The sequence below is a fragment of the Streptomyces sp. CB01881 genome, from assembly GCF_002953255.1.
In the GTDB taxonomy this organism is placed as follows: Bacteria; Actinomycetota; Actinomycetes; order Streptomycetales; family Streptomycetaceae; genus Kitasatospora.
Window position 1 is genome coordinate 1,597,291 of sequence record NZ_CP026498.1, and the last position, 56,164, is coordinate 1,653,454.

The following is a 56,164-nucleotide window of genomic DNA, read 5'->3' on the forward strand; positions in this document are numbered from 1 at the left end:
GAGGCCGGGGATGTCAACATATCTGGCGTTGACTTTTGGCACGCTGTTGAGTTCTCAAGGAACGGACACTTCCTTCGGACCGCCTTCCAGCGGGCCCTCCGGGCGCTTCGTTCTTTCGTGTTCCCAGCTTATCAGACGTTTTCCGCTCCGTTTTCCGGAGTTTCATTCATCGGATTCGCTTTCCGCCGCCCCTCTCGGTGCGACTCCGGAACTGTACGGGGACCGCCCCGCCACATGCAAATCGCCCCGCCCTGCACCGGCAGGACGGGACGATCAGCAGTTCGGGCACGCGTCAGGCGCGGCCCATCTCCTCGGCAATGGCAGCCGCGAAGGCGTCGATGTCGGCCTCCGTGGTGTCGTACGAACACATCCAGCGGACCTCGCCGGTGTGCTCGTTCCAGAAGTAGAAGCGGTAACGCTTCTGCAGTCGCTCGCTGACCTCGCGCGGGAGGATCGCGAAGACCGCGTTGGCCTGGACCGGGCGGACGACGGTCACGCCGTCGATGTCCCGGACGGCCGCCTCCAGCCGGCTCGCCATGGCGTTGGCGTGGCCGGCGTTGCGCAGGTAGAGGTCGCCCGCGAGCAGCGCCTCGAACTGGACCGAGGCGAAGCGCATCTTCGATGCCAGCTGCATCGAGGTCTTGCGCAGGTACTTGATGTTGCGGACCTTCTCGGGGTTGAGCACGACCACGACCTCGCCGAAGAGCAGGCCGTTCTTCGTGCCGCCGTACGAGAGCACGTCCACGCCCACGTCCGTGGTGAAGGCGCGCAGCGGCACGCCGAGCGAGGCGGCGGCGTTGGCCAGGCGCGAGCCGTCCACGTGCACGAGCATGCCGTGCTGGTGGGCGTGCTCGACGATGGCCCGGATCTCCTCCACGGTGTAGAGGGTGCCGAGCTCGGTGCTCTGGGTGATCGAGACCGCGAGCGGCTGCGCACGGTGCTCGTCGCCGAAGCCCCAGGCCTGCTGGTCGATGAGCTCGGGGGTGAGCTTGCCGTCCGGGGTGGGGACGGTGAGCAGCTTGATGCCGCCCATCTTCTCGGGCGCGCCGCCCTCGTCCACGTTGATGTGGGCGGACTCGGCCGCGATCACCGCGCCCCAGCGCGGGAGCAGGGCCTGGAGGGCGACGACGTTGGCGCCGGTGCCGTTGAAGACGGGGTACGCCTCGGCCGTCTCGCCGAAGTGGCGGCGGAAGACGTCCTGGAGGTTCGCCGTGTAGTCGTCCTCGCCGTAGGCGACCTGGTGGCCGCCGTTGGCCAGGGCGATGGCGGCGAGGATCTCGGGGTGCACGCCGGCGTAGTTGTCGCTGGCGAAGCCGCGGACGGCGGGGTCGTGCCGCCGTACCGCGTCCGTGCGGGTGGAGTCGGTCATCGGGCTGTCAGCCACAGGTGCTGTCCGTTCAGTTCTGCTGCGGGGCGGTCCCAGAGGCCCGCCAGGTTCTCGGCGAGGTCGGCGGTGTCGGTGAAGCCGGCGAACTTCGCGTCCGGCTTCTCGGCACGCATCTCGGGACTGACCAGCGCCTTGATCACCAGGATCGCAGCCGCGGCGGTGGGCTCGCCGTCCTCGGCGGTGGTCTCCTTCTTGAAGGAGTCCGCCATGGCGAGGGTCCAGGCCTCGGTGGCCGCCTTGGCGGCCGCGTAGGCGGCGCCGCCGGCGGTGGGCTTGTGGGCGGCCGAAGCGGAGATCATGGCGTAGCGGCCGGACTCGCTGCGGATCAGGGCCGGCTGGAAGGCCAGCGAGGTGTGCTGGAGGGTGCGCACCACGGTGTCGTGCAGGAAGTCCCAGTCGTCGATCCGGGTGTCGAAGAACTTCTTGCTGCCGCGCCAGCCGCCGACCAGGTGGAAGAGGCCGTCGACGTGGCCGTGCTCGGCCTCCAGGTGGTCGGCCCAGTCGTGGACCTCCTGCGGGTCGAGCAGGTCGATGACCTGCCCGCTGACCCGCGCGCCGGGGACGGCGGCCCGGACGGCGTCGAGGGCCTTCTCCAGCCGCTGCGCGTCGATGTCCGCGCCGATCACGGTGGCTCCGTCGGCGGCGAGGCGGCGCAGGACCGCCTGGCCGGCCGGGCCGCTGGCTCCGGCGACGGCGATGACCTTGCCTGCGAGGTTCGCGCTCATGCGGCGACTCCCTGGATGCCCGCGCCGGTGATGCCGGTGGTGGAGGCGATGACGCCACGGAGCTTCTTCGAGAGGGCCTCGAAGAACATGCTCAGCGGGAACTCGTCGGGGAGGACGGCGTCGCACAGCGCCTTGTTGAGCGCCTTGCCGTCGGTGATGTCGAGCGGCAGTGCGTCGGTGCCCTTCGCCCAGGTGGAGGCGGGGTGCGGGGTGAGGTAGCGGGAGACCAGCTCGTAGGCGGCGATCCAGTGGGCCGGCTTCGGGCGGTCGATGCCGTCCCGGTACAGGGCCTCGATCTCGCCGCAGAGGGCGTTGGTGACCTGCGGGGCGCGCTCCCAGTCGATGGTGAGGCGGTTGTCGCGCCAGCGCAGCGCGTCGTGCTTGTGCAGGTAGGCGAAGAGCAGCTGGCCGCCGAGGCCGTCGTAGTTGCGCACGCGGTCGCCGCTGACCGGGAAGCGGAACATCCGGTCGAACAGGACGGCGTACTGGACGTCGCGGGCGTGCGGGTTGCCCTCGGCCTCCAGCTTCACGGCCTCCTTGAAGGTCGTGAGGTCACAGCGGAGCTCCTCCAGGCCGTACATCCAGAACGGGCTGCGCTGCTTGATCATGAAGGGGTCGAACGGCAGGTCGCCGTGGCTGTGGGTGCGGTCGTGGACGAGGTCCCACAGGACGAAGGTCTCCTGCGCGCGCTGCTGGTCCTGGAGCAGGCCCTCGGCGTCGGCCGGGATCTCCAGGCCGAGCTGCTCGACGGCGCTGGTGGTGACGGCGCGGAAGCGGGCGGCCTCGCGGTCGCAGAAGATGCCGCCCCAGGTGAAACGTTCCGGCGCCTTGCGCACGGCCACGGTCTCGGGGAAGAGGACGGCGGAGTTGGTGTCGTAGCCTGCCGTGAAGTCGGTGAAGGTGATCGGCACGAACATCGGGTTGTCGAAGCGGGTGCGCTCCAGCTCGGCCAGCCACTCCGGCCAGACCACGTTCAGCAGGACGGCCTCGAGGTTGCGGTCCGGGTTGCCGTTCTGGGTGTACATCGGGAAGACGACGAGGTGCTCCAGGCCGTCCTCACGCTGGTCCGCAGGCTGGAAGGCGAGCAGCGAGTCCAGGAAGTCGGGCTCCCGGTAGCCGGTGTCGGCCCACTTCGCGAGGTCCGCGTCGACGGCCACGAGGTACTCGGCGTCGTGCGGGAAGAAGGGGGCGAGCTCCTCGACGGCGCCGCGCACGGTGGCGACCAGCGGGTCGACCGTGTGCCGCTGCACGGCGGCGAGGTCGATCGAGCCGTCCTTGGACTGGAGCGGGCGCAGGGCCTCGACGGCTTCCTTCAGGCGCAGCCAGGCCGGGTGGCCGGCGAGGCCGGAGACCGGAGCGTCGGCCGCCACAGCGAGCTTTGGCGAAAGATTCTGCATCGGGGACTCACTTCAACAGGAGGGTTTTCAACGAGACCACCATAAGTACGAAAGGTTCTCCTGTTCAAGAGGGGGCCTACCGACAGATCTCCCGTGACCGGGGTGTCCACCGGCCGACGGCCGGATGTCCGGCATGTGGACGGGGATCTGGATCTTCTGGACAGATGCACCGTGGGGATGCGAACCTCCCGCCATGCTCCCGGCGGTGACCCTGGTGGCCCGGCGCCACATCGACCTGCTCCGGGTGCCCTCGTGTTGTCGCGCCTTCTGCTGCGCGCGCGGCCTCTGCTGCCGCTGCTGCTGATCCGGCTCGGGGGCGCCGCGGACGCGGCCCCGTACGCCGACCATGCCGCCTGCGTTCCGGCGCCGCCACCGGGGGGAAGTGACCCGCCTGGGTGCGGCCCCGCCCGGTGCCCGGCCGCCCGCCCCACGCCGTTCCCTCCCCGCCCTGCCCGGTCCCTCTCCCAGGAGCCCTGTCATGACCTCCCTCCGCAAGCCGTTCGCCGCTCTGCTGGTCGTCGCCGCCGCCGCGCTGACCGCCTGCGCCCCGCAGGACACCGCGTCCGACGCGGGCGCGACCGCGTCGGGGACGGCCGGCGGCTGCGCGCCGGGCGCGCTGGCCACCCGTACCGCGGGGACGCTGACCATCGGCACCGACAAGCCGGCCTACGACCCGTGGTTCACCGAGGACAAGCCGGAGAACGGCAAGGGCTTCGAGTCCGCGGTGGCGTACGCGGTCGCCGAGAAGCTGGGCTACCCCAAGGAGAAGGTGTCCTGGATCGTCGCGCCGTTCGGCAAGGCCACCACGCCGGGCGCCAAGGACTTCGACTTCGACATCAACCAGGTCTCGGTCAGCGCCGAGCGCAAGCAGGCGGTGGACTTCTCCTCCGGCTACTACGACGTGCGGCAGGCCGTGATCGCGCTGAAGAACTCCAAGGCCGCCTCGGCCAGGAGCATCGCCGACCTCAAGGGCGCCAAGCTGGGCGCGCAGGTCGGCACCACCAGCCTGGACGTGGTCACCAACACGATCAGGCCGAGTACCCAGCCGGCCGTCTTCGACTCCAACGACCTGGCGAAGGCCGCGCTGAAGAACGGGCAGATCGAGGCCCTGGTGGTCGACCTGCCGACGGCGTTCTACATCACCGGCGCCGAGGTGACGGACGCCCAGGTGGTCGGGCAGTTCGAGGGCGCGGCGCAGGGCGAGCAGTTCGGGCTGGTGCTGGACAAGGGCTCGAAGCTCACCGGCTGCGTCAGCCAGGCCGTGGACGCGCTGCGGGCCGACGGCACGCTGGCCAAGCTGGAGAAGCAGTGGCTCTCGGACGCCGTCTCGGCACCCGTGCTGAAGTGAGCGACCCCGCGATGAGCACCGACCCCGCGATGAGCGCCGACCCGACGGTGAGCACGGCCCCGACGGTGAGCACGGCCCCGGCGATCGGCACCCGGCCCGCGGCGAGCCCGGACCCTGCGGTGGGCACGAAGCCCGCGGCGGGCACGAAGCCCCCGAGCGCCGTGCCCGGGAAGCGTGCGCCGGAGGACGCGCCGGGCGACGGCTACCGCCCGTCCGAACGCCGGCTGGCGCACGAGGCGTACCGGCGCGGCCGGGCGCAGCGTTCGGCGCTGATCGCCGGGGTGTCGACCCTGGCGACCGCGGTGGCGCTGTACCTGCTGGTGGTCAACTCCCCCGGCTGGGAGGCGACCCGGAAGACCTTCTTCAACGCCCACTACGCCCGCCAGGCGCTGCCCGAGGTGCTGAAGGGGCTGCGGATCAACCTGGAGCTGATGCTCGGCTGCGGGGCGCTGATCCTGGTCCTCGGCCTGCTGCTGGCGGTGCTGCGGACGCTGCGCGGGCCGGTGTTCCTGCCGGCCCGGCTGCTGGCCACGGCGTACGTCGACTTCTTCCTCGGCCTGCCGATGATCATCTGCCTGCTGGTGATGGTCACCGGTGTGCCGGCGCTGCGGCTGGCCGGGGTGACCACCGATCCGATCCTGCTCGGCGGCGCCGCGCTGGTGCTGACGTACTCGGCGTACGTCTCGGAGGTGTTCCGGGCCGGCATCGACGCGGTGCACCCGAGCCAGCGGGCGGCGGCCCGTTCCCTGGGGCTCAGCAACGCCCAGGCCATGCGGTACGTGGTGCTGCCGCAGGCGGTCCGCCGGGTGGGGCCGCCGTTGCTGAACAACCTGGTCAGCCTGCAGAAGGACACCGGGCTGGTGTCGATCGGCGGGGCGATCGACGCCGTCTACGCGGCGAAGATCATCGCCGGCCGCTCGTTCAACTACACCCCGTACATCGTCGCCGGACTGGTCTTCATCGTGCTGACCGTCCCGCTCACCCGGTTCACCGACTGGCTGACCCGCCGGATGAACCGCCGTCAGCACCAGGGAGGTGCGGTATGACCACCTCCGGGACGGTGCGGCCCGACGTGCTGCGGCTGGAGTCGGTGCGCAAGACCTTCGGTTCCCAGGTGGTGCTGCGCGACGTCGGCCTGACGGTGCCCGAGCACTCCGTGACCGCACTGATCGGGGCGTCCGGCTCCGGCAAGTCCACGCTGATGCGCTGCGCCAACCTGCTGGAGCGGATCGACGACGGCGCGATCTTCCTGGACGGCGAGGAGATCACCGACCCGCGGACCGACGAGGACGCCGTCCGCCGCCGGATCGGCGTGGTGTTCCAGTCCTACAACCTGTTCCCGCACCTGACGGTGCTGGAGAACATCACGCTGGCCCCGCGCCGCGTGCACCGGGTCGCCCGGGCCGAGGCCGAGGCGAAGGCGCTGGCGCTGCTGGACCGGCTCGGGCTGGCGGCCAAGGCGGCGGAGTACCCGGACCGGCTCTCCGGCGGGCAGCAGCAGCGCGTCGCCATCGTCCGGGCACTGGCCACCGGGCCGCGGCTGCTGCTGCTCGACGAGATCACCGCGGCGCTGGACCCGGTACTCGTGGGCGAGGTGCTCGCGGTGGTGCGGGACCTCAAGGAACAGGGCATGACGATGGTCATCTCCACCCACGAGATGGGCTTCGCCCGCGAGGTCGCCGACCAGGTCTGCTTCCTGGACGCCGGCGTGGTGCTCGAACAGGGCCCGCCGGAGCAGGTGTTCGGCGATCCGCAGGAGGAGCGGACCCGGCGGTTCCTCAGCCGGGTGGTCGCCTCGGGACGGCTCAACCCGTAGGCCCCCGGCCCCGGACGGGTGCCTGCCGGAGTGACGCACTCCGGCGGGCACCACCGTGCGCCCCTGTGCGCGCCCTGCTGCACACGGCCCCGAGCGGTGATCGTGGACGGTACGCCCGTCCGCGCCGTCCGGGAGGCCGCCGTTGCACGGACCAGTCCTGGTCAGCTGGCTGCTGGCCCTCCTCACCGCCGCCGCCGGCGGCTACTGTCTCACCCGGCTGCGCCGCTCCCCCTGCACCGACGGGCCGGCGACCGGTCGGCTGCACGCCTACGAGTCCGACGCCGCCGAGGCGTTGATGGGGTTCGGGATGGCCGTAATGGCGGTCTCCGGGAGCGCCGTGCCCGCCGCGGTCTGGGCCTGGGTGTTCGGCGCCCCGGCGGTGGCCTTCCTGCTGGCCTCGGCGAGCGGCCCGGCCCGGCGGGCGCACCGGCTGCACCACGCGATCGGCGGGCTGGCGATGACGTACATGGCCCTGGCGATGGGATCGGCGCCCGGACACGGTCACCACCATGCGGCGAGCACGGGGACGCCGCTGCTGACCGGCGCGCTGCTGCTCTACTTCGGCGGCTACTCGCTCTGGGCCGGCACCCGGCTGCTCGCCGCCCCGGCCGGGCGGCCGGCGGTGGGCCCCGGGGGGACGGCGGTGGCCGTCGCGGGCCCGACGGCGGTGACCGCGGGGCTGCCGCGGGCCTGCCGGCTGTCGATGGGCATCGGCATGTTCGCCATGCTCCTGACGATGTGACGCGAACGGCGACCGGGCGCGGGGCAGCCGGGCAACGGTCGTGACCGTGAAACGCGGTGAGCCGTGCAGCCAGCGTCACCGGGAACGCGGTGAGCCGTGCAGCCCGCGTGAGCGCGGTGAGCGGTGAGCGGTGCACCGCGAGCGACCCGTGAAACCCGACGAGCCCGGGACCGCGAGCAGCCGTGGAGCGTGCGCGACCGACCGATGCGCCCGCCCGCCCCGGCCGCGCGTGGCGTTGGTCACCTGGTGGCCGAAAGTCGTTCCACCGGGCGCCGGCAGCGCTTAGGTTGGCAGGGAGCGCGTTGTCGCGTTCCGTGCGTACTCGGGGAGCCCATGCCATGACGGCCCTGCTCGGCCTGCTGCTGCTCGGACTGCTGCTCTCGACCGTGGCGCCCCGGCTGTTGGCCCGGGCCCGCTGGGCGGAGCGCGAACCCGTGCTGGCCCTGCTGGTCTGGCAGTGCCTGGTGGTGGCCGTGCTGCTGTGCTGCGCACTGAGCCTCGTCCTGGCCGCCTCCGCCGCACTGCCCGAGCTGCGGGCCCTGGTGTTCGCGGGCGCGCCGCACGGCGTGGAGGCCGCGTACGGGCTCCAGGACGGCGAGGGCTGGGGGCGGCTCTGTGCCGCGGTGCTGGCGGCGGGCGGGGTGCAGACCCTGCTGGCGCTGACCCGGGAGGTCCGCTCGGCGAAGGCCCTGCGCAACCGGCGGCACGCCCAACTGACCAGCCGGGCGCCCGAGCTGCCCGAGTCCATCGACGCCCTGCGGAGCCGGCGGGAGCGCCTGGTGGTGCTGGAGAACGTCCGGCCCGAGGCCTGGTCGCTGCCCGGCCACAACTCCCGGCTGGTGGTCACCACCGGGGCTCTCCAGCAGCTGACCGACCGGGAGTTGGCGGCCGTGCTGAGCCACGAGCGCGGACACGTCCGGGCCCGGCACCACTGGCTGTCGCAGTGCTCCCAGGCGCTCGCCTCGGGCTTCCCCGGTGTCGGCGTGTTCAGCGCCTTCCGGGACCAGGTGGGCGAGTTGGTGGAGCTGGCCGCGGACGACCGGGCGGCCCGCCGGCACGGCCGGCACACCACCGCCCTGGCACTGGCCGAACTCAACCTGGGGCGCGGGGTGTTCGGCTCCTGCCCGCCGGGGCTCGCGCAGTCGCCGAAGCGGGTGGACCGGCTGCTCGCCGGGCGGCCCCGGCTGCCGGTGACACACCGCCTGCGGCTCACCGTGGCGGCCCTGGCCGCCCCGGCGGCGGCCGTCCTGCTGGCCGCCGCACCGGGGCTCTCCACCCTGCTCTAGCCCCACCCGGGACCCTGTTCCATCCCCGCCCGGGAACCATCCCGGTCCCGCCCGGGCTCCAGCCCCGCCCGGCCCGCACCCCGGCCCGCACCCCGGTCCCGCACGGGAACCACCCCGGGCCGGCAGGAGAGCCTGCGGACGGTCAGCCCTGCGCGGAGCAGCCGCCCTCCAGCGGACCGCCGAGGGTGAGCGCGAGCACCTCGCGGTGCAACGGGCGGGCCTCGGCGTAGCGCCGGCAGCCCTCCTCGGTCAGTGCGACCTGGATGCCGCGCCGGTCGTCCGGGCACATCGCGCGCGTCACCAGGCCGGCCTTCTCCAGGCGGCCGATCAGCCGGGAGAGCGCGCTCTGGCTCAGGTGCACGGTGTCGGCCAGCTCCTGGACCCGCAGCGTGTGGGCCTTGTCCGCGTTCCGCTCCTCGACCAGGCGCTCCAGCACCTCGAACTCGCTCATGCCCAGGCCGTGCTTCTCGCCCAGTTCACGGTCGAGCAGGCAGGCGGTAGCGGCATGCCTGGCCAGCAGGTCACGCCAGGACGCGACCAGGGCCGTGTCCGCGATGGAGTCGAGTTCAGCCACGCCGCCACGGTATCACATGCGCATGAACCTTATGCATTCACATCTTATTCATTTGCATTGAATGCACGCGCATGTAGTGTCCTCCGCATGACCACCGCGACCGTCACCACAGCTGACGAACCATCAACGAGCGGGCCGAACTGGACTCCCCGCCTCTGGGGCACGCTGATCGTGCTCTGCGCCGCGATGTTCCTCGACGCCCTGGACGTCTCCATGGTGGGCGTCGCCCTCCCGTCGATCGGCTCCGAGCTCCACCTCTCGACCTCCGCCCTGCAATGGGTGGTCTCCGGCTACGTGCTCGGCTACGGCGGCCTGTTGCTGCTCGGCGGGCGCGCCGCCGACCTGCTCGGCCGCCGCCGCGTCTTCCTCGTCGCCCTGGCCGTCTTCGCCGCCGCGTCGCTGCTCGGCGGCCTGGTCGACGACGGCGGGCTGCTGATCGTCGCGCGCTTCCTCAAGGGCGTCAGCGCGGCCTTCACCGCGCCGGCCGGCCTGTCGATCATCACCACGACCTTCGCCGAGGGTCCGGCCCGCAACCGCGCGCTGTCGATCTACACCACCTGCGGCGCCAGCGGGTTCTCGCTCGGCCTGGTGCTCAGCGGCCTGCTCACCTCGGTCGGCTGGCGCTGGACCTTCCTGATGCCCGTCCCGGTGGCGCTCCTGGCCCTGGTCTTCGCCGTCCGGCTGCTCCCCCGCCCGACCGAGGAGCGGGCCAAGGGCGGGTACGACGTGCTCGGCGCGGTCACCGGCACCGCCACCGTGCTGCTGCTGGTCTTCACCGTGACCGAGGCGCAGGGCGCCGGCTGGCTGAGCCTGCGCACCCTCGGCTCGCTGGCCGTGGTGGCCGCGCTGGCCGCCGCCTTCCTGGCGGTCGAGAGCCGCACCGCGCACCCGCTGGTCCGGCTCGGCATCTTCCGCAACGGCTCGGTCGCCCGGGCCAACGTCATCGCCTTCACCATGACCGGCGCCTACGGCGGCTTCCAGTTCGTGGTCACGCTCTACCTCCAGCACCTGCTCGGCTGGTCGGCGCTGGAGATGGCGCTCGGCCTGCTCCCGGCCGGGGCGTTCATCGCGCTCTCCGCGCCGCTGATGGGCCCGATCGTGGACCGCTTCGGCACCGGCCGGCTGCTGCCGATCGGCCTGCTCGCCCTGGTCGCCGCGTTCGCGCTGTTCCTGCGGCTGGACGAGCACAGTTCGTACCCGGCCCTGGTGCTGCCGTCGATGATCCTGCTGGGCGTCGGCTTCTCACTGGCCTTCCCCTCGGTCAACATCGCCGCCACCGACGGCGTGGCCGACGAGGAGCAGGGGCTGGCCTCCGGCCTCGTCAACACCGCGATCCAGGTGGGAACCGCGGTGGTGCTCGCCGGGGCCACCGCGATGATCACCGCGGGCAGCGCCGGCGGTGACGGCGCCCAGGCGCAGCTGGACGGCTACCGGCCCGCGCTGGTCTTCGTCACCGGGGTCGCACTGCTGGGCTTCCTGATCGCCGCGGCGGGTGCGGTGCTCGACCGCCGAAAGAAGGCAACCACCGTGTCGGTGGCGGACTATGATTATCCGTCAGCAGACCTTGACGGCGGCCGGAACGGCGGCCCGGACGGTGATCTGGACGACCGGCGGGGCGGGATCCTCACCAAGAGCTGAACGCCCCCGCGACCGACCCCTCGCCTCCCGGGCGGGCACCGGCTCCACCAAACCCCCGTGTTGGTGGAGCCGGCGCCTCCGTACGATCCGGCCCGTGCGCGCCCTGCCGCGTGCGGTTGCCGCGGTTCGGCCTCTCGCCCCGCCAGTATATTGGCCGGGAGCCAACGAACGTACGGAGCAGACACGATGGCACCTCGCGGGGATTCGGTCAATGAGGAAATGCGCCAACGCTCCCGCCGGCGCATCATGCACGCCACCGTCGAACTCGTCGACCGGCACGGCTACGCCGGCACCACCCTGGGCGACATAGCCGAGCGGGCCGGACTCGCCCGCGGACTGCTCTCCTACTACTTCGACGGCAAACGGCTGCTGATGCAGTCGGCGACCCACCGGATGATGCACCAGACGCTCTCGGCGGCGCTGGGCGAACTGACGCCGGACGCCACCCCGGAGGCCCGGCTGGCCCGGGCGATCGACGCGGTGCTGGGGCTGGCGATGGACCACCCCCGGGTGATGCGCTCGCACCTGGCGCTGATCCTGGACCCGGACGCCGGTGCGTTCGTCCAGGACCCGGAGCAGCAGCAGCTCGGCGCCATCCTCCAGGGGCTGCTGCGCGACTGGGGCGCGCCGGACCCGGTCGCCGAGCACGCGGTGCTGCGCAGCGCGCTGATGGGCGGCTGCATAGGCGTGCTGCTGCCGGGCGCCGAACTGCCGCTGGCCCCGATCCGGGCCGACCTGTTCCGCCGCTACGACCTGGACTGGCGGCTCGGCCGGCCGCCGCAGCGGACCCCGCCGGAACGCGAACGGCCGCCGGCCCGCGGCTGAGCGTGGGGCCCGGCGGGCGTGGGTGGGCGTCGGCCGGCGGTGCTCCGCGTTCCGGACCCGTCGTGCGTCCGGCCGCCGTACGGCGGGTTGTCAGCGCTCCTTGAGGATCGACGCGAGCAGGTCGATGGTGCGCTCGGGCGTGAGGCTGTCCACGCAGAGCCGCTCCATGACCTGGATGTACGCGTCGACGTCGTCCCGCTTGTCGAGGTAGAGCGCGCTGGTGAGCTGCTCCAGGTAGACCACGTCGGCGAGGTCCTGCTCGGGGAAGCGGAGGATGGTGAAGGCCCCGGACTCGCCGGCGTGCGCGCCGAAGCGGAACGGCATCACCTGGATCACCACGTTGGCCTGCTCGGCGACGTCGATCAGGTACTGCACCTGACCGCGCATCACCTTCGGCCCGCCGACCGGGCGGCGCAGCGCGGCCTCGTCGATGACGGCCCAGAGGCGGGGGCTGTTGCCCTCGGCGAGCAGCTTCTGGCGGCGCAGCCGGAGGCTGACCCGGCGTTCGACCTCCTCCTCGCTGATCACCGGCCGGCTCTGGCCGAAAACCGCCCGCGCGTACTCCTCGGACTGCAGCAGCCCCGGGATGAACTGCACCTCGTAGGTGCGGATCAGCGCGGCGGCCTCCTCCAGGCCGACGTAGGTCTGGAACCAGCCCGGCAGGACGTCGTTGAAGCTGTGCCACCAGCCGGACTTGTTGGCCTCGCGGACGAGGCCGAGCAGGGCCTCGCGCTCGCCGCCGTCGTCGACGCCGTAGAGGCTCAGCAGGTCGGCGACGTCGCGCTCCTTGAAGCTGACGCGGCCGAGCTCCATGCGGCTGATCTTGGACTCGGAGGCGCGGATCGCGTAGCCCGCGTCCTCGCGTGTGATGCCGCGCGTCTCGCGGAGCCGGCGAAGCTGCGAGCCGAGGAGGATCCGGCGGACCATCGAGCCGCCGCCCGGCTGAACTGTGGTCATGCGGTCGAAACCTCCACCTAGGGCAAACAGCGCACAGTCTGCCATCAGTTGAGCGCTCACGGTGCCGATACTGACGGATGTTCCTATCAGTTCTGCACCTCTCACACCAGGATGCACGTGCATTCGGCTCTTGCATATGCCATTTGAACAACTGCACGTGAATCGACTCTTGCATCTGCAGTGAGCGCAGAGGACCATGGTGCACGTGCACCTGCACATCCCTGGCAATCCCGCGGGCTCCGCGTCGACCCCACGCGCGACTCCGCGCACCAGCCCGGCAGCGCCCCCGCGCCACCGGGCGTTCGTGTGCGCGCGCGCCTGGTCGAGGGGGCGGCCGTGCGGCCGAGCGAGTCGGAGGTGACCGGCATGACCCCGGCGGGTCCAGCCGTGTCCGCCCCCTTATGGGAGGAGCTCTTCATGAGCACCGGTACGGCCTTGGCAGTCGATCCCCATGTGGTCACCTGTACGCTCGCCCCTCGCTACGAAGCCGTCAGAACCGCGCGCGACTTCGCCAGAACAGCTCTTCAGCGCTGGGGACTGGACGAGCTGTTCGACGATGTCGCGCTGGTGGCCTCCGAGCTGGTGACCAACGCCCTGCGGCACGCGATCGGCGCGCGCCCCGCCGCGGCGGGCAGCGCACTCGACGACTACGACTTCCCCGTCCAGCCCACGGCCGACGGACGGCTGCCGATCCGAATAAGCCTGGTGCACCGCGCACCGCAGGTGGTCTGCGCGGTCAGCGACCCGAGCAGCATCGGGCCGGTGGCCCGGGAGGCCGACTTCGTCGCCGAATCGGGGCGCGGGCTCCACCTGGTGGACTCCTTCAGCCGTTCCTGGGGCTGGCACCCGCTGGGCAGCGGCAAGGTGGTCTGGGCGCTGTTCGAGGCGGAGCGCACCGTCCTGAACGCCGTCCCCGAGCTCGGCGGCCGGCACCGCCGCTCGGCCTAGCAGCAGGACGCACCGCCCGACCCGGCAGGGATCACGCGGCTCCGCGGCGGCCGCGGGACACGGCGCCCGGCGGGATCGCAGGAGACGGCGTCCGGCAGGCCCCGACCCGGCCCGACCACGGGACGCCCGGGCGGGTGACGGCGACCGGCCCGCCACCGGCCGGCGGACCCCCGGGGGACCACACCACCCGGGCGCGCGGCCGCGGCTCACGCTCTCCCGGTCCGCCCTCGACGGGCGCACCCCGGACGGCGCAGGAGCCGGACAACACGACAGCGACAGGACAAGCGGACAAGACAAAGGCCGTCGCGGTGTCAGCACCCACGACGGCCCCCCGATGGAGAAGGCGGCGGCCGGTCAGACCGCCAAGTGGTCGAACTCCCCGTCCTTGGCCCCCAGCAGCAGCGCGGCGATCTCGGCCCGGGTGTAGATCAGTGCCGGACCGTCGGGGAAGCGCGAGTTGCGCATCGCCACCTCGCCCCCCGGGAGGGCGGCGAACTCGACGCAGTTGCCCTGAGAGTTGCTGTGCAGGCTCTTCTGCCAGACCACGTCCTTGAGGTCCGCAGCCGCCATCCCGTTGTACGCGTCGTACGTGTTGTGCATAGAAATCTCCCGAAGAGCTCCGGAGTGGTCGTCCAGCTCGGCGCCCCGGCACAACAGCCGAACGGCTGGGCCGGCCCCGTACCGGCCCGGCACAACGCCTCACTTGACGTGATGATAGCTCCAGTGCACGTGCATCAGCACGGGACGGTGCAGGTGCACGGGCCGTTCGCCACCAAACTGCAACTCTTCACGACCCCACCACCTGACGGCACGTAAGCGGACATAGCCGACTGAATCGGCGGACCGCCGATAACCGCCCGTAGGCGGCCCCCCGCTGAATGTTGATCTTCGAATGCCGGGAGTCGCACTCCCGTGACCCTCCGTCAGGCGCCACCGCGCCTGTGAGACATCTCACGCGACGGGGGTGCAACGCGGGGGTCCGCCAGGCGCGTCACAGAAGATGTCCCGGGCGCGCGGGGGTTTGGCAGAGTATGTCCGATTTTCGGGCGGCCCGCCCGTCCCGATGCGGCAGCCGACTGCAGGGTGGGCGGCCAGATGTCCTACGATCTCCGCCATGAGCACCGCAGCCATCCCGGGCGCGCCACTGCCCGTCCGCACTCCAGGCTCCCGTGCGCGGGGGCGCCACCGCCGCCCCGAGCGCCCCGAGATCCCGGCCGGTTCCCCGGCCCTGGTGCTCGCGGTGCCCGCGACAGCCGGGCCCGAGTCCCGTTCCGTGGTCGAGGAACTGCTGTCCATCGTGCGCAGCGAGCAGAACGGCGTGCAGACGGCGGCCGGCTACCTGCCGGGCGACACGGTCGAGGGCGAGTCCGCCGGCACCGCCGGTGACGAGCGCACCGTCGCCGAGCTGCTGGCGCACGCCGCCGAGGCGGGCCTGCCCGCGCCGGTCGTGGTGCCGCTGCTCCCCGGCCCGCACGGCTTCCTGGCCGACCTGCACGCACTCGCCGCCGAGTACGGCGCCCACGTCACCGACGTGCTGGGCCCGCACCCGCTGCTGGCCGAGGCCGTCCACGTCCGGCTCTCCGAGGCCGGTCTGGCCCGCGCCGACCGCGCCCGCCTGTTCGCCATCGCCACCGCCGCCGACGGCGTTGTGCTCACCACCGTCGGGGGCCAGGAGGCGGCCGACGCTGCCGGGATCACCGGCATGCTGCTGGCCGCCCGGCTGGCCGTGCCGGTCGTCCCCGCCGCGCTCGACGTACCGGGCTCGGTGGCCGCCGCCGTCGCCCACCTCAAGGAGATGGGCGCCCAGAACCCGGCGCTGGCCCCGCTGGTGATCGGTCCCGAGGCCGACTCCGAGCTGCTCGCCACGGCCGCCGAGGAGACCGGCTGCCCGTCCGCCGCCCCGCTGGGCGCGTACCCGACGGTGGGCCAGCTGATCGCCTCCACCTACCTGGCCGTGCTTCCGGCCGCCGACCCCGAGGCGCACGCCGAGGAGTCCGCGGTCGAGGAGGGCGGCGGGCGGCACGCCGCCCAGTAGCAGCCCGCTGCGGACAGACCGCACGAAGGGGCCCGGAGCGCACTCCGGGCCCCTTCGGCCGTCCTCTCCCGTCCTCTCCCGTCCTCTAGCCGCCCACCCGGCCGGTGGGTGCGGCGGCGTCCTTGAGGCCCAGGGCGGGCGTCTGCACCGGCCGGGACTGCGCGGCGAACGAGGCCACCGGCGTACTGCTCGCGTTCCACTGCGGCTGCGCGGTTGCGCCGCCGTCCGCCCGGCGCACCTGGAGCACCTCGGACTGCCCGGCCCGGCGCAGCAGGATGTTCCTGGGCGGCCCGGACTCCGGGTCGACCCAGAGTTCGTTGCCGCCGAACTCGCAGTCCAGCACCAGGACGTCGTCCGGCTTGCCGTCCGGGGTGGCCCGGAAGGCGACCCCGGCGCGGCGGTAGCCGGTGAACCGGCTGCGGCTGAAGGTGACGGACTCCCCGGCGAGTTCGTGGTGGGCGGTGGAGACGGCGAAGTCGCTCTGCCCGGCGGCGTCGATCAGCAGGCCGTCGAACAGGCTGCCCTTCTCCCTGCCGAGCGCGTGCAGCGCCACTCCCCCGGCGGCGTTCCCGTGGAGCACGCAGGCGGTGTAGTCGAAGTCGTTGAGGTAGGCGCCGTGCTCGATGCCCCAGCCGCCGTTGTGGTAGGCCGCGAACTCGGTGACCACGTGGTGCTGCCGGGCGTTCAGCCAGACGAAGACGCCGTTCTGCAGGTTGTTGTGGGCCAGGCAGCACTGGAAGGTCCAGACCCCTCGCTGTTCTCCGGCCACTCGAAGCCGGAGGCCCCGTCGGCGCCCTGGACGCCGACGGCCACGCAGTCCAGCGCCTTGCCACCGGTGCCGGCGCCCAGGTTGAAGCCGGTCAGCCGGTAGGCCCGCGGGTTGGGCTCCAGCACCGTGCGCGAGGCGACGCAGGACTCGTAGACGATGTCGTCGGAGGGCTGCTGCGGAGTGCGGGTGTCCGGCGGGCCGTCCCACCAGTAGGCGTCCTCCCAGGTCTCGTGGCTGATGCAGCTGCGGAAGGTGATGCCGTGGCTGGCGTGCGGGACGTACGCGTGGTTGCCGGCGTCGCGGACCACCACGCCCTCGACCACGGTGCCCCGGGTGGCGTCGCCGAGCAGGTGGAAGTGGAGCCCGTACCGGCCGAGGACGGGGGCGGTGACCGGGACGGCCCCGTCCGGTCCCCTCCAGGTCTCCCCGGTCTCGGCGCGCGGGCCGACCCAGCGCAGCGCGGCGTGCCGGACGTCGGCCCGGCGGGAGCTGGTGATGTGGACATGGGCACGCCCCTCGGCGCTGCCCTCGACCCGGACGCCACGGGTCAGGTTGAGCACCTCGGCGCCGACGGTGACGCCCCCTCCGGCCGAGACCCGCGGGTGCGCGTACTTCAGCGGCGCCTCCAGGGTGACGCCGGATCCGCCGACGGACCGGACGACGACCAGGTCGTAGCGGGTGGAGGAGCCGTCCTCGTCCGGCGGGCCGGTCGGGGTGACGGCCAGTTCGTCGCCGGGCCGCCAACCGGCGGGCGGGGCGGCCAGGGTGACGGTGGTGTCGCCGGCCCGCAGCCCGCCGGCGGCGCGCACCCAGGCGGTCCTGGCGGCGCCGTCCAGCCGCAGGTACCCGGCGCCGGTGACCCAGAGTCCGACGTCGGTGTCGACCACCTTCATGCCGTCGCCCCGGAACCGCTTCTCGTCGACGGCCGGGAAGCGCAGGGTGTGCACGGCGGTGTCGTCGGGGGCGAGGGCGAGGGTGCCGCGGACCTCCACGTTGCCCGCCGAGGCGAGGGTGACGGTGCGGCCGGCGGCGAAGGTGAGGGCGCCGCCCGGTTCGACCAGCAGCGAGGCGACGGTGGCGTCGGTGTCCAGCAGCACCTTGTCGGTGATCCGGACGGCGCTCTGCGGGCCGGGCACCCTGCCGCCCCAGCCGGCCGGGTCGGACCACGGACGGCCGTTCTGGTCGACGGCGGGCGCGGCGGCGGGCTGCCCGGGCGCGGCGCCCTCCGCGGCGCCGGCGGAGGGCGGCGGTGCGGCGTCGCCGTGGTCCATGGCCCCGTCGCCTCCCGTCCCGGCCAGGCTCGTGGCGGTGCTCCCGGCGGCGACGGGCGCCGTGGGACCGGTCGGCGAGCGTCGCAGGGCCTCCTCGCCGCCGATCGCCGCGAACACCGTGCCGACCGCGAGCCAGCGCAGCATTGTGCGGCGGCTTAAGGGAGTTCGGGCACATTCAGGCGGGATGTCCGGTCTGCGATGGTTTGCCCGGCGATGTGCTCCGCGGGGCCCGGCGGCCGGCCGGCCCGCGTCCGGCTCCTCGTCCATGGCCATCGTTGCGTAGCCCTCCCCCCAGACGGCTGCGTCGGTCCCGACCTTCTGAAGCATAGGCAGTTGCATTGACCGCGGCGGGCGTTGCGCGAAAACAGTCATTTCCGATCATGGTGGACAGCCTTTCCCCGGGCTTTCCGCAAACCGTGACGAGCATCACACATGTTTGCGGTTTGAACTTAAGTCTGCTTAACGTGCTCCCCGTTCGTGGCCACACGGACCCAGCTCATCCGCAACGCCGAGTCCTGCCGTCGGGTGCGCTGGCAGCGCAGAACGCACCACGGCAGGAGCGGGGGAACCACAGGTAAGTCGCCCCGGACCGGTCCTCGTACCGGTTCAGGGCTAGGGGTGAAGCCGCGTCCACAGCGCGGCCGGGCAACTCCAGCCCGAATCCGACAGCTCACCTCGCAGGCGTGGGAGAGGACCGCGTCTTCATGCTGCCCACCAACGGCACCCGCCTGTCCAGCCGCACCCGCCGCGCGATCGCCACCCTCGGCGTCGTCGGCATCGGCCTCACCGTCCCCTGCCTGACCTCCGGCACCGCCTCCGCCGCCTCCGTCGCCACCTGGGACAAGGTCGCGCAGTGCGAGAGCAGCGGCAACTGGAGCATCAACACCGGCAACGGCTTCTACGGCGGCCTCCAGTTCACCAACAGCACCTGGGCGGAGTTCGGCGGCACCGCGTACGCGGCCCGCGCCGACCTCGCCACCAAGGACCAGCAGATCGCGATCGCCGAGAAGGTGCTCGCCGTCCAGGGCCCCGGCGCCTGGCCCGTCTGCTCCGTCCAGGCCGGCCTGACCCAGGGCGGCACCCCCGCCGCCGTCAACACCACCACGGCCGCCAAGCCCGCCGCGCAGACCCCGGCCCCGGCCGCCGCGCCCGCCGCGCAGGCCCCCGCCGCCAAGCCGGCCGCGCCGAAGGCCGACCAGGCCCCGGCCTCCACCGACTCCGCCAAGCCGCAGGCCGGCCAGAACTGGTCGAAGAAGTGGCAGGACAAGGCCGCCTCCAACGACTACACCGTCGTGGCCGGCGACTGGCTCACCTCGATCGCCGACAAGAACAACATCCAGGGCGGCTGGGAGCGGCTGTACGAGCTCAACCGCTCCACCCTGACCAACGGCCCGCACGTCATCTACCCCGGTCAGCACCTGACCCTCGGTGACCGCGCCCAGGCCTCGGACGAGTCCGGCAAGGGCTTCGACTGGTTCGACCGGACCTCCGGCAACTCCGGCCAGGCCGCCACCGCCAAGCCCGCCGCCCAGACCCAGGCCCCGGCCGCCAAGCCCGCCGCCCAGACCCAGGCCCAGGCGCCCGCCCAGGCCGCCACCGGCAGCATGGCCGCCGCGGTCGCCTTCGCCGAGTCGAAGGTCGGCCAGGCGTACGTCTACGGCGGCACCGGCAACGGCGGCTGGGACTGCTCCGGCCTGACCCAGGCCGCGCTGCGCGCCGCGGGCGTCTCCATCCCGCGCGTCGCCGCCGACCAGGCCGCCGCCTCCACCCACGTCTCGCTGGACGCGCTCAAGCCGGGCGACCTGCTGTTCTGGTCCAACAACGGCCAGGACTCCGGCGTCTACCACGTCGCGATCTACGTCGGCGACGGCTCGTACGTCGAGGCCGCCAACCCGAGCGCGGGCGTGCGGACCGAGACCATCGCCAACTGGGCCCCGGACTTCGCCGGCCGGGTCTGATCCCCGCGCGCGGCTCCCGGGCCCGCGCAGGTACGCCGCAGCCCCCGGGAAGAGTCTGGTCGCTCTTCCCGGGGGCTGCGGCCTGCCCGCCCACGACAGCGGGTGCGGGGCCGGTGGAGGCCGTGGTGGAATCGGGGCGCAGCGGGCATGCTGCTGCTCCGCACCCGAGAAGGAGTCACCATGGCCCAGGTCACCGTCACCCTCGACGCCAATCTCGCCATCGACGTGATGATGCTCGCCGGTACCCGGAGCCCGCAGGACGCCGTGGAGCTGGTCCTGCGCGACTACCTGGCCCGGGGCCGGCGCACCGGGAGCCGGACCGGCGACGCCGTCGACGGCCGGGGGTCGGGCCACGAACGCCCGACGGCCCAGGAGGGCTGACGGACGCACGACCGGGGCCCGGAGAGCGGATCGCTCTCCGGGCCCCGGTCGTGGTCGCTCAGCGGGCGCCTGCGCCCGTGGAACCGCGCATCACCAGCTCCGGCTGGAACATGAACTCCCCGCGCTGGGCGGCGTTCCCGCCGACCTCCTCCAGCAGGGCGTCTACGGCCGCGGTGGCCATCGCCTCGACCGGCTGGCGGATGGTGGTCAGCGGGGGCTCGGTGAACGCTATGAGCGGCGAGTCGTCGAAGCCGACCACCGAGACGTCCTGCGGTACCGAGAGCCCGCGCTGGCGCACCGCCCGGATCGCACCGAGCGCCATCATGTCGCTGCCGCAGACGATCGCGGTGCAGCCCTTGTCGAGCAGCGCGCCGGCCGCCGCGTGCCCGCCCTCCACGCTGAACAGCGTGTGGTGGACGAGGTCCTGGGCCTCCTCGGCGGTCCGGCCGAGCACCTCGCGCATGGCCGCGGTGAAGCCCTCGATCTTCCGCAGCACCGGCACGTACCGGCGCTGCCCGACGGCCAGGCCGATCCGCTCGTGGCCGAGCTCGGCCAGGTGCTGGACGGCCATCCACATCGCGGCCCGGTCGTCCGGCGAGATGAACGGCGCGTCGATCTTCTCGCTGAAGCCGTTGATCAGGACGAACGGCACCTGCCGGCCGGTCAGCCGGGCGTACCGGTCGTGGTCGGCGGTGGTGTCGGCGTGCAGGCCGGAGACGAAGACGATGCCCGCCACGCCCCGGTCGACCAGCATCTCCACCAGTTCGTCCTCGGTGGAGCCGCCGGGCGTCTGGGTGCAGAGCACCGGCGTGAAGCCGTGCCGGCTCAGCACCTGCTCGATCACCTGCGCGAGCGCGGGGAAGATCGGGTTGCTCAGCTCGGGGGTGATCAGCCCGATCAGGCCCGCGCTGCGCTGGCGCAGCCGGGTCGGCCGCTCGTAGCCGAGCACGTCCAGTGCCGCCAGCACGGTCTGCCTGGTGGCGGCGGAGACGTTCGCCTTGCCGTTGAGTACGCGGGAGACGGTGGCTTCGCTGACCCCCGCCTGTGCCGCGATGTCTGAGAGTCGCGCCGTAGTCACGGTCCCAGAGCCTATTGCAACCACGTCAGACCGCCCACCAGTCGGTGCTGTCCGGAGCGAGTACCGTCTCGCCGCCGTCCACCACGGCGTCCGCGGAGGAGAGCAGCAGGCGGCCGGGCGCCGGTATCCGGACCGGTTCCGCGGTGGTGTTCACGGTGCAGACGAAGGAGCCGCGGCGGAACACCAGGGTGCCCTCGGGGCTGTCCAGCCACTCCACGCCGGTGCCGGCGCCGAGGTCGGCCTGCGCGCGGCGGACGGCCAGCGCACTGCGGTACAGCTCCAGGGTGGACGTCGGGTCGCCGGTCTGCGCCTCGACGCTGAGCTGCGCCCACTCGGCGGGCTGCGGCAGCCAGCTCGGGCCGCCGGCGACCGGGCCGAAGCCGTACGGGGCCTCGGTGCCGGACCACGGGATCGGGACGCGGCAGCCGTCGCGGTAGCCGTCCTGGCCGGCCTGGCGGAAGAAGGACGGGTCCTGGCGGACCTCGTCGGGCAGGTCGGTGACGTCCGGCAGGCCGAGCTCCTCGCCCTGGTAGACGTACGCGGAGCCGGGCAGCGCGAGCATCAGCAGGGTGGCGGCGCGGGCGCGGCGCAGGCCGAGCGCGCGGTCGCCGGGGGTGCGGATCTGGGTGCCGAGGCCGGGCTCGTTGGCGAACCGGGTGGCGTGCCGGGTGACGTCGTGGTTGGACAGCACCCAGGTGGTGGGGGCGTCGACGGGGCGCATCGAGTCGAGCGAGAGGTCGATCACCCCGCGCAGCTCGGCGGCGTCCCAGGAGGTGCCCAGGTACTGGAAGTTGAAGGCCTGGTGCAGCTCGTCGGGGCGCACGTAGTTGGCGGTGCGCTGGACGGTGGGGGTCCACGCCTCGGCGACGCCGATCCGCTGGCCCGGGTACTCGTCCAGGATCCGCCGCCAGCTGCGGTAGATCTCGTGCACGCCGTCCTGGTCGAAGAACGGCATGACGTCGTTGCCGAGCAGCTTGAGCTGGTCGCCGCCGCCGAGGTCGGGCAGGCCGGGGGCCTTCACCAGGCCGTGGGCGACGTCGATCCGGAAGCCGTCGACGCCCATGTCGAGCCAGAACCGCAGGATCGAGCGGAACTCGTCGGCGACGGCCGGGTTCTCCCAGTTGAAGTCGGGCTGCTCCGGGGCGAACAGGTGCAGGTACCAGTCGCCCAGGGTCCCGTCCGGGTTCGCCGTGCGGGTCCAGGCCGGGCCGCCGAAGATGGACTCCCAGTCGTTGGGCGGCAGTTCGCCGTTCTCACCCTTGCCGGGCCGGAAGTGGTAGCGGTCGCGCAGAGGGGACGCAGGGCCCTCGCGCAGGGCACGCTGGAACCACTCGTGCTGGTCGGAGGAGTGGTTGGGGACGAGGTCCACGATGATCCGCAGGCCCAGCGCGTGGGCGTCGCGGATCAGCCCGTCGGCGTCCAGCAGGGTGCCGAACATCGGGTCCACCGCGCGGTAGTCCGCCACGTCGTAGCCGGCGTCGGCCTGCGGCGAGGCGTAGAACGGCGAGAGCCAGACGGCGTCCACGCCGAGGTCGCGCAGGTAGGGCAGGCGGCTGCGGATGCCGGGCAGGTCGCCCATGCCGTCCCCGTTGGAGTCGGCGAAGCTGCGCGGGTACACCTGGTAGATGACCGCGTCCCGCCACCAGCCTCTGGACGCGCCGGTGCCGGCCTCGTGAGCGGTGGCGTCGGCGGCGGGCCGGGAGGTGTCGGCCAGGTTCTGGGTCATGGACGGTATCCCTTGGGACTAGAGAGCGGCAGGTCAGGACTTGGAGGCGCCGGCGGTCAGGCCGGTGACCAGGTGACGCTGCACCAGGTAGAAGAGGACCGAGGACGGGATCGCGATCAGTACGGCGGTCGCCGCCATCAGGTTCCACTGGGCGTCGTGCTCGCTGACGAAGGTCTGCAGGCCGACCGCCAGGGTGTACTTGTCGGAGCTGAGCATGAAGGTGGAGGCGAAGGCCACCTCGGCCCATGCGGTCAGGAAGGAGTAGAACGCGGCCACGGCCAGGCCCGGCCTGGCGAGCGGCAGCACCAGCCGCCAGAAGGTGCCGAACGGGGAGAGTCCGTCGACCCGGCCGGCCTCGTCGATCTCCACCGGGATGGTGTCGAAGTAGCCCTTCAGCAGCCAGGCGCAGTACGGCACCGTGGTGGTCGAGTAGACCAGGATCAGGCCGAGGTAGCTGTCCAGCAGGTCGAGCTCGGAGAGGATCGTGTACATCGGCACGATCAGCACCGCGATCGGGAACATCTGGGTGACCAGCAGCGACCACATCAGCGGCTTGTGGCCGGGAAAGCGCATCCGGGAGACGGCGTAGCCCGTGGTGGCGGCGATCAGCACGCCGAAGACGGTGGTGACGCCGGAGACCAGGAACGCGTTGCCGAACCAGGTGAAGAAGTCGGTGTCGAACAGCACCGTGTGGTAGTTCGACAGCGTCATCTTGTCGAGGATGGCGCCCGGGTGGAGGTAGTCCGTCTTGTCCGGGCCGAGCGAGACGTAGAGGATCCAGACCACCGGGAAGAGCGCGATCAGGCTGGCCAGGATCAGCGCGCCGTGGGACAGCGCGCGGGCGGCCGGGCTCGCCTGTCCGCGCGGGCGGACCTTGGGCGGACGGCCGGCCGGCGGCGCGGGACGCGCGGCGGCGGTGGTGGGTCGGTCGGTGGTGGTGCTCATCGGGGTACCTGCCTTCGTGGTCGCTGGGGGGACGGGGCGTCAGCCGTTGGCCTGCTCGTTGCGGGCCAGCCAGCGCCGGTAGAAGGCGGTGAAGACGATCAGGATGGAGAGCAGGATCACGCCGTACGCGGCGGACTGCGCGTAGTCCCGGGGCTGCTGGCCGAAGCCGAGCCGGTAGGCCCAGGTGACCAGCAGCTGGGCGTCGGGCGCGCCGTTGCCGCCGAACAGCAGGAAGATGACGGCGAACTGGTTGAACGTCCAGATCACGCCGAGCAGCACCACGGTCGAGGAGACGGTGCGCAGCCCCGGCAGGGTGACGTGGCGGAACCGCTGCCACGGGGTGGCGCCGTCCATCTCGGCCGCCTCGTACAGCTCGGCCGGGATCGACTGGAGGCCGCCGAGCAGCGAGATCATCATGAACGGCACGCCGACCCAGGTGTTGACCAGGACGGCGGCCGCCTTCTGCGCCAACGGGTCGTCCAGCCAGCCGGGTTCGGGCAGGTGCAGGGCGGAGAGCAGGCCGTTGACGGCGCCGCCGTCGGCGAGCATCAGCCGCCAGGAGAAGACGGTGACGAAGGTCGGCACGGCCCAGGGCAGGATGAGCAGCATCCGGTAGACGGCGCGGCCGCGCAGCTTCTGGTTGAGCAGCAGGGCGAGGCCGAGGCCGACGGTGTAGTGCAGGCAGACGCAGATCGCGGTCCAGGCGATGGTCCAGACGAAGTGCGACCAGAAGCGGTCGTACGAGCCCGGGCCCCAGAGGATGTCCGCGTAGTTGTCGAAGCCGACGAACTTGTAGCTGGCCGGGATCTCGTTGACGCCGATCTTGCGGGCGGCGTTGAGGCTGTTGGCGTCGGTGAGGGTGAGCCAGAGGCCCTCGGCGAGCGGGTAGAGCACCAGTACGCCCAGCACGATCACGACCGGCGCGATCATCGCGTAGGCGTACCAGTGCTTGGCGTACGAGCGCTTGAGGCGCTCCATCAGGCCCGGACGCGGATCGCGCTCCCGGCTGCCCTGGCCGGTGGCGCCCTGCACGGCGACTGACATGTTCGACACCTTCTCGGGGAGGTCCGCCGCCTCGCTACGGCGACTGCTGCTACGGGTCTGGCCGCCCGGCCCGCCGGGGGTGGCGGGCCGGGCGGCTCGGGTGACTACTTGGCGAAGCCCGGGAGGAGCTTGGCGTAGTCGGTGGCGACGGTGTTCAGGCCGTCCTGGGTGCCGGTGCCCTGGACCACCTTGCCGAGGTTGGTGCCCAGCGAGGCGAACAGCGAGCTGTACTCGGCCAGTTCGGGGCGGGGACGGGCGCTGGTGAGCACGCTCTGGAAGCCGGCGATGCCGGGGTCGGCCTTGACCTCGGGGGTGAAGGCGTCGGCGCGGGTCGGCAGGGTGGAGTTCTTCTGCGCGATGAACGCCTGGCTCTCCGCGGAGGTCATGTAGGCGGCGAACTTCTCGGCGGCGGCCTTGTGGGCCTTGTCCGAGCCGGCGTAGACGGAGATGTTGTGGCCGCCGGTGGGGGCGCCGGCCTTGCCGGCGGAGCCGGCCGGGACGGGGGCGATGCCGAGGTTGGTCTTGTCGGCGAACGCGGTGCCCTTGTAGATGTTGGTGATCTCCCAGGGGCCCTGGATGATCGCCGCGACCTTGCCGCTGTTGAAGGCGTCCATCATGTGCGCGTAGGCGTCGCTGGTGACGTCGGCCTTGGCGGTGCCCGGCGCGGTGAACATCGTCTTGTAGGTCTCGATGCCCTTGACGGCCTCGGGCGAGCCGATGGTGATCTTCTTGCCGGCGGCGTCGACGGTGTCGGTGCCCTCGCCGAACAGGAACGGCATCGCGTAGTAGCCGTCGGCGGCCTTCAGCCAGAAGCCGTCCACGCCGGCCTTCTCCTTGACGGCGGCGGCAGCGGTCTTCAGCTCGTCCCAGCTCTTGGGGGCGGCGGTGATGCCGGCCTTGGTGAAGAGCTCCTTGTTGTAGAGCAGGCCGAGGGTGTCGGTGACCAGCGGGACTCCGTACAGCTTGCCCTCGTACTTGGCCTGCTGGACGAGGCTGGGCTGGAAGGCGCCGGCGTCGGCGGCGGCCGCGGTGCCGTCCAGCGGCTCCAGGTAGCCGGCCTTGGCGAAGGCGGCGGTCCAGCCGACCTCGGAGCGGAACACGTCCGGAGCGCCCTTGGCCCCCATGGCGGTCTGGAGCTTGTTCTGCGCCTGGTCGAACGGCACGTTGACGAAGTCGACCTTGACGTTCGGGTTGGCCTCTTCGAACTTCTTGACGAGGGCCTGGTAGTTCGGGGCCTCGTTGGTGGCGTTCGACGTGTCCCAGTACGTGAGGGTGACCGGCCCGTCGGCCTTGCCGTCCGAGCTGGAGCCGCTGCTGCCACAGGCAGCCATCGAGACCGCGAGGGCCACAACGAGGGCAGAGGCCGCGATGCCACGCCGCATGAGAACTCCTTGGGAGGGGTGGGGGTGCCCGAGATGTTGGGAGGCAGGCGCATAATGGCTGCCTCGTGCCGACCGCACCGTTGCTGCCGTCGGGCTCGGAAGGAAGTTAACAGCGGCGCAATCGCCACGGAAAGTCCTTGCAGCAAGTTTCTGCAAGAAATGGGGATCGTTACGCCCGCGTGTCCTGGACGTGGCCGCACGGTAGTCGACAGACGGCCAAGGCGTGGCGGTTTGTCCGTTTCGTATCGATAGGGACCCCGCTCATTAATACGCTGGGTTGCCGAAAGGCCTTGCAGCAGACTGGTCCCATGCGAATCAGAGCCGCCACCAGGGAAGACCTGCCACTGCTGCGCGAGCTGGAACGGGCCGCCGGGGCACCGTTCACCGCCATCGGGATGCCGGAGATCGCCGAGGACGAGCCGCCCACCGTCGAGGAGCTGGCCCACTACCTGGACGGGGGCACCGCCCTGGTCGCCCTCTCCGACGAGGGCGGCGGACGTGCCGGGGGCGACGCGGACGACGGGCGTGCCGGGGGCGAAGAGGGCGAACGCGGCACCCCCGTCGGCTACCTGCTGGCCGAGCCGGTGGACGGCGCCCTCCACATCGAGCAGGTCTCCGTCCACCCCGGCCACGCGCGCCGCGGCATCGGCCGGGCGCTGATCGAGCACCTGGCGGCCACCACCGACGCGCCCGCCCTGACCCTCACCACCTTCGCCGACGTCCCGTGGAACGCCCCCTACTACGCCCGCTTCGGCTTCCGGCCGCTCGCCGACGCCGAGATCACCCCGGGCCTGCGGGAGATCCGCCGCCGCGAGGCCGGGCACGGCCTCGACCGTTGGCCGCGGCTCTGCATGCGCAGGGAGATCGGCGCGGGGCTCAGCTGACGCCCAGCCGCAGCACCGTGGTCGAGCGGAACTCCTCCCCCGGCCGCAGCTCGGTGCTGGGGAAGGCGGGGTGGTGCGGGGAGTCCGGGAAGTGCTGCGTCTCCAGCGCGATCCCGGCGAACGGCCCGTACGGCACGCCGCTCGCACCGGTCACGGCGCCCTGGAACTTGTTGGCGGTGTAGACCTGCACGCCCGGCTCGGTGGTCAGCACCTCCAGGGTGCGGCCGCTGGCAGGGTCCTCCAGCAGCGCCGCCCGGGCCGGGGTGCCGTCGGCCGGGCGCGGGCGGAGCACCCAGTTGTGGTCGTAGCCGCCGGGACCGGTCAGCTGCGGGTGCTCGTCCTGCACCGACTTGCCGATCGGCCGGGGGGAGGTGAAGTCGAACGGCGTGCCGGCCACCGGCTCCGTCCGCCCGTACGGGATCTGCCGGTGGTCGGCGGGGGTGTACTCGTCGGCGTCCAGGGTGAGCAGGTGACCGAGGACGTCGCCGCTGCCCTCGCCCGCGAGGTTGAAGTACGCGTGGTTGGTGAGGTTGAGGACGGTCGGCCTGCTGGTGGTCGCGCGGTAGCCGATCACCAGCTCGCCGGCGGCGCTCAGCGTGTAGTCGACGGTGACGTCGAGCGCGCCGGGGAAGCCCTGGTCGCCGTCCGGGCTGTGCAGGTGCAGCCGGACGCCGTCGGGCAGCGGCTCGGACTCCCACATCCGGTGCGCGAAGCCGTCCGGACCGCCGTGCAGGGTGACGCCGCCCCCGGTCGGGGCGAGCGGGTGCTCCTCGCCGTCGATGGTGACCTTGCTGCCGTCGATGCGGTTGGCGTACCGGCCGACCACCGTGCCGTAGTGCCGGGCCGGGCCGAGGATCTCGGCGAGCCGGTCGCTGGAGAGCAGCACCTGGGCGGGGTGGCCGGTGCGGTCGGGGGCGGTCAGGGAGTGCAGGGTGGCGCCGAGGGTGAGCACGGTCGCCTCGTACGGGCCGGCCCGCAGCGTCCAGCGCTCGATCGCGGCGCCCGCGCCCGCGGGTTCGAGCGGTTCGCGCCGCACACTGGTCGCCTGCGACCCGTTCGCCGGGGGCGTCGCCATGACCTGCTCCTCACTGGCGGCCGCGGTGCGCCGCGGCCCCCTGGTACCGGGTCCGTCCGGGGCCAGCCGCCCCGTGGGCAAGCCTAGTCAGCGGGGCGTCGGCGGGGGCGCTCCTGCCGCCCCGCGCGCCGCCGTCAGGCTTCCGCCCGCCGTCGTACCTCCGCCCGCCGTCAGGCTTCCGCCGTACCGCCGTCCCGGCCGGCCGCGCCCTCGCGCCCGTCCTCGGTGCCGTCGCGCTGCTCGGGCGGCAGGCCGAGCGCCGAGGCGAGCCCGTCCGGGCCGCTGCCCGCCTTGCGGTAGACGGCGGCCAGCCGCCGGTTCACCAGGCTGAGGTGCACGCCCAGCTCGTCGGCGATCCGCTGCGGCGGCACGCCCCGCACGGCGAGCCGGGCGACGTCCCACTCGGGCTGGCTCAGCATCTCCCGGACGTCGCCGAGACGGTTGGGCCGCAGGCCGTAGTTGGCCAGCTCGCGGCGGGCCCGGTCGACCAGGCCGTCGGCGGCGCAGTGCTGGGCCAGTTCGATGCCCTGGTAGAGGTACTCCTGCGCGTCCTCCAGCCGGCCGACCCGGCGCAGCGCCGCACCGAGGTCCACCAGCGCGACGGCGTGCTCGTAGCCGGCCGGCGACTGGCCGAGGTGGCGCACGGCCTCCTCCAGCAGCTCGACCGCCTGCTGGCCGTCCGCGATCTCGGCGTGCAGCCGCAACGCGGTGCCGATCGCCGAGGCGGTACCGAACCGGCGGGCGTCCCGGACGGACCGCTCCGCGTACGCGCGGGCCCGCTCGGGCTCGTCCTCGGCGAGCGCGACCGCGAGGTGGCCGGCCCAGGGCGCCCAGACGGTGTTGTGCCAGCCGCGGGCGTCCAGCTGGGCGCCGGCCTCGGTGAGGGCGGCGGCGGCCCCGGCGTTGCGGCCCTTGGCGAGCAGCAGCTTGCCGTAGAGGGAGGCCGCGTCGGGCAGCACCATCGCGGTGGAGTGGTACGGCGGGCTGAAGCCGAACCCGATCGCGAGGTCCCAGGCCTCGTTGGTGCGGCCGCGGGCGATCAGGGTGTCCACCAGGACGCCGACCGCGTCCCAGGCGAGCGGCAGCTTGGGGCCGATCCGCTCGGAGAGCCGCAGGGCCCGGCGCAGGAAGTCCTCGGCCTCGGCGAGCAGGCCACGGCGGAACCGGGCCAGGCCCATCAGGAAGTACGCGAAGCCGCGGTGGGCACCGCTCCAGCCCGCGATCTCGAACTGGACGATGCGTCGCCGAAGAGCCGCTCGGCCTGCGCGATGCGGTCGCTGTAGGTGTACGAGAGACCGAGCGTGGCGGGCAGTTCGAAGCCCCAGGTGCTGTCCGTCCAGCCGAGGCCCTTGGGCAGCCGGCCCTGGTCGAGGACCTGGTCCGCGTGGCGCAGCACCTCGGCGGAGGGCTCGCCGCGCAGGGTGAGGTCCCAGGCGCGCAGTGCGAGGACGGCCCGGTCGGCGGCCTCGCGGCCGGTGAGGCTGCGGCAGAGCGCGCCCAGCCGCTCGGAGCGGGCCGGACCGTCCTCCTCGGACTTGCGGTAGGCGTGCCACATGAACGCGGCGGCCTCCAGCCGGAGCCGGCCCGCGGAGTCGTCGTCCGTCTTCTCGGCCTCGTCCTGGCAGACCCGCGCGGCCTCGCCGAGCTGGCCGCTGTGCGCGAGGACCTCGGAGAGCCGGAAGGTGGCGTCGACCCGGAGCGAGGGGCGCAGCGGCCCCTCGTCGGGGTCGAGGGCGAGCTTCAGCTGGTTGACGGTGGCCATCGGGTCGGTGAGCAGCGCGGAACAGCCCAGCTCGTACAGCACCTCGGCGCGGATGTCGTCGTCCGGCGGCTCGGCGAGGGCGCGGTGCAGGCAGCGCTGGGCCGCCTCGGGCGCGCCGATCAGCAGGTGTTCCTGGGCGGCCTTGCGCAGCTTGCGGACGGTGCGGTCGTCGCCCTCGCCGGGGAAGGTCTCGACCAGGTGACGGGAGGCGGCGAGCAGTCCGAGCCCGGCGTTCTCGATCTCGGCGGCGGCCACCCCGTGCATGCCGGTCTTGGTGGACTCCTTCATGGTGTTGTAGATCGAGCTGCCGATCAGCGGGTGGACGAACTCCAGGTTCCCGTTGGGCGTCTGGGTGAGGACGCGCTGCTTGCGCAGCTGCTTGATGGACTCGCGGGAGCCCTCCAGGGACTGGGTGGAGATCCGGGCGGCGAGGTCCGGCCGGATGTCGGTGCCGAGCATGGCGCAGGCCCAGGCGAACCGCAGGGTGCTGGCGCCGAGCCGCTCCAGCCAGCCGGTGAGGGTCGTCCCGGTGGCGTCCACGGCGAGTTCGCGCAGCTGCTGGGAGTTCTCCTCGACCGGGTCGAGCTCCTGGTCGCGCACCTGGTCCAGCAGGGCGACGGCCTCGAACGGGTTCCCGTTGACGACGTTCCAGAACTCGTAGCAGAAGGCGTCCTCGGCCTTGTCGCCGAGTTCGGCGCGGACCATGTCGGTGACCGAGACCAGGGTGAGCCGGCCGAGTTCGTGCCGGCGGGTGGCGAGGGAGGTGACGGCGGCCTGGTGCTCCTGGGCCTCGGGCTGCCAGTCCGCGATGTCGTCCCGGTAGGCGAAGACCAGCAGGACGGGCAGTTCGCTCGCGCGGAGGGCGAAGGAGGCGAGCCAGGCGAGCGATTCGAGGTCGGACCAGTGCAGGTCGTCGACGATCATCACCAGCGGCGCCCGGCGCGGGGCGAGCTGGGTCAGGACGTAGTCGAGGCCGTCGCGCACGCCCTGCGGGTCGAGGCGGCGGGCCCCGGCCTTCGGCTGCTTGAGCCCCATGGCCGGACCGACGACCTCCTCCCAGGTGCCCATGACCTGCCGGAACTCGGCGGGGTCGAGGCCGCCGAGGACGGGCTGGAGCAGCTGGCGCAGGACGTGGTACGGCTCGTTGGACTGGCGCTCGCCGCCGCGGGCGAACAGGACGGTGGTGCCCTCGCGGAGCTTGGCGATCCTGCGGACCTCGTGCAGCAGGCTGGTCTTGCCGATGCCGGGCCGGCCTGAGAAGGTGAGCAGCTCGCCGATCTCGGTGCCGCCGGCGGCGAAATCGCGGCAGAGCTTCTCCACCGCGGCCTCGGCCGAGCGGAGTTCGGCGTCACGGTCGCGCAGCCTGACCCGGTGCGGAACGGTCTCCGGCTCCCGCCCGTCGGCACCCGCCCCCGCCCGAAATTCGTGTCCCTGCTCGGTCACCGTCGCGCCTCCGCCTCGCCGTACCCTGCTCGTGGAGCCGAGGTTAGCGCCGTGGGGGGCACGCTGTCGGGCATTCGCCCAGGCTGGAACGGAGATTGAGGGTTCGGACAGCTTGCCAAGGGCAATTGCCCTATATCCCTAACGTCCGATCATTGCATCGGATACTCTACGGCCCCCGAGCCGAGTTGATCTTGCCATGCCGAACTGCGCACCGCGTTCAGCCGCTCCAATCCCCCCTCCCCCACGACCAGCACAGGCACCACCAGTACCCCCACCCTCCGCCGCACCGGGAGTCCGATGTCTGACGACACCTCACTTCAGATTCCGTTCCCGCACCGCCGAAGCCCGCACGGTCCGCACGCCGCCGAACTGCACCGCGACTGGCTGACCCGCCACCCGCTGCTCCCGGACCCCTCGCACCCCTCCTACGCGCACTGGGACGTCGTCGCCCTCGCCGCTCTCGGCTACCCCGATGCCGGGCCGGACGAACTCGCCCTGGCCGCCGACCTGATGGGCTTCTACTTCCTCTTCGACGACCAGTTCGACGGACCCCTCGGCCGCCGCCCCGCCGAGGTGGCCCCGATCTGCGAGCGGCTCATCTCCGTCCTGCACGGCGCCGGGCCCGACCCCTCCTCCGCCGTCGAGACCGCCTTCGCGGACCTCTGGGAACGCAGCGTACGCGGGATGCCCGCGCGTTGGCAGGCACGCGCCGCGTACAACTGGGAGTGGTACCTGGCCAGCCACCCCGCCGAGGCCGCCGGCCGGATCTCCGGGCGGCCACCGGACCGCGACGGCTACCTGGCCCTGCGCCGCGGCACCGCCGCGATGGAGACCATCTTCGACATGGTGGAGTGCCTCGGCCACTTCGAGGTGCCCGCCGCCGTACTCCACCACCCGGTGCTCCGCCAGATCCGCCAGCTCGCCGCCGACATCCCCTCGCTCAGCAACGACGTCCGGTCGTTCCCGCTGGAGGCGCCCCGCGGCGACGTCAACAACCTGGTGATGATCGTGCAGCGGGAGCGCCGCTGCTCGGCCGAGGAGGCCTGCGCCGTGGTGATGGACGAGGCCCAGCTGATGGTCGAGCGCTGCCGCGAGCTGTACGACCGCCTCCCCGACGTCCACCGCGAGCTGGGCCTGTCCCGGGTGGAGCGCACCGTCGCCCAGCGCTACGCCGACGGCCTGGTCACCTGGCTCGCCGGGTACCTCAACTGGGAGTCCCACACCGGCCGTTACCTCGCCGCCTGAGCCCGCCCGGCTCCGCGTGACCCCGGACGCACGCCCGCCCGGGCCCGGGCCGGCCCGCGTCGGCGTGACGGAAAACGGCCGAATAAGCACCCTCCGTGGAAGTCGGCTGTACGGACCGTAGCCGCGCCCGCCGTCCGCGGCTAGGGTGCCAGACGGCGGGCGCCCCGGCGGCGCCCGGCCCATGTGCGCGTCCGCACCCTCCGCCGGACCGCCGGGCCACCGGTCCGCGGTCCGGCGCACCGCCCGGCCCCCGCGCGCCGCGGCGGTGCCCCCCGACCACGCGAGGAGGCCCCCGGAGCATGACGGTCTACCAGCCCCCCGGCACCCCCGGATCCATCGTCAACTACCGCCCCCGGTACGAGCACTGGATCGGCGGGCGGTGGACGCCGCCGGTCCGCGGCGAGTACTTCGAGAACCCCAGCCCGGTCACCGGCGAGGTCTTCACCGAGGTCGCCCGCGGCACCGCCGAGGACATCGAGGCCGCGCTCGACGCCGCCCACGCCGCCGCCCCGGCCTGGGGCCGCACCGCGCCCGCCGAGCGCGCCCAGGTGCTGCTGCGGATCGCCGACCGGATGGAGGCGAACCTGGAGGCGCTGGCCGTCGCGGAGAGCTGGGAGAACGGCAAACCGGTGCGCGAGACGCTGGCCGCCGACCTGCCGCTCGCCGTCGACCACCTGCGCTACTTCGCCGGCGCGCTGCGCGCCCAGGAGGGCGGCCTCTCCCAGCTGGACGAGGACACCGTGGCGTACCACTTCCACGAGCCGCTGGGCGTGGTCGGCCAGATCATCCCGTGGAACTTCCCCATCCTGATGGCGGTCTGGAAGCTCGCCCCGGCCCTGGCGGGCGGCAACGCGGTGGTGCTCAAGCCCGCCGAGCAGACCCCGGCGTCGATCCTGGTGCTGGTCGAGCTGATCGCCGACCTGCTGCCGCCCGGCGTGCTCAACGTGGTCAACGGCTTCGGCCTGGAGGCCGGGCGCCCGCTGGCCTCCAGCAGCCGGATCCGCAAGATCGCCTTCACCGGCGAGACCACCACCGGCCGCCTGATCTCCCAGTACGCCAGCGGCAACCTGATACCGGTCTCGCTGGAGCTCGGCGGCAAGAGCCCCAACCTGTTCTTCGCCGACGTCGCGGCCGAACAGGACGCCTTCTACGGCAAGGCACTGGAGGGCTTCGCGATGTTCGCCCTCAACCAGGGCGAGGTCTGCACCTGCCCGAGCCGGGCGCTGATCCAGTCCACGGTCTACGACCGGCTGCTGGCCGACGGCCTGGAGCGGGTGCGGTCGATGCGCCAGGGCAACCCGCTGGACACCGAGACCCAGGTCGGCGCCCAGGCCAGCGACGACCAGCTGAAGAAGATCCTCTCCTACATCGAGATCGGCCAGGCCGAGGGCGCCAAGGTGCTGGCCGGCGGCGAACGCGCCGACCTCGGCGGGTCGCTCGCGGGCGGCTACTACGTGACGCCCACCGTCTTCGAGGGCGTCAACGGCATGCGGATCTTCCAGGAGGAGATCTTCGGCCCGGTCCTCGCGGTCACCCGCTTCGAGGACTTCGACGACGGCATCGCCCTCGCCAACGACACCCTGTACGGCCTCGGCGCGGGCGTGTGGTCCCGGGACGGCAACACCGCGTACCGGGCCGGACGGGCCATCCAGGCCGGCCGGGTCTGGACCAACTGCTACCACGCCTACCCCGCGCACGCGGCCTTCGGCGGCTACAAGAACTCCGGCATCGGCCGGGAGACCCACAAGGCGGTGCTGGAGCACTACCAGCAGACCAAGAACCTGCTGGTGAGCTACTCCCCCGACGCCCTCGGCCTCTTCTAGGCCCCCGGGCGCGGGCCTCTGAGCGCAGGCCTCTGAGCCAGGCCTCCGGCGCGGGCCTGCCGGGCGCGACCCGCCCCCGGCAGGCCCGCTGCGGGGCCGCGCCCCGCCCGGGAGCACCGGGCCCGAAAACGCGGAGTGGGAAGTCGGGCCGGCCGACTTCCCACTCCGTTACCACTCCCCGTGGTCCGCGGCCGGGCACCCGGGCGGGGCGCCCGGCCGCGTTTCTCCCGAGCTCACCCGCCGAGCAGCCGCGCCTTGGCGGTCGCGAACTCCTCGGGGGTGAGCAGGCCCTGCTGGGCCATCCGGCCCAGATCGGCGAGCTTGTCCGCGATGTCCGGCGCCCCGGCGGACGCGGTGGGCACAGCGGGAACGGCGGACGCGGCAGGCACGGCGGGCACTGTGGGCAGCCCGGACGCGGTGGGCACGGCGGACGCGGCCTGCCCCGGCTGCGCAGCCGCGACGACCGCGACGGCCGGTGCGGCCGGTGCGGCCGTTCCCGCCGGGGCGGCCACCTGGGCCTGCAACGCGGCGATCGCCTCGTTCTGGTCCTGCTCACCCCGGCGCCGGCCGGCCGCACCCCGGCCGGCCGCGTACGCGGCACCGCCCACCACCAGACCGCGCACCAGGGGCGCGCCCACCGGCCGCATCACCCGCACCGGGCGGATCGGGCGCAGAGGTCGGAACATGGCGTCCTCACTTCCCGGCCGCGCGGTGCGCCTCGGCGGCGCGAACGGCCTCGCCGATGTTTTCCGGCGGGATCCGGACGCCCGAGGCGATCCGCCCGCCGATCTCGCGCAGCGCCTCGGCGGTCTCCTGCGCCCAGACGTGTTCGATCAGCACCAGCAGCGCCACCGTCCCCGGCGCCAGCAGCTCGGCCGCCTCCTGGGCGTCCTCCGGCCCGATCAGCGGCAGTTCGGCGCTCCCGTCCGGGACGACGCCGCGCAGGTGCTCGAAGTCGGCGAGTTCCCCGTACGTCGCCTCGCCCTCCGGGTGCCGCGTCACCACCAGCGAGTCGATCACCCGGACGTCGCCGCCGGTGCGCAGCTTGGCGAGCGCTTCGGCGGCCTCGATGGTGATGGTCTGCTGCGGGAACGTCAGGACGAGCAGTTCGGCCGGACCCATCCGGGACTCCCTTCTACGTGCAAATCACCCATAGCGGATCTAAGCACACGAAAATTGAAAATCTCCGACGCGCCGCCGACATTCCCGGACACGCCCGGGCGACGCAATAAACAGGAGGTCCCTATCCCTCGTCCCCCTGGGAGACCCCATGACCATCGCCGTCGCCAAGCTGTCCGACCCGGCCGTCCGCGCCTTCGTCGCCGCGGTCAACTCGGGCGACCGGACCGCCTTCCGCGATCTGCTCACCCCCGACGCGACCATGTCCGACGACGGTTCCGACCGCGACGTCGACGACTGGACCGAGCGCGAGATCTTCTCCAGCCACGGCCACATGGACGTCCAGTCCGAGTCCGACGGCGGGCACGCGCTGATCGCCAGCTACAACAACGACACCTGGGGCGAGATGCGCACCGCCTGGCGCTTCACCGTCGACCACGGGAAGATCTCGCGCTTCGAGACCGGCCAGGCCTAGGGTCCGGCCCTCAGGCGGGCAGCCCGAGGCAGCCGCGCACCGCGCGGATCAGGTTCCGCGAGCGGACGTCGCCCGTGACCCCGGGCTGCATGCCGTTGGTGACGTAGCCGAAGCCCAGCCCGAGGTCGGGGTCGGCGAAGCCGAGCGAGCCGCCCCGGCCCGGGTGGCCGAAGCTGGCCGGCGAGGCCATCAGCGAGGTCGGGCCGTGCCGGAAGAAACCGAGGCCGAACGTCGAGTTGACGATCAGCACCCGGTCCGGCCCGCTGACCGCCGGTCCGACCGCGCGGGCCAGCAGCTCCGGCCCGAACAGCGCCGGCAGGACCTCGCCCGCCCCGCCGCCGTGCCGGTCGGCCGCGCCGACCAGCGCCGCGTAGAACCGGGCCAGCGAACGGGCGGTGCCGATCCCGCCCGCGCCGGGGATCTCGGCGGCCTGGACCGCCGGGTCGTTGAGGTCCACCCCGGGACGCACCGAGGCGAAGGCGCGGGCGGTCAGCGAGGCCGGGTCCTGGTAGGCGTCCCGCACCGCCTGCTTGGGACGCAGCCGCAGCCCGCTCGGCCCCGTCCGGGCGGCCTCCGGCGCGGGCAGGTCCACCAGCCGGCCCACCCGCGGGGCGGCGCCGGCCGGCAGCCCGATCCACAGGTCGAGGCCGAGCGGCCGGGCGATCTCCTCGGCGAAGTACTGCCCGACGGTCCGCCCGCTCACCCGCCGGACCACCTCGCCGACCAGCCAGCCGAAGGTGTAGGGGTGGTAGCCGTGCGCGGTGCCCGGCTCCCAGGCGGGTGCCTGGGCGGCGACGGCCGCCGCCGCCCGCTCCCAGGTCAGCACGTCCTCCAGGCGCAGCGGCACGTCCAGGGCGGGTACCCCGGCCTGGTGCGAGAGCAGCCAGCTCACCGGCACCCGGTCCTTGCCGGCCGCCTTGAACTCCGGCCAGTACGAGGCGACCGGCGCGTCCAGGTCGAGCTGCCCGCGGTCGGCCAGCAGCAGCGCGGTGGTGGCGGTCAGGCCCTTGGTGACCGAGCGCAGCACCTGCGCGGTGTCGGCCGTCCACGGCACGGCCGGTGCGGGCCGCCCGCCGACCTCCGGCCGGGCGTCGCCGCCCCACAGGTCGACCACCTTGCGGCCGCGCACGTACAGCGCGAAGGCCGCGCCCAGCTCGCCGTACTCCCGGAAGTTGCGGGCGAAGGCGTCGCGCACCGGCTCGAAGCCCTCGGCCGTCCCGCCCCAGATCTCCACCACCGCGTGCCGCCCAGCCTCGTCCGAATGCGTACCGTGCCCGTGTCCGGAGTCCGTGCGGAGTTCCGTTCGGTGCGTTCGAACCGGGCCCGGAAACCCTAACCTGTCCGTCATGACCAACCCTGCCGAAGAGCTGCTGGACGTCGTCGACGAGCACGACCGGGTGATCGGGACCGCCCGGCGCGGGGAGGTGTACCGGGACGGGCTGACCCACCGCTGCGTCTTCATCCTGGTCCGCGACCCGGCCGGTCGCATCTTCGTGCACCGGCGCACCGACACCAAGCTGTTCGCCCCCGGCGCGCACGACATGTTCGTCGGCGGCGTGGTCGGCGCGGGCGAGTCGTACGCGAGCGCCGCCGTCCGGGAGGCCGAGGAGGAGCTCGGCGTGCACGGGATCGAGCCGGAGCCGCTGTTCAAGTTCCTGTACCGGGGCGGCGGGCTCTCCTGGTGGTGCGATGTGTACGAGGCCCGCTGGGACGGCCCGGTGTCGCCGCAGGAGTCCGAGGTCGCCTGGCACGCCTGGCTCACCCCGGCGGAGCTGGACGAGCGGCTGGCGCGCGACGAGTTCGTCCCCGACGGGCTGGAGGCGTACCGCCGCTACCGCGAGCTGCGCGGATAGCGCGGCCGGATAGACACCTCACGGCGCCAAGCCGTCAAGCCGGTGGCCGGGTGGAGCGTGGGGCGGTCGAACAGAGCTGATCCTCGTACGCCAGAATCGCGGCATGGCGATGGCACGGCGCTGGTACTCCTCGGCTCCCGTTGTGGACGGCCTCCCGCTGCTGGACGGGCCCGGATTTTGGGCCGCGCACCTGGTCGACCTGTGCGAGGGCGAGTCGGCCCTTATCTGGGGCTCCTAGGCAGTTTGAGCATGTCAGCGTGCATCTGGAGTTGTCAGGGATGTAAGGCACGTAGTCGAGGCTCCGATGCGACGTGTCCTGTGCCGCCTACGTTCTCCACACACTGTCACCGTGGCCTTCACCCGCCTGTGGCTCGCCCATGATCGGCGGGCGGATAAAGCGGTGGTCGTCTGATTGGCTTCCCTGCCACGATCTGGGTGTGACTACGTTGCTCCTGATGGTCGGCCTGCCAGGGGCCGGAAAGACCACGCGGGCTCGGCAGCTCGCCGCGGAGTACGGCGCGCTGCGTCTGACGCCCGACGACTGGATGATTCCCCTGTTCGGCGAGGCGGAGGCAGACGGGAAGCGCGACGTGCTGGAGGGGCGCATGCTCTGGCTCGCCTTGGAGGCGGTCAAACTGGGCACCAACGTCGTCGTGGACTACGGCTGCTGGTCGCGGGACGAACGGTCTGCCATCCGCTGGCTGGTGGAGGCCGAGGAGGCGTGCTTCCGCATGGTCTACCTGCCGGTGGACGATGAGACCCAGCGCGCGCGTATTGCCCATCGCTGGGCGACTGCCCCCGAGGAGACGTTGCCGATGTCCGAGGCCGACATCCTGCACGGGCGGGCGCATTTCGAGGAGCCCGACGCGGCGGAGCTGGAGGGCCGCGGGACCGCTGGCCCGCCGCCCGGCTGGGTGGGCTGGCGGGAGTGGGCCGCCGCCAGGTGGCCGTCGTTCGCGTGACTGCTGCGACCCACGACAGCGCAGCCGTAGCGAGCGTGCCCTCACCAGGCCGAAATGTTCCCCGCTGGACGAGAATTGACGTTCATTCCGTTGGCCTCGTTCAGCGCGGGGCTGCCGATGGGCGCCCCGCTCATCCATCGTGAGGAGACCTGGCTTGACCCTCTCATGGGATCTGCTGATATCCACCGCAGGTGGTGTCACCGCAACGGTCGTGGGCGTCATCGCCGGCGGTGTCATCGGACGCCGCGGCCAGCACCAGCAATGGCTGCAGGGGACGCAGACCGCCGCCTACGAGAAGTTCCTGCAGGCGTTCGGGGCCGTGGAGGCGGAGCTGCGCGAGGCATTCCTCGACGAGCGCAGGCCCGCCGTCGACTGGGTGCCGTTCGTGGCCGCCCAGCACTCGGTCAGCCTCGTTGCCGACCCGGCGACCAGTGCAGCAGCCGAGCGGGTCTGCGAGATCCTGGAGGACTTCACCATCCTCTTCCATGGGCGTCAGCCGACCGACATCGAAGAACTGCGGCCGATTCATACCGCGCTGGGTGAGGCTCACCTGAGCTTCGTCAATGCGGCCCGCTGTTCCCTTGCCCCGTCCCAACGGCGCTTGGACCGATCACTGGGCGGCCCCTCACCCTGGCGGGGCGTCGAGTCCTTCTACACCCGACCTGACAGAAGCCTCGACTGAGCCTTGGCAGGGTGTCCGACTGGGAGGACGTTCTGGGCCGCTCTGCCCGATTGTCGGCGGACTGGCGGAATCGTTGAGGGGGTGACGGTCAGGTCGAGCCGCGCGGAGCAGTAGCCGTCGAGCGCGGTGGCTCGCTCGTCGCATCGGTGACGACGCTGTGAAATCCAGCGTCACTCCAGGTCCTTGAGCATCAGCGTGCACGTCGCCGTCGCGGCCGGCACCGCAGTGCCGTCCGGCAACTCCCGCTCCGGCAACGGCGCACCCACTTCCTGACCAGGGCGCCGAGCACGCCCGCCGCTGACGTGCCGTACGTGCCTGACGAACCCCTGGATATCTGTAAGGCACGGACTGATCAGGGCCACTTGCCGTACTTGTCTTACGGCCCCTGAGCACCCCGGATAACGCCGCGGGAAAGCTGCAGATGATCTCGGCGTCCGGGTGCTGCGGGAACACCTCCTCGACGGCCTGGGCGAGGTCGTCGGCGGCGGTGCAGGCAGCCGCGAGCTGGCCCAGGAGAGCGAGCGTCTGCTGGCCGAGCGCGTCCTCGACCAGCGGGGGCTGGTGGGCCCAGTCGGCGCGAAAGACCTCGCGCAGTCGCTCGACCTCGGCCTCGATGCCGCGCTTGCGGCCGGCCCTCTTGAGGGCGGCCCTCTTGAGGGCGGCGGCGAGCTGCGTGCGGGTCAGCCGCGCGGCCTTTGCCGGGGTGGGGGCTGTCTTGAGGATCTCGCGGGCTTCGGGGCGGCACAGGCCGTTTTTCCACGGCTCGAAGGCGGCCAACGCCGCCGGGTAGTACTCGCGTAGCAGTGAGCGGAGCTGGTTGGCCATCTGCTGTTTGTTTCCAGACGGCGTCCTGCTGGGCGCGGGCGAGGACGGCGACGGCGCGGGCCAGGCCGCTGTCGTCGGGAAGAGGCCGGTGGGCGTGCATGTCGGTGCGCAGGATGTTGGCCAGGACCAGGGCGTCGCCGGGGTCGGACTTCTTGCGGGAGACGGCGTGGCGGTCGCGGTAGCGGGCGGCGGCCATCGGGTTGATCGCGAAGACCTTCCGAGTACCGGTCCGCAGGACCGCGACCAGCAGGCCACGGGAGGTCTCGATCGCGATAGGGATCGGGGCATCCTCGGTGTCCCCGTACTCGGCGAGCAGGTCCAGCAGCAGCTTGCAGCCGGCCGCATCGTCGGTGATGTGCCGCTTGGCCAGCAGCCGGCCGGTGTCGTCGACCAGGGCGACGTCGTGCGTCCGGTCGGCCCAGTCGATGCCACAGTAGATCAAGTTGTTCCCTCCCAGGGCGCGATGTTTGCGCTGGTCACGAGCGCATGCGGGCCACGCAGCGACCTAATTCCAGGACTCGGCCATCCAGCCGGTCCGCCACCTCACTAGCCGTTCGTGGCACCAGCGCACCCCACGGGCCTCGGTCTCTTGCGGGAGCTCGGGCGACTCGGGCAAAACGAGAGGTCACCATGCGGTGGGCTCGCACCACCAACACCAACGAGTGATCAAGAGCGTGGTGTTGACGGTGGTGACGGCCGCGAAGGCGCCGGACGCCGCCGCTCTGTTCAAAGGCATCGACGCCTGGCATCATCAAGGCTTTCCTCCGGCGCCCACGCGGCCGCCACCACCGCGAATGCCGGGGCCGCGCGCCGATCTATCCGAAGGCCTCAGCGACCCGGGTGGCGCGAGGCGTCACGACCTCGGCATTCGAACGGACCGGCAACAGCCCCCTGGCTCCACCGATCCGCTATCAACGAATTAGGGTGGCGCGCATGGCCTCCCGTACGCCGTCGGCGTCGCCCACGTCCGCGCGCCCCCGCCGGAGCACCGACCGGAGCAGCGACCGGACCACCGGCCCCGACGCCGGGCCGGCCGGCGGTACGGGCGCGGCCAAGGCGGCGGGCAAGGGCGGCGGCAAGGGTGGCGAGAAGCCCCGCCGGCGGCTGAGCGTGGACGAGCGGCGCGAGCAGCTGATCGCCGTCGCGCTGGAGCTGTTCAGCCGCCGCCCGCCGGAGGAGGTGTCGATCGACGACATCGCGGCCGCCGCCGGCGCCTCCCGCCCGCTGGTCTACCACTACTTCCCGGGCAAGCAGGCGCTGTACGAGGAGTCGCTGCGCCGGGCCGGGCGCGAGCTGGCCGGCCGGTTCGAGGAGCCGCACGAGGGCCCGCTCTCCGACCGGCTCCACCGGGTGATGGGCCGCTACCTGGACTTCGTGCAGAGCCACGGCCCCGGCTTCGCCGCACTGCTGCGCGGCGGCTCGGTCGCGGCCAGCGCCGGGACGTCCGCGGTGATCGACGACGTCCGGCAGGCCGCGGCCGACCAGATCCTGGCGCACCTGGCCCTCCCCTCGCCCAGCCCTGGCGTGCGGCTCACCGTCCGCGCCTGGATCGCCAACGCCGAGATCACCTCGCTGGAGTGGCTGGCCGAGCGCTCGGTGCCGCTGGAGGAGCTCCAGCTCCACCTGGTCCAGGAGTTCGTCGCCTCGCTGACCCTGACCGCCGCCCGCGAGCCCGCGCTGGCCGCCGAATTCGCCGGGTTCTTCGCCGGGGAACGCCCCGACGGCCCGGCCGGGCGGCTCGTGCGCGACCTCGCCGGGCTGTTCGCCGTCCCGGGCATCGCGGACGCCGTCGCCGCGCTGGCGGCCGAGCCGTCGGACTGACGGACCGGCCGACCGGCCGACCGGCCGGCGGACCGGAAAACTGACGGGCCGACGGACTCCGCGGACCGCGGACCGGCCGGCTCCGCGGCCGACGGACCGACCGCCGCCGGCCCCGCCGGACCGGCCGCCGGTTCTGCCCCGACCGCGGCCTCTGATAGGAATGTCCACGGATCCGACGGCGCATCCGGTCACCGGCGCGCCCGGACCACCGGACCACCGAACGCAGACGCAGCAGAGCGGGGGGCTCATCAGTTGACCCAGGACGGCCAGTTCACCGCGGAGACCAACCCCTTCGCCGCCGCGGAGCAGGTGTCCGCGACGCTCGGCGCGCTCACCGAGGCCCTTCTCGCACCGCACGCCTCCCGCCACCCGGCGGCCTCGCTGACCACGCTGCGCGGCGGCACCCACCCGTCGGCCGAGTCGCTGTTCAACCTGCGGCTCGCCCCCAACGGCCCGGTGTACGACGCCGTCGACCGGCTCGGCACCGTCGTCACCGCCGGGACGGCCCGCCCCGGCACCGGCGCCCCGGTGGCCGGACCGGCCACGGACGCGCTGCTCGCCCGGTACGGCGGCGGTGCGGTGCGCGGTGCGGTGGCCGACCGGGGCACCCTCTCGGCCGCGCTGTTCGAGCTGCCGGTGTCCGGTGAGGCCGCCGACCCCAAGCTCCGCCCGCCGTTCGCCGCCGCGCTGGCCGCGCTCGCCTCCGGGCAGCAGACCCGGCAGCCGGTCGAGCTGGCCACCGGTGCCGGCGCCGAGGTCCGCCTCGTCGTGCCGCCCGGCTTCCACCCGCTGACCTCCCCGGGCGGTCCGCCCGGCGTCTCGGCCCGTACGGTGCCCACCGGCCCGGCCGCCGCCGACGGCGTGGCCGCCGGCAAGGGCCTCGACCCGGCCACCGCCGCGGCCGCCACCGAGCTGACCACCCATCTGGCCGAGGTGGCCGAGGAGTTGTTCAGCGGCACCGGCCCGGCGCCGCGCCGCGACTTCGCGGTGATCGCCGCCACTCTGGCGGACATCCTCACCGCTTCGGGCACCGTCTACGCGGGCGTCTGCGCGGTCGAGGTGGACGGCCGCCCGAGCGACGCCACCCTGGTGGTCTCGCTGGCCCGGCACCCGCTGCCGATCACCGGCCTCGCCACCGAGCTGGCCACCGTCCGCCGGCACGCCGAGGTCTGGACGGTGCTGCTGCCGGCCGGACCGGCCGCCGTCCTGGTCGAGGGACGCAGCGTCCCGGTGCCCGGCACGCTGGCCGCCGACGGCGGGCGGCGCTGGGCGGTCACCTCGGTGGTGGAGGCGTTCGTCCCGCTGCCGGACGGCGTCTCGGTGCTCTGCGTCCAGCTCACCACGGGCCAGCCGCAGGACTGGGATCTGTACACCGAGGCCTTCGCCGAACTGCTGACGAGCGTGCAGTTCGGCTGGGACGGCGTCGCCGGCACGCTCACCGCCCCGGCCGTCCCGGTGCAGACCCCTCCCCCGGTCCTCTCCCCGACGCCGGCCCGCGGCGTCCCCGTGAACCCGGCTCCCGTGGCTCCGGCATCGGCACCGGCCCCTGTGGCCGCACCGGACCCGGCCCCCGCGGAACCCGCCGCCGGCCTTCCGTCGCTGCCGACGGTCTTCACCGACCCCGCCCCCGCCGACCCGACGCCGCTGCCGGTGCACCTGCGCGGGACCCCGGTGCGCGTCCCTCCGGCCGACTTCAACCCCTTCGCCCCGGTCGCCGACCCGACGCCGGCCGAGCCGATCCTCGTCCCGGACGACGGTCCGGACGCCGCATCCGCGGGCGCCCCGGTGGCGGTCCCGCCGCCGGACTTCGACCCCTTCGGCGTGCTGCCCCCGACGCTCACCGACACCACCGTGCCCCGCGCCGAGGAGGACGACCGCCCCAAGGGCACCCCGGTCATGATCCCGCCGCCGGACTTCAACCCCTTCGCCTTCGCCCCCCTGCCCATGGACGCCGTCGCCCCGGCCGCGGCACCCGCGGCCGCATCGGCCCCGGCCACCGACCCGTTCGGCACGGTGACGGCCGACCAGCCGAGCGACCCCTTCGGCACCACCCTCCCGCAGCAGTCGGCCCCCGTCCCGCCGCCGCCCTCGGCGCCGCCGGCCGTCCCCGCGCCGACGGCGACCCTGCCGTCCGACGAGGAGTCGCAGGAGGAGGACCGGAAGCCCAAGGGCACTCCGGTGATGATCCCGCCGCCGGACTTCAACCCCTTCGCACCGCCGTCCGGCATGTTCACCCAGGACGCCCCGGCCGCCCCGCCGGCCGTCGCACCGGAGAACAGCCCCTTCGGCTGAGGTCCGCGATGGAGGGCCGCCCCACCGGGGCGGCCCTCCGACGCTCCGCCCCACCCCCGAACGCCGCCCCGCCCCCCGAGCACCGCTCCACCTCACCCCCGAACGCCGCCCCGCCCCACCCCCCGAGCACCGCTCCACCTCACCCCCGAACAAGGGCCCGGGCGGCCACGGTTGGCCCCGTCCCGGGTGAACCCGCCCTCCCCGCACCCGCGGTCATGTTCACGCCCGCCAACTGGTACAGACCTATTGCCAGTTGCCGGCCGGCTCCCTACTCTCGGGGAGCACAGGATCCTCTGCGGCACCCCGACGGCCCGAGGTCTCCCGCTCCGCGCCGCCCCACGGCCGGAGCGCCCGCACGCTGCTCCACGCACCTGACACCTCCCCACAGGTAACGGGGCGACCCGGCATGCCCGGAGACCCCGGGACAGGAGCCACAACCATGCGCAGACGTCGGATCAAGCTGCCGTTGCTGGCGGCCGGGACACTGCTCGTCCCGCTGCTCGCCGCCTCCCTGCCCGCCACCGCCGCCCACGCCGCCGGGTCCGTCACCGCGACCTTCACCAAGGGCAGCGACTGGGGCAGCGGCTACGAGGGCAGCTACACCATCACCAACGGATCCAGCACCACCGTCAACGGCTGGACCCTGGAGTTCGACCTGCCGTCGGGCAACACGGTCGCCTCGCTGTGGAACGCGGGCTACACCACGGCGAGTTCGCACGTGACGGTCAAGAACCCGGGCTGGGCCGCCGGCCTGCCGCCCGGCGGCACCTACAACTTCGGCTTCAACATCGCCTACTCGGGCAGCTACAAGCCGCTGCTCAACTGCAAGCTGAACGGCCGGCCGTGCGACGGCTCCGGCGGGGACCAGACCGCGCCGAGCACTCCGGGCGGGCTCCAGGCGGGGAACACCACCCAGACCACCATCGACCTCTCCTGGACGGCGAGCACCGACAACGTCGCGGTCACCGGCTACGACGTGTTCCAGGGCGGCACCAAGGTGGCCACCACGGACGGCGCCACCACCGCGGTCACCGTCCAGGGCCTGACCGCAGGCACCGCCTACCAGTTCACCGTCCAGGCCTTCGACGCCGCGGGCAACCGCTCGGCCGCCGCCGGCCCGGTCAGCGCCACCACCAAGCCCCCGGCCGACCCGGACAAGCAGCCGCCGACCGCCCCCGGCACCCCCACCGTCTCCGGCTCCGACGCCAACAGCATCTCGCTGGCTTGGGCGGCCAGCACCGACAACGTCGGCGTCACCGCCTACGACGTCTACAACGGCACCGCGCTCGCCGCCACCGTCACCACGCCGTCCGCCACCGTGGGCAGCCTGGCGCCGGACACCTCGTACACCTTCACGGTGAAGGCCCGTGACGCGGCCGGCAACGTCTCCCCTGCCTCCGGCCCGGTCACCGGCAAGACCAAGGCCGGCGGCACCAACCCCGGTGCGCTGAAGATCGGCTACTTCACGCAGTGGAGCATCTACGCCCGCGGCTACAGCGTGAAGAAGCTCGACACCTCCGGCTCGGCGGGCCGGCTCACCACGCTCAACTACGCCTTCGCCAACATCCACCCGACCACCAAGCAGTGCTTCATCACCAACAAGGCGGCCGGCCCGGACAACGACCCGAACGCGGGCGACGGCGCCGGTGACGCCTGGGCCGACTTCGGCAAGGGCTGGGACGCCGGCAGCTCAGTGGCCGGCACCACCGACACCTGGGACCAGCCGCTGGCCGGCAACTTCAACCAGCTGAAGCAGCTCAAGGCCAAGTACCCCAACCTCAAGATCCAGATCTCGCTGGGCGGCTGGTCGTACAGCAAGTGGTTCTCCGACGCGGCCGCCACCGACGCCTCCCGCAAGGCGCTGGTCAGCTCCTGCATCGACATGTACATCAAGGGCAACCTGCCGGTCATCGACGGCCGCGGCGGCGCCGGCAGCGCGGCCAACATCTTCGACGGCATCGACCTCGACTGGGAGTGGCCGGCCTCCGGCGGGCACGACGGGAACATCTTCCGGCCCACCGACAAGGCCAACTACACCCTGCTGGCCCAGGAGTTCCGCCGCCAGCTGGACGCGCTCGGCGCCACCACCGGCAAGCACTACACGCTGAGCGCCTTCCTCCCGGCCGACCCGGCGAAGATCACTGCGGGCATCGACATCCCGGGCCTGTTCGGCGCCTTCGACTTCGCCACCGTCCAGGGCTACGACTACCACGGCGGCTGGGAGATGAGCACCAACCAGCAGTCGGCGCTCAAGCTCGCGGCCGGCGACCCGTCCACCCCGGACCGGCAGTTCAGCTCGGAGATCGCGATCAACGCGTACGTCAACGGCGGCGCCCCGAAGAGCAAGCTCACCCTGGGCATCCCGTTCTACGGCCGCGGCTGGACGGGCGTGCCGCGCGGCACCACCAACGGCCTCTTCCAGAGCGCGACCGGCCCCGCGCCGGGCACCTACGAGGCCGGTTTCGAGGACTACCACAAGCTCAAGGAGTACGCCACGAGCGGTGGTTACACCCTCTACCGGGACCCGGTGGCCGGCCACGCGTACCTGTACAACGGCTCGGTGTTCTACACCTACGACGACCCGACCGAGATGGCCCGCAAGACCGCCTGGATCAAGTCCCAGGGGCTGGCCGGCGCGATGATCTGGGCCTTCGACGGTGACACCGCCAACGGCGAGCTGATGGCCGCGGTGGACAACGGCCTGAAGTAGACCGGCGGTCCGGCCGCGAAGCCCGGCCCGCCGCGTGCGCTCAGTCGGCGCGGCGGGCCAGGTGCACCACGTCCGGCACGCCCCGGGCGACCGGGATCTCGTGCGTGACCACGTCCGAGAAGCCCGCCGCGCGCAGCGCCTCCTCGAAGTCCGGGGAGGGCTGCGCGCTCCAGACCGCCAGCACGCCGCCCGGCTGCAGCCGGTGCCGCAGCACCGCCAGCCCGTCCGCCCCGTACAGCCCGGCGTTGGAGTCGGTGACCGTCCAGTCCGGGCCGTTGTCGATGTCGAGGCAGAGCGCGTGGTAGCGCTCGCCGTCCGCCCCCGCCAGGTACTCCAGCAGGTCGGTGTGGAGCACCGCCACCCGGTCGTCGTCCAGCGCGCCGGCCGAGAACGCCGCCAGCGGGCCGGTCCGGTGCCAGTCGATGATCGCGTTCTCGCGCTCGACGATCGCGATCCGCCCCCAGCGCCGCTCGGCCACCGCGTACGCCAGCGAGAAGCCGACGCCGAGTCCGCCGATCAGCACCGACGGCCGCTCGGCCGCGTCGCCCGTCCGGTCCAGCTCGTCCAGCGCCGCCTGGATCAGCAGCCGCTCCGAGCGCCCGTCCGCGGTGTCCATCAGGAAGCAGCCGTTCGCGATGATCTCGAAGTGCCGTCCGCGCTGCCGCAGAACCACCTCGCCGAAGGGGCCCTCCCGCCGGTCGAGCGTGACGACGGCGTCGTGGCCGTCCCGTTCGGGCAGTGCGGTGGACATCCGGTTTCCTCTGCGTACTCGGCTGCACGGACTACCCGCTCGACAATAGCGGAGGCCCGCTCGGGACCGGTCACGTCGTGAGCAGCACTCCCGCGTAGCTGACCCCGGCCACCATCACCCAGGAGCCAAGGCCGAGCAGCGCGATCCGCCCGCCGGTGCGCAGCAGGGTGGGCAGGTGCACGGCGCTGCCGAGGCCGAACAGGGCCGCCGCCAGCAGCAGCTCCTGCGCGTCCCCGGCCAGGGTGAGCGCCCGGTCGGGCAGCACGCCGACGGAGCGCAGCGCGATCATCACCAGGAAGCCGGCCACGAAGAGCGGGACGATCGGCGGCCGCTTGCCGGCCGGGGCCTGGCCGTCCGCCTCGCCCCGGCGGGCCCGCCGCACCGCGACGGCGACCCCGGCCACCAGCGGCGCCAGCAGCACCACCCGCATCAGCTTGACCAGTACCGCCTCGCGCAGCGCGCCCGGCCCGCCGGTCTGCGCGGTGGCGACCACCTGTCCGACGTCGTGCACGCTGGCGCCGACCCAGCGCCCGAACTCGGCCTCGCCGAGCCCGAGCGGTTGCTGGAGCAACGGCAGGACGGCGATCGCCAGGGTGCCGCAGAGCGTGACGAGGGCGACGGACGCGGCGACGTCCTCCTCCTCGCTGCCGGCGGCTTGGCTGACCGCGCCGATCGCCGAGGCCCCGCAGATCGAGTACCCGGTGGCGACGAGCAGCGGCTGGTCGCCGGGCAGGCCGAGCCGGCGCCCGAGCCACCAGGTGCCGGTGAAGGTGGCCGCGACCACGGCGAGCACCATGGCGACGGTGGCCCAGCCGAGCCCGAGCACGTCGTCCAGGCTGAGCTTGAGGCCGAGCAGCACGATGCCGAGCCGCATCAGCCGCCGCCCGGCGGTGGAGAGGCCGGGCCGGGCGACGCCGCGGACCACGGGCCGCAGCCCGGGCAGGTGGGCGGCCGCGATGCCGAGCACGACGGCGGCGGTGAGCTTGGGCACGGCGGGGACGGCCTGGTGGACGGCGAGCGCGGCGGCCACGCCGAGGGCCGCAAGCAGCAGGCCGGGGGTGTCCCCGCCGAGCGGGGGCAGCAGGCGGGTGCGGACGCGCCGCTCCCGGATGGTCAGTGCCATGGCGTGCTCACTGCTGGTCGTCGGCGGGCAGCCGGTAGACCCGCCGGATGCTGGTGCCCAGCCGGGAGACGTCGGCGCCGTACACGTGGATCGAGATGGCGGTGGAGCTACAGGCGTTGCGGACCAGGTGGATGTCGCCGGGAGGGGCGAAGGCGGCGACGGTGCCGGCCGGCCCGACCACGTGCTCGGTCTCGACCAGGTGGGCGGTGCGCCCGTCGGAGACCAGCCGGTACCGGGTCTCGCTCTCCTGTCCGCGGTGGACGCCGGCCACGCACCAGGAGACGTGGTCGTGGATCGGGGTCTGCTGGCCGGGCAGCCAGACCAGCGCGACGACGGAGAAGCTGCCGTCGCTCTCGGCGTGCAGGACGTGCTGGCGGTAGCGGTCCGGGTCGCCCTCGCGCTGGGCGTCGGTGAGCAGGCCCTCGTCGCCCAGATGCGGGGCGAGGCGTTCGCCGACCAGGTAGGCGGTGAGTTCGGGCGGCAGACCGCGGTCCACGACCGCGCGGATCTCGCCGACCAGGGCGGTCATGCGCTCGGTGAGCCGGTCGCTGCCGACCGTGGCGGAGGGTGTCATGCCAGCAGGTTCGACCCAGGCGACCTATCACGTCCAACGAGGGTTCTTTCGCAATACCCCAAACAAGGCTTATGAATCGCCCTCCGGCACCGACCCGGCCGGCTGCGGCTCTCAGCAGCCGACGCGCGCCGCGGCCGCCGACCGCAGGTGGTCCAGCACCAGCGCGGTGGCCGGGATGCGGCGGTGCTCGCGCAGCACGTACGCGCAGACCTGCCGGCGCAGGTGCGGTTCGACGGCTCGCCCGGTGACCTTGCGGTGGCACATGAAGGAGAGCACCAGCGCGGGCATCAGCGCGATCCCGACCCCGGCGGCGACGAGGCTCTGCACGGCGAGGTTGTCGTCGGTCGAGAACACGATGTCGGGCGCGAAGCCCTCCTCCGCGCAGACGTGCAGCAGGTTGGCCCGGCAGCGCGGGCAGCCGGCGATCCAGCGCTCGCCGTCCAGATCGGCCAGCCGGACGGCGTGCCGGCGGCCCAGCGGGTGGCCGACCGGCAGCAGCACGGTGAGCAGGTCCTCCATCAGCGGGATCTCGTCCAGCCCGTCCGGCACCTCGGTGGCGGCGCCCGGGTAGCGGAAGGCCAGGGCGATGTCGCACTCGCCGCGCAGCAGGCGCTGGACGGAGTCCGGCGGCTCGGCCTCCAGCAGTTCGACCCGGACACCGGGGTGCTCGGCGAGCAGCCGGGCCGTCGCCTCGGGTATCAGGGTGGCGTTGGCGCTCGGGAAGGCGCAGACCCGGACCCGCCCGGCGCGCAGGCGGGCGAGCGCGGCGAGCTGCTGCTGGGCGGCGGAGAGACTGCCGAGGATCAGCTCGGCGTGCCGGGAGAGCGCCTCGCCGGCCTCGGTGAGCCGCAGCCCGCGCCCGGCCCGGGTGAACAGCGGCACCCCGACGGACCGCTCCAGCGCCTTCATCTGCTGGGTGATGGCGGGCTGGGTGTAGCCGAGTTCGCGGGCGGCCGCCGAGTAGGAGCCGGCCCGGACCACCTCGTGGAAGGTCCTGATGTGCCGTGAGTCGAATACCGGCTCCACTGCCCCTCCGCCCGCCCGTGCCCGTTCTGTCGGGCGCAATCATAAGCAGACTTTGGAGAGCACTCACCTAACCCCGTCCGCACCTATGGTTTACGGACGAACCTCTGGCCCCGCCACTCCTCCCGCCCCGCCACTTCTCCGACCCCCGCCACTCCTCCGGCCCTCGGACACCCGGACCGCTACGGCTGGGCGGACGGCGGCAGCCCCATCGACACCTCGGCCTTCGCCACCGGCGCCCCGCCCCGCATGCTCGGGCTGCGCCGGCTGCGGCCCTCGACCCAGCGGGCCAGCCAGGAGAGCAGCAGGCACATCCCGATGTAGACCGGCGCGATCACCATCACCACCGGGATGAACGGCAGGTCGTAGTCCAGGTTGGTCGCGATCAGCTTGCCGGCGTGCAGGAACTCCTCGTAGGTGATCAGGAAACCCAGCGAGGTGTCCTTGAGCGCCACCACCAGCTGGCTGATGATGGCCGGCAGCATCGCGCGGTTGGCCTGCGGCACCAGGACGTACGCCATCACCTGGGTCTTGCGCATGCCCAGCGCGTACGCCGCCTCGCGCTGCCCGGTCGGCACCGCCAGCACGCCGGCCCGGAAGACCTCGGCCAGCACGGAGCCGTTGTACAGCACCAGGCCTGCCACCAGTGCCCAGAGCGGCTCCACCTGGAGCGCGACGAAGATGAAGAAGATCATCACCAGCACCGGCATGGCCCGGAAGAACTCCACCACCAGCGTCGAGAGCCCGCGCACCGCCCGGTGGTCGGAGAGCCGCCCGGCCGCGAACAGCGCGCCGAACGGCAGCGCGAACAGCACCGTCCAGCCGAAGGCCTTGAGCGTGTTGGCGAGCCCGCGCAGCAGCAGCTCCTGGACGCCCTGGTACTGGAAGGCCGTCCACTTCCCGTAGGTGAACTGCTCGGTGTGGAAGAGCATGTAGACGATCCAGCCGACCAGCGCGGCGATCGCCGCCAGCGCGATCATCCCGTAGAGCCGGTGCCGGGCGAGCGCCCTGGGGCCGGGGATGTCGTAGAGCGCGGAGGATTCCACCGTCACCGGGCCACCGCCACTCGTCGTTCCAGCAGGTTGAAGACGGCGCTGATGGACAGCGTGATGACCAGGTAGCCGACGGCGATCCAGACGAAGGTCCAGACGATGCCGTAGCCCAGCTCGTTGATGGTCCGGTAGGTGCCGAGCAGCTCGGTCACGCTGAACGAGCCGGCGATCGCGGTGTTCTTGGCCAGCGCGATCATCACGCTGCCGATCGGCGCGACCACCGACCGGTACGCCTGCGGAAGCACCACCAGGCCCATCGTCTGGCCGAAGGTCATCCCCAGGCTGCGGGCCGCCTCGCCCTGGCCGGTGGGCACGGTGTTGACGCCCGACCGCATCGCCTCGCAGACGAACGCCGAGGTGTAGCAGCCGAGGGCGAGAACGGCGAAGGTGAAGAAGGGGAGGGTGATGTCGAACCGCGGCAGGCCCAGCACCACGATGAAGAACAGCAGCGTCAGCGGGGTGTTGCGCAGCAGGGTCACCCACGTGGTGCCGAAGACCCGGAGCGGCTTCACCGGTGAAACCCGGAAGCTCGCGATCAGCACCCCGAGCACCAGCGCCAGCACGGCGCTCACCACGAAGAGCGAGAGGGTGCCGAGGAACCCGTGCCAGTAGATCGACCAGTTGTCGGTCAGCGTTTTCACAGCGGCCCTCTCAGTACCGGTCGATCGGCGGCGGGGTGGGGGCGGGCACCCCGGAGAGGCCGAGGGTCGCGTCGTAGGCCTTCCTCCAGTCGCCGTTCTCCTCGTGGTGCGCCAGGGCGTCGTTCAGTGCGCCGCGCAGCACCGTGTCGTTCTTCGGCGTCCCGATCCCGTACGGCTCCTGGGAGAACAGCGGCCCGACCACCTTCATCTCGTCCGGCACCTTGGCCGCGTAGCCCATCAGGATCGTGTTGTCCGTGGTGACGGCGTCCACCTGGGCCGTGATCAGGTTGTCCACGCAGGCCGAGTAGGTGTCGTAGGCGATCAGCCTGGCCTTCGGGTACTGCTTCTGGATCCGCTGGTAGGGCGTCGAGCCGGCCGCCGAACAGACCTTCCTGCCGGCGAGGTCCTCCGGACCGTGGATCGCGTTGTCGTTCCTGCGCACCAGCAGCGACTGGCCGGCGAGGAAGTACGGGCCCGCGAAGCCGACCAGCTTCTTCCGGTTGTCGTTGATGGTGTACGTGCCGACGTAGTAGTCCACCTGACCGTTCTGCAGCGCGGTCTCGCGGTTGGCGGAGGCGATCGTCCTGAACTCGATCTTCTCCGGGGGGAAGCCGAGGTCGGCGGCGACCATCTTGGCGATCTCGATGTCGAAGCCCGAGTACTCCCCGGTGGCCGGGTTCTTCTGGCCCAGGTAGGGCTGGTCCTCCTTGGCGCCGACCACCAGATGGCCCCGGCCGCGGGCTTCGTCCAGGGTGGGCGAGCCCGTGATGCCGGCGCCGCTCTGCACCTGGTAACTGGGCAGCGCACTGGGCTGCGGACCCTTCGGCGGCGGGGTGCCCTCCTTGCCACAGCCGGCGAGCAGCGCCGTCAGGACCGCGAGGGCCACGATCTTCTTCACGACACCGCCCCCTTCACGACGCCTCCTCATGGCACGGCCCTCTCATGACACGGCCTCAGTGCTTCAGGATCTTGGACAGGAAGTCCCGGGCGCGCTCGCTCTCGGGGGCGCCGAAGAACGCCTCGGGGGCGCGGTCCTCGACGATCCGCCCGTCCGCCATGAAGACGACCCGGTTGGCCGAGGCCCGGGCGAACCCCATCTCGTGGGTGACCACCACCATGGTCATGCCCTCGTGCGCGAGCCGGCGCATGACGTCCAGCACCTCGTTGATCATCTCGGGGTCGAGCGCCGAGGTCGGCTCGTCGAAGAGCAGCGCCTTCGGCTCCATGGCGAGCGCGCGGGCGATCGCCACCCGCTGCTGCTGGCCGCCGGAGAGCTGGGCCGGGTACTTGCCGGCGTGCGCGACCAGCCCGACCCGCTCCAGCAGCGCCAGGGACTTCGCGTCGGCCTGCGCCCTCGGGCGCCCGCGGACCTTGATCTGGGCCAGCGAGACGTTCTGCAGCACGGTCTTGTGCGCGAAGAGGTTGAAGGACTGGAAGACCATCCCGACGTCGGCGCGAAGCCTGGCCAGCCCCTTGCCCTCCTCGGGCAGCGGCCGGCCGTCGATGAGGATGCTGCCCGCCTCGATCGGCTCCAGGCGGTTGATCGCCCGGCAGAGGGTGGACTTGCCCGACCCGGACGGCCCGATCACCACCACGACCTCGCCGCGCCCGACCGTCAGCTCGATGTCCTGCAGCACGTGCAGGTCCCCGAAGTGCTTGTTGACGCCGCGGAGCTCGATCAGGGGCGCGAAGGCGGAGCCGGGTTCCCCGGAAGCGGGCGCGGCAGCGGTCACCGACTGCGCCGGCCCTTCATCAGCCAGCCCAGTGCGGCGCCGGCGAGCAGCGTGGCGAGCAGGGCGATCCACAGCGGCGCGGTGACGGTGAAGACCCAGAACTGGATCTGCACCCTGTCGAGGTTGGCGAAGAGGAACCACACGGCGAGGACGACGATGACGCCGATCCCGATGTACCGGGTGGGGATGCCACCGATCTCGTTGCGCTTGGATCCGGACGAGCCGTCTGAAATCTTGGTCACACGCGCAGTCTGCGGCGGGATCAGATGATTTGTCCGGTTACGCGCCAGGCGGGTAACCCGCACGGGGCAACCCTGCCCCGTACGGGTTTCACACCCGGTCCCGAGTGCCCGGCCGAGCACCGGCCCGGCCAATTGCCTCGTAGGGCCGAGTACCGGGCACGGCCAAGGCCCGGGCAGCGCCAAGTGCCGGGCACGGCCGATGACCGGCTCGGCCGAGCACCAGGCCCGGCCGAGCACCGGGGACGGCTACCGCTCGTCGCGCCAGGAACGCCAGAGCGCCGCGTACGGGCCGCCGGCCGCCACCAGCTCCGGGTGGCTGCCGTACTCGCTGATCCGCCCGCCCTCGACCACCGCGATCACGTCCGCGTCGTGCGCGGTGTGCAGCCGGTGGGCGATGGCGATGACCGTCCGCCCCTCCAACACCCGGGAGAGCGAGCGCTCCAGGTGCCGGGCGGCCCGCGGATCCAGCAGGGAGGTGGCCTCGTCCAGCACCAGGGTGTGCGGGTCGGCCAGCACCAGCCGGGCCAGCGCCAGCTGCTGTGCCTGCGGCGGGGTGAGCGCGGCACCGCCCGAACCGACCTCGGTGTCCAAACCTTCCGCCAGCGCGTCCACCCACTCCCCGGCGTCGACCGCGTCCAATGCGGCGCGCAGCTCGGTGTCGTCGGCGTCCGGCGCGGCCAGCCGCAGGTTGTCCCGCAGGGTGCCGACGAAGACGTGGTGCTCCTGGTTGACCAGCGCGACCTGGGCCCGGACCCGCTCGGCCGGCATCCGTGCCAGCGGCGCCCCGCCGAGCGTCACGCTGCCCCGGCCGGGTGCGTAGATCCCGGCCAGCAGCCGGCCCAGGGTGGACTTCCCCGCGCCGGACGGCCCGACCAGGGCCACCCGGCTGCCCGGGGCGACGTCCAGACTGATGCCGTGCAGCACGTCGGCGCCCTCGCGGTAGCCGAACCGGACGTCCTTCGCCTCGACCCTGCGGCCGTCCGGCCGGGCGTCCTCGTCGCTCTCGTGCTCCGGCACCTCGCGGACCCCGACCAGCCGGGCCAGCGAGGCCTGTCCGATCTGCAGCTCGTCGTACCAGCGCAGGATCAGGTCGACCGGGTTGATGAGCGCCTGCGCGTAGAGCACCCCGGTGGTCAGCTGGCCGACGGTGATCCAGCCCCGCAGCGTGAACAGACCGCCGAGCACCAGGGTGCCGAGCACCGCCAGGGTGTAGACCGCGTCGATGGTCGGGAACCAGACCGAGCGAAGCCAGAGGGTGTACCGCTCCCAGGCGAGCCACTCGCCGAGCTTGCGGTCGGTCAGCCGGACCCGCTCGTCGCCGAGCCGCAGCGCCTCGACCGTCCGCCCGGCGTCGACCGTCTCGGCGAGCACGGTGTTCACCGCGGCGTAGCCGGCCGACTCGTTCCGGTAGGACTGCGGGGCGCGCCGGAAGTACCAGCGCGAGGTGGCCAGCAGCAGCGGGAGGCCGATCAGCGAGGTGAGGGCGAGCAGCGGCGAGGTGACCACCAGCGCCCCCAGCACCAGCAGCAGCGAGACCACGGCGACGGCCAGCTCGGGCACCGCCTCGCGGACCGACTTGTCCAGCCGGTCGATGTCGGTGGTGCCGCGGGAGACCAGGTCCCCCGTGCCGGCGCGCTCCAGGACCCCGGTCGGCAGGGTCACCGAGCGCACCAGGAAGTCCTCCCGGAGGTCCGCCAGGACCCGCTCGCCGAGGATGCTGCCGCGCAACCGCGACCACCAGGTGAAGGCCGACTGCACGACCAGCGCCAGCAGGTACCAGCCGACCGCGACCGCGATGGTGGACTCGGCCGTACCGGTGGCC

At 72.7% G+C, this 56,164-nt stretch carries 50 protein-coding genes, 1 pseudogene and 1 riboswitch (1 of these 52 cut by a window edge); of the genes and pseudogenes, 21 read left to right on the top strand and 30 right to left on the bottom strand.

Annotated features, from left to right (window positions below):
* Positions 1-292 precede the first annotated feature (292 nt).
* Genes C2142_RS06975 through C2142_RS06985 form a run of 3 tightly spaced genes read right to left on the bottom strand, consistent with a single transcriptional unit; the run spans position 293 to position 3,509 of the window.
* Positions 293-1,369 carry a low specificity L-threonine aldolase gene (locus tag C2142_RS06975; RefSeq protein ID WP_148642245.1) on the bottom strand — a complete coding sequence of 359 codons (1,077 nt, stop codon included), beginning with the start codon at positions 1,367-1,369 and terminating at the stop codon, positions 293-295.
* Positions 1,366-2,112 (bottom strand): SDR family NAD(P)-dependent oxidoreductase, encoded by a 747-nt coding sequence (locus C2142_RS06980; protein ID WP_148641573.1) that lies wholly within the window; start codon positions 2,110-2,112, stop codon positions 1,366-1,368. Before C2142_RS06980 ends, C2142_RS06975 begins: the two co-directional genes overlap by 4 nt.
* A complete protein-coding gene (locus C2142_RS06985) occupies positions 2,109-3,509 on the bottom strand; it encodes a DUF6421 family protein (RefSeq protein WP_148641574.1) in 1,401 nt (466 codons plus the stop codon). Before C2142_RS06985 ends, C2142_RS06980 begins: the two co-directional genes overlap by 4 nt.
* Positions 3,510-3,987: 478 nt before the next feature.
* Between C2142_RS06985 and C2142_RS06990 the strand changes: the two genes are divergently transcribed.
* From C2142_RS06990 to C2142_RS07010, 5 genes are all read left to right on the top strand, one after another.
* Complete coding sequence (locus C2142_RS06990; RefSeq protein WP_148641575.1) at positions 3,988-4,857, top strand: ABC transporter substrate-binding protein; 870 nt, start codon at positions 3,988-3,990, stop codon at positions 4,855-4,857.
* 161 nt (positions 4,858-5,018) lie between these two features.
* Positions 5,019-5,903 (top strand): amino acid ABC transporter permease, encoded by an 885-nt coding sequence (locus C2142_RS06995; protein WP_241003130.1) that lies wholly within the window; start codon positions 5,019-5,021, stop codon positions 5,901-5,903.
* Positions 5,900-6,673 (top strand): amino acid ABC transporter ATP-binding protein, encoded by a 774-nt coding sequence (locus C2142_RS07000; protein WP_148641576.1) that lies wholly within the window; start codon positions 5,900-5,902, stop codon positions 6,671-6,673. Before C2142_RS06995 ends, C2142_RS07000 begins: the two co-directional genes overlap by 4 nt.
* Positions 6,674-6,815: 142 nt before the next feature.
* A complete protein-coding gene (locus tag C2142_RS07005; protein ID WP_148641577.1) occupies positions 6,816-7,415 on the top strand; it encodes a DUF5134 domain-containing protein in 600 nt (199 codons plus the stop codon).
* Positions 7,416-7,753: 338 nt separating this feature from the next.
* Positions 7,754-8,701, top strand: a complete 948-nt coding sequence (locus C2142_RS07010) for a M56 family metallopeptidase (protein ID WP_148641578.1) — start codon at positions 7,754-7,756, stop codon at positions 8,699-8,701.
* 142 nt (positions 8,702-8,843) lie between these two features.
* On the opposite strand, the gene C2142_RS07015 is transcribed toward C2142_RS07010, so the two are convergent.
* On the bottom strand, positions 8,844-9,275 hold the full coding sequence (locus C2142_RS07015) for a MarR family transcriptional regulator (protein WP_206670925.1): 432 nt from the start codon (positions 9,273-9,275) through the stop codon (positions 8,844-8,846).
* Positions 9,276-9,362: 87 nt separating this feature from the next.
* Between C2142_RS07015 and C2142_RS07020 the strand changes: the two genes are divergently transcribed.
* Together C2142_RS07020 and C2142_RS07025 are read left to right on the top strand one after the other, a co-directional pair.
* Complete coding sequence (locus C2142_RS07020; protein WP_148641579.1) at positions 9,363-10,913, top strand: MFS transporter; 1,551 nt, start codon at positions 9,363-9,365, stop codon at positions 10,911-10,913.
* A gap of 219 nt (positions 10,914-11,132) precedes the next feature.
* Positions 11,133-11,738, top strand: a complete 606-nt coding sequence (locus C2142_RS07025; protein WP_241002425.1) for a TetR family transcriptional regulator — start codon at positions 11,133-11,135, stop codon at positions 11,736-11,738.
* A 90-nt stretch (positions 11,739-11,828) separates the two neighbouring features.
* Here C2142_RS07025 and C2142_RS07030 read toward each other — a convergent pair whose 3' ends face one another.
* Positions 11,829-12,695 carry a helix-turn-helix transcriptional regulator gene (locus tag C2142_RS07030; RefSeq protein WP_148641581.1) on the bottom strand — a complete coding sequence of 289 codons (867 nt, stop codon included), beginning with the start codon at positions 12,693-12,695 and terminating at the stop codon, positions 11,829-11,831.
* A 417-nt stretch (positions 12,696-13,112) separates the two neighbouring features.
* Here C2142_RS07030 and C2142_RS07035 point away from each other — a divergent pair, with 417 nt between their 5' ends.
* Complete coding sequence (locus C2142_RS07035) at positions 13,113-13,643, top strand: ATP-binding protein (RefSeq protein WP_241002426.1); 531 nt, start codon at positions 13,113-13,115, stop codon at positions 13,641-13,643.
* Positions 13,644-13,997: 354 nt separating this feature from the next.
* On the opposite strand, the gene C2142_RS07040 is transcribed toward C2142_RS07035, so the two are convergent.
* Positions 13,998-14,243 (bottom strand): DUF397 domain-containing protein, encoded by a 246-nt coding sequence (locus C2142_RS07040; protein ID WP_148641582.1) that lies wholly within the window; start codon positions 14,241-14,243, stop codon positions 13,998-14,000.
* 514 nt (positions 14,244-14,757) lie between these two features.
* Here C2142_RS07040 and C2142_RS07045 point away from each other — a divergent pair.
* Entirely contained in the window at positions 14,758-15,678 is a 921-nt protein-coding gene (locus tag C2142_RS07045; RefSeq protein ID WP_241002427.1) for a hypothetical protein, read from the top strand.
* Between the two features lie 85 nt (positions 15,679-15,763).
* Here the strand turns inward: C2142_RS07045 and C2142_RS07050 are convergent, their stop codons facing one another.
* Both C2142_RS07050 and C2142_RS07055 read right to left on the bottom strand, forming a co-directional pair.
* A complete protein-coding gene (locus C2142_RS07050) occupies positions 15,764-16,447 on the bottom strand; it encodes a hypothetical protein (protein WP_148641583.1) in 684 nt (227 codons plus the stop codon).
* On the bottom strand, positions 16,363-17,862 hold the full coding sequence (locus C2142_RS07055; RefSeq protein ID WP_148641584.1) for a hypothetical protein: 1,500 nt from the start codon (positions 17,860-17,862) through the stop codon (positions 16,363-16,365). Before C2142_RS07055 ends, C2142_RS07050 begins: the two co-directional genes overlap by 85 nt.
* 352 nt (positions 17,863-18,214) lie before the next feature.
* Positions 18,215-18,415, top strand: a riboswitch (cyclic di-AMP (ydaO/yuaA leader).
* Between C2142_RS07055 and C2142_RS41460 the strand changes: the two genes are divergently transcribed.
* Together C2142_RS41460 and C2142_RS07065 are read left to right on the top strand one after the other, a co-directional pair.
* A complete protein-coding gene (locus C2142_RS41460; protein WP_148641585.1) occupies positions 18,402-19,676 on the top strand; it encodes a transglycosylase family protein in 1,275 nt (424 codons plus the stop codon). Its footprint overlaps the riboswitch before it by 14 nt.
* 180 nt (positions 19,677-19,856) lie before the next feature.
* Positions 19,857-20,057, top strand: a complete 201-nt coding sequence (locus C2142_RS07065; protein ID WP_148641586.1) for a hypothetical protein — start codon at positions 19,857-19,859, stop codon at positions 20,055-20,057.
* 58 nt (positions 20,058-20,115) lie between these two features.
* Here the strand turns inward: C2142_RS07065 and C2142_RS07070 are convergent, their stop codons facing one another.
* The 5 genes from C2142_RS07070 to C2142_RS07090 all read right to left on the bottom strand — a co-directional run bounded on the left by C2142_RS07070 (position 20,116) and on the right by C2142_RS07090 (position 26,232).
* Complete coding sequence (locus C2142_RS07070; protein WP_174315595.1) at positions 20,116-21,135, bottom strand: LacI family DNA-binding transcriptional regulator; 1,020 nt, start codon at positions 21,133-21,135, stop codon at positions 20,116-20,118.
* Positions 21,136-21,160: 25 nt separating this feature from the next.
* Entirely contained in the window at positions 21,161-22,861 is a 1,701-nt protein-coding gene (locus C2142_RS07075; RefSeq protein ID WP_148641588.1) for a glycoside hydrolase family 13 protein, read from the bottom strand.
* A gap of 33 nt (positions 22,862-22,894) precedes the next feature.
* Positions 22,895-23,806: a carbohydrate ABC transporter permease gene (locus C2142_RS07080; RefSeq protein ID WP_148641589.1), complete on the bottom strand. Its 912-nt coding sequence runs from the start codon at positions 23,804-23,806 to the stop codon at positions 22,895-22,897.
* Between the two features lie 39 nt (positions 23,807-23,845).
* Positions 23,846-24,850 (bottom strand): sugar ABC transporter permease, encoded by a 1,005-nt coding sequence (locus C2142_RS07085; RefSeq protein ID WP_148641590.1) that lies wholly within the window; start codon positions 24,848-24,850, stop codon positions 23,846-23,848.
* 104 nt (positions 24,851-24,954) lie between these two features.
* Complete coding sequence (locus tag C2142_RS07090; protein WP_148641591.1) at positions 24,955-26,232, bottom strand: extracellular solute-binding protein; 1,278 nt, start codon at positions 26,230-26,232, stop codon at positions 24,955-24,957.
* A gap of 308 nt (positions 26,233-26,540) precedes the next feature.
* Here C2142_RS07090 and C2142_RS07095 point away from each other — a divergent pair, with 308 nt between their 5' ends.
* The gene (locus C2142_RS07095; RefSeq protein WP_148641592.1) at positions 26,541-27,116 is read left to right on the top strand and encodes a GNAT family N-acetyltransferase; all 576 of its coding nucleotides are present in this window, start codon (positions 26,541-26,543) and stop codon (positions 27,114-27,116) included.
* Here the strand turns inward: C2142_RS07095 and C2142_RS07100 are convergent.
* From C2142_RS07100 to C2142_RS41950, 3 genes are all read right to left on the bottom strand, one after another.
* A complete protein-coding gene (locus C2142_RS07100; protein ID WP_148641593.1) occupies positions 27,109-28,191 on the bottom strand; it encodes an aldose epimerase family protein in 1,083 nt (360 codons plus the stop codon). The two genes, C2142_RS07095 and C2142_RS07100, sit on opposite strands and share 8 nt — an antisense overlap.
* Positions 28,192-28,361: 170 nt before the next feature.
* Positions 28,362-29,369 carry a hypothetical protein gene (locus C2142_RS41945; protein ID WP_346766364.1) on the bottom strand — a complete coding sequence of 336 codons (1,008 nt, stop codon included), beginning with the start codon at positions 29,367-29,369 and terminating at the stop codon, positions 28,362-28,364.
* Positions 29,369-31,396, bottom strand: coding sequence for an AAA family ATPase (locus C2142_RS41950; protein WP_346766365.1), 2,028 nt, complete (start codon positions 31,394-31,396; stop codon positions 29,369-29,371). Before C2142_RS41950 ends, C2142_RS41945 begins: the two co-directional genes overlap by 1 nt.
* A 297-nt stretch (positions 31,397-31,693) precedes the next feature.
* Between C2142_RS41950 and C2142_RS07110 the strand changes: the two genes are divergently transcribed.
* Together C2142_RS07110 and C2142_RS07115 are read left to right on the top strand one after the other, a co-directional pair.
* A complete protein-coding gene (locus C2142_RS07110; RefSeq protein WP_148641595.1) occupies positions 31,694-32,641 on the top strand; it encodes a terpene cyclase in 948 nt (315 codons plus the stop codon).
* Positions 32,642-32,940: 299 nt separating this feature from the next.
* Positions 32,941-34,464 carry an aldehyde dehydrogenase family protein gene (locus C2142_RS07115; protein ID WP_148641596.1) on the top strand — a complete coding sequence of 508 codons (1,524 nt, stop codon included), beginning with the start codon at positions 32,941-32,943 and terminating at the stop codon, positions 34,462-34,464.
* A 233-nt stretch (positions 34,465-34,697) separates the two neighbouring features.
* On the opposite strand, the gene C2142_RS07120 is transcribed toward C2142_RS07115, so the two are convergent.
* Both C2142_RS07120 and C2142_RS07125 read right to left on the bottom strand, forming a co-directional pair.
* Positions 34,698-35,150: an SHOCT domain-containing protein gene (locus C2142_RS07120; protein WP_206670927.1), complete on the bottom strand. Its 453-nt coding sequence runs from the start codon at positions 35,148-35,150 to the stop codon at positions 34,698-34,700.
* Between the two features lie 7 nt (positions 35,151-35,157).
* The gene (locus tag C2142_RS07125; RefSeq protein ID WP_148641597.1) at positions 35,158-35,586 is read right to left on the bottom strand and encodes a DUF6325 family protein; all 429 of its coding nucleotides are present in this window, start codon (positions 35,584-35,586) and stop codon (positions 35,158-35,160) included.
* Positions 35,587-35,734: 148 nt separating this feature from the next.
* On the opposite strand from C2142_RS07125, the gene C2142_RS07130 reads away from it, so the two are divergent.
* Entirely contained in the window at positions 35,735-36,058 is a 324-nt protein-coding gene (locus C2142_RS07130; RefSeq protein WP_148641598.1) for a nuclear transport factor 2 family protein, read from the top strand.
* Positions 36,059-36,068: 10 nt separating this feature from the next.
* On the opposite strand, the gene C2142_RS07135 is transcribed toward C2142_RS07130, so the two are convergent.
* Positions 36,069-37,295: a serine hydrolase domain-containing protein gene (locus C2142_RS07135; protein ID WP_148641599.1), complete on the bottom strand. Its 1,227-nt coding sequence runs from the start codon at positions 37,293-37,295 to the stop codon at positions 36,069-36,071.
* 109 nt (positions 37,296-37,404) lie between these two features.
* Here C2142_RS07135 and C2142_RS07140 point away from each other — a divergent pair, with 109 nt between their 5' ends.
* The 3 genes from C2142_RS07140 to C2142_RS07150 all read left to right on the top strand — a co-directional run bounded on the left by C2142_RS07140 (position 37,405) and on the right by C2142_RS07150 (position 39,555).
* Positions 37,405-37,911, top strand: coding sequence for an NUDIX domain-containing protein (locus tag C2142_RS07140; protein WP_148641600.1), 507 nt, complete (start codon positions 37,405-37,407; stop codon positions 37,909-37,911).
* Positions 37,912-38,348: 437 nt separating this feature from the next.
* The gene (locus tag C2142_RS07145; protein ID WP_148641601.1) at positions 38,349-38,873 is read left to right on the top strand and encodes an ATP-binding protein; all 525 of its coding nucleotides are present in this window, start codon (positions 38,349-38,351) and stop codon (positions 38,871-38,873) included.
* 154 nt (positions 38,874-39,027) lie between these two features.
* On the top strand, positions 39,028-39,555 hold the full coding sequence (locus C2142_RS07150) for a hypothetical protein (protein ID WP_148641602.1): 528 nt from the start codon (positions 39,028-39,030) through the stop codon (positions 39,553-39,555).
* A gap of 408 nt (positions 39,556-39,963) precedes the next feature.
* Here C2142_RS07150 and C2142_RS07155 read toward each other — a convergent pair.
* A pseudogene (locus C2142_RS07155) lies at positions 39,964-40,837 on the bottom strand (IS110 family transposase); the annotation flags it as partial.
* Positions 40,838-41,484: 647 nt separating this feature from the next.
* On the opposite strand from C2142_RS07155, the gene C2142_RS07160 reads away from it, so the two are divergent.
* From C2142_RS07160 to C2142_RS07170, 3 genes are all read left to right on the top strand, one after another.
* Positions 41,485-42,201 carry a TetR/AcrR family transcriptional regulator gene (locus tag C2142_RS07160; RefSeq protein WP_241003132.1) on the top strand — a complete coding sequence of 239 codons (717 nt, stop codon included), beginning with the start codon at positions 41,485-41,487 and terminating at the stop codon, positions 42,199-42,201.
* Between the two features lie 252 nt (positions 42,202-42,453).
* Positions 42,454-44,493 carry a hypothetical protein gene (locus C2142_RS07165; protein WP_148641604.1) on the top strand — a complete coding sequence of 680 codons (2,040 nt, stop codon included), beginning with the start codon at positions 42,454-42,456 and terminating at the stop codon, positions 44,491-44,493.
* 439 nt (positions 44,494-44,932) lie between these two features.
* Entirely contained in the window at positions 44,933-47,203 is a 2,271-nt protein-coding gene (locus C2142_RS07170) for a glycoside hydrolase family 18 chitinase (RefSeq protein WP_148641605.1), read from the top strand.
* 40 nt (positions 47,204-47,243) lie between these two features.
* Here the strand turns inward: C2142_RS07170 and C2142_RS07175 are convergent, their stop codons facing one another.
* The 10 genes from C2142_RS07175 to C2142_RS07220 all read right to left on the bottom strand — a co-directional run.
* Complete coding sequence (locus C2142_RS07175; RefSeq protein ID WP_148641606.1) at positions 47,244-47,954, bottom strand: spermidine synthase; 711 nt, start codon at positions 47,952-47,954, stop codon at positions 47,244-47,246.
* A gap of 70 nt (positions 47,955-48,024) precedes the next feature.
* Positions 48,025-49,077, bottom strand: coding sequence for a putative sulfate exporter family transporter (locus C2142_RS07180; RefSeq protein ID WP_148641607.1), 1,053 nt, complete (start codon positions 49,075-49,077; stop codon positions 48,025-48,027).
* Between the two features lie 7 nt (positions 49,078-49,084).
* Entirely contained in the window at positions 49,085-49,651 is a 567-nt protein-coding gene (locus C2142_RS07185) for a cysteine dioxygenase family protein (protein ID WP_148641608.1), read from the bottom strand.
* Positions 49,652-49,762: 111 nt separating this feature from the next.
* On the bottom strand, positions 49,763-50,677 hold the full coding sequence (locus C2142_RS07190) for a LysR family transcriptional regulator (protein WP_148641609.1): 915 nt from the start codon (positions 50,675-50,677) through the stop codon (positions 49,763-49,765).
* Between the two features lie 179 nt (positions 50,678-50,856).
* A complete protein-coding gene (locus C2142_RS07195; RefSeq protein ID WP_174315597.1) occupies positions 50,857-51,726 on the bottom strand; it encodes an amino acid ABC transporter permease in 870 nt (289 codons plus the stop codon).
* Positions 51,723-52,367: an amino acid ABC transporter permease gene (locus tag C2142_RS07200; protein ID WP_148641610.1), complete on the bottom strand. Its 645-nt coding sequence runs from the start codon at positions 52,365-52,367 to the stop codon at positions 51,723-51,725. The genes C2142_RS07195 and C2142_RS07200 overlap by 4 nt, the downstream gene beginning before the upstream one ends.
* A 10-nt stretch (positions 52,368-52,377) precedes the next feature.
* Positions 52,378-53,295 (bottom strand): glutamate ABC transporter substrate-binding protein, encoded by a 918-nt coding sequence (locus C2142_RS07205; protein ID WP_148641611.1) that lies wholly within the window; start codon positions 53,293-53,295, stop codon positions 52,378-52,380.
* Positions 53,296-53,320: 25 nt separating this feature from the next.
* Positions 53,321-54,049, bottom strand: coding sequence for an amino acid ABC transporter ATP-binding protein (locus C2142_RS07210; protein ID WP_148642251.1), 729 nt, complete (start codon positions 54,047-54,049; stop codon positions 53,321-53,323).
* 47 nt (positions 54,050-54,096) lie between these two features.
* Positions 54,097-54,342: a lipopolysaccharide assembly protein LapA domain-containing protein gene (locus C2142_RS07215; RefSeq protein WP_148641612.1), complete on the bottom strand. Its 246-nt coding sequence runs from the start codon at positions 54,340-54,342 to the stop codon at positions 54,097-54,099.
* Positions 54,343-54,588: 246 nt separating this feature from the next.
* On the bottom strand, positions 54,589-56,164 hold the 3' portion of the coding sequence (locus C2142_RS07220) for an ABC transporter ATP-binding protein (protein ID WP_148641613.1). Its footprint extends 197 nt past the window's final position; 1,576 of the gene's 1,773 nt are visible here — the last part of the coding sequence; its start codon lies beyond the right edge, outside the window; the stop codon is at positions 54,589-54,591.

What these genes read in the sequence shown, in the direction of transcription:
- C2142_RS06975 (WP_148642245.1), bottom strand. Translation starts at nt 1,369, where the DNA reads ATGACCGACTCCACCCGCACGGACGCGGTACGGCGGCACGACCCCGCC.
- C2142_RS06980 (WP_148641573.1), bottom strand. Translation starts at nt 2,112, where the DNA reads ATGAGCGCGAACCTCGCAGGCAAGGTCATCGCCGTCGCCGGAGCCAGC.
- C2142_RS06985 (WP_148641574.1), bottom strand. Translation starts at nt 3,509, where the DNA reads ATGCAGAATCTTTCGCCAAAGCTCGCTGTGGCGGCCGACGCTCCGGTC.
- C2142_RS06990 (WP_148641575.1), top strand. Translation starts at nt 3,988, where the DNA reads ATGACCTCCCTCCGCAAGCCGTTCGCCGCTCTGCTGGTCGTCGCCGCC.
- C2142_RS07000 (WP_148641576.1), top strand. Translation starts at nt 5,900, where the DNA reads ATGACCACCTCCGGGACGGTGCGGCCCGACGTGCTGCGGCTGGAGTCG.
- C2142_RS07010 (WP_148641578.1), top strand. Translation starts at nt 7,754, where the DNA reads ATGACGGCCCTGCTCGGCCTGCTGCTGCTCGGACTGCTGCTCTCGACC.
- C2142_RS07020 (WP_148641579.1), top strand. Translation starts at nt 9,363, where the DNA reads ATGACCACCGCGACCGTCACCACAGCTGACGAACCATCAACGAGCGGG.
- C2142_RS07025 (WP_241002425.1), top strand. Translation starts at nt 11,133, where the DNA reads ATGCGCCAACGCTCCCGCCGGCGCATCATGCACGCCACCGTCGAACTC.
- C2142_RS07030 (WP_148641581.1), bottom strand. Translation starts at nt 12,695, where the DNA reads ATGACCACAGTTCAGCCGGGCGGCGGCTCGATGGTCCGCCGGATCCTC.
- C2142_RS07035 (WP_241002426.1), top strand. Translation starts at nt 13,113, where the DNA reads ATGAGCACCGGTACGGCCTTGGCAGTCGATCCCCATGTGGTCACCTGT.
- C2142_RS07040 (WP_148641582.1), bottom strand. Translation starts at nt 14,243, where the DNA reads ATGCACAACACGTACGACGCGTACAACGGGATGGCGGCTGCGGACCTC.
- C2142_RS07045 (WP_241002427.1), top strand. Translation starts at nt 14,758, where the DNA reads ATGAGCACCGCAGCCATCCCGGGCGCGCCACTGCCCGTCCGCACTCCA.
- C2142_RS07055 (WP_148641584.1), bottom strand. Translation starts at nt 17,862, where the DNA reads ATGCTGCGCTGGCTCGCGGTCGGCACGGTGTTCGCGGCGATCGGCGGC.
- C2142_RS07065 (WP_148641586.1), top strand. Translation starts at nt 19,857, where the DNA reads ATGGCCCAGGTCACCGTCACCCTCGACGCCAATCTCGCCATCGACGTG.
- C2142_RS07075 (WP_148641588.1), bottom strand. Translation starts at nt 22,861, where the DNA reads ATGACCCAGAACCTGGCCGACACCTCCCGGCCCGCCGCCGACGCCACC.
- C2142_RS07080 (WP_148641589.1), bottom strand. Translation starts at nt 23,806, where the DNA reads ATGAGCACCACCACCGACCGACCCACCACCGCCGCCGCGCGTCCCGCG.
- C2142_RS07085 (WP_148641590.1), bottom strand. Translation starts at nt 24,850, where the DNA reads ATGTCAGTCGCCGTGCAGGGCGCCACCGGCCAGGGCAGCCGGGAGCGC.
- C2142_RS07090 (WP_148641591.1), bottom strand. Translation starts at nt 26,232, where the DNA reads ATGCGGCGTGGCATCGCGGCCTCTGCCCTCGTTGTGGCCCTCGCGGTC.
- C2142_RS07095 (WP_148641592.1), top strand. Translation starts at nt 26,541, where the DNA reads ATGCGAATCAGAGCCGCCACCAGGGAAGACCTGCCACTGCTGCGCGAG.
- C2142_RS07100 (WP_148641593.1), bottom strand. Translation starts at nt 28,191, where the DNA reads ATGGCGACGCCCCCGGCGAACGGGTCGCAGGCGACCAGTGTGCGGCGC.
- C2142_RS41945 (WP_346766364.1), bottom strand. Translation starts at nt 29,369, where the DNA reads ATGGGCCTGGCCCGGTTCCGCCGTGGCCTGCTCGCCGAGGCCGAGGAC.
- C2142_RS07110 (WP_148641595.1), top strand. Translation starts at nt 31,694, where the DNA reads ATGTCTGACGACACCTCACTTCAGATTCCGTTCCCGCACCGCCGAAGC.
- C2142_RS07115 (WP_148641596.1), top strand. Translation starts at nt 32,941, where the DNA reads ATGACGGTCTACCAGCCCCCCGGCACCCCCGGATCCATCGTCAACTAC.
- C2142_RS07120 (WP_206670927.1), bottom strand. Translation starts at nt 35,150, where the DNA reads ATGTTCCGACCTCTGCGCCCGATCCGCCCGGTGCGGGTGATGCGGCCG.
- C2142_RS07125 (WP_148641597.1), bottom strand. Translation starts at nt 35,586, where the DNA reads ATGGGTCCGGCCGAACTGCTCGTCCTGACGTTCCCGCAGCAGACCATC.
- C2142_RS07130 (WP_148641598.1), top strand. Translation starts at nt 35,735, where the DNA reads ATGACCATCGCCGTCGCCAAGCTGTCCGACCCGGCCGTCCGCGCCTTC.
- C2142_RS07140 (WP_148641600.1), top strand. Translation starts at nt 37,405, where the DNA reads ATGACCAACCCTGCCGAAGAGCTGCTGGACGTCGTCGACGAGCACGAC.
- C2142_RS07170 (WP_148641605.1), top strand. Translation starts at nt 44,933, where the DNA reads ATGCGCAGACGTCGGATCAAGCTGCCGTTGCTGGCGGCCGGGACACTG.
- C2142_RS07175 (WP_148641606.1), bottom strand. Translation starts at nt 47,954, where the DNA reads ATGTCCACCGCACTGCCCGAACGGGACGGCCACGACGCCGTCGTCACG.
- C2142_RS07180 (WP_148641607.1), bottom strand. Translation starts at nt 49,077, where the DNA reads ATGGCACTGACCATCCGGGAGCGGCGCGTCCGCACCCGCCTGCTGCCC.
- C2142_RS07185 (WP_148641608.1), bottom strand. Translation starts at nt 49,651, where the DNA reads ATGACACCCTCCGCCACGGTCGGCAGCGACCGGCTCACCGAGCGCATG.
- C2142_RS07205 (WP_148641611.1), bottom strand. Translation starts at nt 53,295, where the DNA reads ATGAGGAGGCGTCGTGAAGGGGGCGGTGTCGTGAAGAAGATCGTGGCC.